Here is a 57,671-nt window from a genome sequence, read left to right on the forward strand (position 1 = left end):
TCGTTCGCTCCGTCGATTTTGGCGGATTCCTGCAGAGCATACGGAAGTCCGTCAATATAAGAACGAACAACGAACACGTTCCAGACACTGAGAAGCGCAGGGATAATGTACACCGAGAATGTGCCCATCAAACCAAGGTTTTTCATAAGAAGGAAGCCTGGAATGAGTCCGCCTGTGAAGTACATCGTAAGAGCGAATCCGACCGACATCCATCTTCTTGACTGGAAATCTGGACGGCTAAGCGTGTAAGCCATCATAGAAGCAGATAATACGCCGACTGCTGTACCGATTACGGTACGCAGTACCGAGTTTTTAAAGCCAACTAACAACCCATCGAAACCGAATATCGTCTCATAGTTTTTGAGAGTAAATTCACGAGGGTATATGGTTAAACCGCCTCTTACCGTATCTACCGAATCATTGAATGATATCGCTAGTACGTTAAGGAAAGGATATAACGTCACTATAGCAACAATAGCCATGAAAATATAAACGAAGGTATCGAATATCTTATCGCCTGTACTTCTTCTCATCGTTCCTTGCATATGCGGTTCCTCCTATATGATTGATTCTTTGGTGACTCGTTTGTATATGCCGTTCGCGATAAACACGAGCAGAATGCTGACGACGGAGTTGAATATGCCGATTGCCGTACCATACGAATATCGACTCAACTGAATACCGTACTTGAGCGCATATAAATCGAGAACCTCTGAGTAATCAGACACGAGAGGATTGCCTAGCAGGAATTGCTTCTCGAAACCAATGCTGACCAAATGTCCAATCGAAAGGATGAAAAGCACCATAAAGGTTGTCCGAATGCCTGGCAGCGTAATATGCCACATTTTGCGGAAGCGTCCTGCACCGTCGACCGTTGAAGCCTCATAAAGCTCCGGATCAATGCCTGACATGGCTGCAAGGAAAATAATCGAGTTCCAGCCCATTTCTTTCCACAAGTCAGACAAAGTAACGATACCCCAGAACCATTCGCCCTTAGCCATGAATTGGATTGGCGTTTCAATAATGTTCAAATACATAAGCAATTGATTGACAGCGCCGCCATCGGTAGAAAGCATCTTGGTTACGAGCCCGGCAACAACAACCCAGGAAACGAAGTGAGGCAGGTAAGAAATCGTTTGGACGGAACGTTTGAAGAACTGTCCTCTCATCTCATTTAATAATAGTGCGAATATAACAGGAATAGTAAAGCTGATAATTAAGCCCATCGTACTCATTGCCAATGTATTTCTTAAGACAATATAAAATCTCTCGTCCTGAAACAGCTCAATGAAATTGTCTAAGCCCACCCATTTTTGATCGAATATTCCGTTTTTCGGTTTGTAGTTTTGAAAGGCGGTTAACCATCCCCATACCGGTACATAGCTGAATATGAAAATCCAAATGACGAACGGCAAAGACATCATGTACAAGTAGCGCTGTTGAAAAGCTCTGGACCAAAATCGGTTTTTTTTGTTTGACAAGCCTGTTTGCGGATTACCTTCTGTTAGCGGTTTCATCGCTGCTCCTCCTATTGTTTTTGCTCCGGGCAAAAACATCTTTCGTAAGCTTCTCTTTGTTTGTGTAGCTTACCCTCTCTTATCTGTACTAATCATATACGATGGGTGTACTTCCCTTGCACCCGATAAATTAGACTTAAAATCATATCAAAATACGTACTTTCAAACGCTTTCATAACCATTGGTTACTATGGAATAAAAAAATAACGCCTGCATCGGAAATGGCTTAGTTGGCCAATCGATTCAGGCGTAACGTACATGATGCAGCAGGATATTACTGCTTATAATCAGTCCGAAACTGATTTACCCGAGCTGCCTTTAAAGGAAGAAGGGGAAACCCCTTTATATTTTTTGAATTTACTATGGAAGTAGTCCACATTCGCATAGCCGACTCGTTCCGATACCTGATGAACCTTAAGCCCTTCTTGAAGCAGCTCTATCGCATGCTGGATCCGAACCTGATCCAGGTAGGTGTTGAAATGCTCGCCAGTATAGTTTTTGAACATTTTCCCCAAATAACCGCTATTATAATTAAACAGATCGGCAAGCGTTTCAAGCTTAATATTTTCACTATAATGCCTTTCAATGAAATCGGTCATTTGCTTCATAACCGATAGGCTGTCCGACTTGCCTAGCTTTTCGGTTAAATCCTGCAGCCGTTTCTGAAGCTGGACCATCATTTCATCATAGTGATGCGCAAGGTAGAGAGCAGTAATGATCGATAAGTCCTCCTGAACGGATACCTGTTGACTTGAAATCGCTGCTTTGTTCAATACAATGGAAAGCAGCTGGGCCCAGCTTGATTTGACGAATTGCTCGGCTGTATCGACAGAACAAATATGGTCTGACGCTTCTTGCAGTGCTTTGTCCACTCCGTCCTTGCTCCCGATATCCAGCATATAATAGAGCTTCTGGGCAAAGGCGTCGATGGACAGCTCCTCATGCTTCGCCGGCCCTGCTTGCATGCTGGTGGCTGATAAAGAAGCCAGATGAATTTGCTGGCCTTGCAGCATAAACCTTTGCTTCAGCATACCGCGTACGGCTGGCGCCCATTGCTGCAGCACCAGTAGCTCGCGGACAGGCTCGCTGGCTGCCCCGGCAAATCTGACTCGCGTCCCACAGCAATCCTCGATCCACTGCCTCATTTGCTCGCGGGAACCATTTTGCAACAAATAATCCTTAAGCAGCACACCGACGTAAGGCTCAGCAGAAAACACCCAGCCCAGCTGCTTCTGCTCTATAATCTCGCCGAGCTTCTTCTTAAGGGTAGCATTCATCGTAAGGGAATGCTCCTTGCTATACAGCTCGATCAGCAGAAGCTGATAATATTTCGCTGGCGGGCCGAGCAGTGTCCCCGGATCATTCGTGCCAAATGTCTCAGCCAGCTGCTTTCCAGTCGCAAGCTGCTGGAGCATCTCCTCACGTAAAAGTTGAGACGTCTGTTCCGTACTAAGCTGCTGCTCGGATTTTTGCTTCAGCTGTGAGCTGATGCGCTCAACATAGGTCTCAAGCTCGTCCTCATCGATCGGCTTTAAGATATACCCATCCACCTGATGGGCAATTGCCTGCTTCGCATAATTAAATTCGGCGTAGCCGCTCAAAATGAGGAAATGGCAGACTTGATCCGTTTTTCTAATTTCTTCAATCGCTTGGAGACCATCCATACCAGGCATCCGAATATCGATTAAAATTAAATCAGGCAAGAGCAATGCATGTTTTTCAACAGCCTCGCGGCCATTGGATGCGACTCCCACCACGTTAAAATCGTACTTTTGCCAATCGACAAGGGTTTGCAGCCCTTCCCGAATCATTGGTTCATCGTCGACAATTAATACTTTATGCAAATGGATGACCCCCTGTCGGTATTTCAAAAACAATACGTGTACCCGCGCCGGGCTCGCTCATGATTTGCAAGCCGCAGCCCTCTCCGTAAATCATCACAATCCGTTGATGCACATTGCGCAGTCCGATACGGTATTCTCCCTCTTCCTCCATATCATGAAGAGCTTCGTTTATCTGTTTCATTTTATCCTCATGAATACCTACCCCGTTATCTGCAACTTCTACTCGGAGCATGTGATCTTTGATTTGCGTCGTTAAGCGAACGAGGCCACCTTCCGCTACATTCTCGAGCCCATGAACGACTGCGTTCTCGATCAGGGGCTGAATGATAAGCGGTGGAATCTCGATGTTCTGACCCGCTTCATCAATATCAAGCGAGAAGGTTAAACGCTCATTTCCGTACCTGAATTTTTGGATTTCCAAGTAGCAGCGTACCATTTCCAGTTCGTCCTTTAATGCAACCATGCGCGAGCCTACTTCCAGATTTCGGCGAATCATCTTCCCAAGCATTCGGACGATCGAGGAAATTTCGGTTTCACCTTTGATATGAGCCTTCATTCGAATGGACTCAAGCGCATTAAAGAGAAAATGAGGATTGATCTGGCTTGCCATCATCTTCAGCTTGATCTCTTTTTGCCTGAGCTGCAGCAGCGCCTGCTGCTTGTGTGATTCCGATACTTCGTCCATTAGTCCGCGTATGCTTACGACCATGTTGTTAAACTGCTTGGACAGTAATCCAATCTCATCATTACCGGTCACATGAGAGATGACGTTCAGATCCCCCATCGCAACCTTGTTTAAATCCTTGTTTAGCAGCAGCATCCGTTTGGCTAAAATGACGGAAAAGATATAAATCAACACAAACGCAATCACAAGGCTCAGCATAATAATGCCGAAGCCCAGCAGACTAATCCGGTTGGCTCCGCTCACGATGCTATCAATTGAAAAAACCGACACAATCTTAAGGCCATTACGGCTGGAATCCGGATGCAAATCCTCTACGACGATTTTCGAGGGCTTGTCCTCAAATTTAAACTCATAAGTGCCTTCCGCTTTATTCGTAAGCTTACTGGCAAAGTCCAGCTCCGAAATATTCTTGCTTACCCAATTCGGGTTTTTCGCTGCGATGATATATCCGCTTTCATCAATGATCATCGTATCGAACGGTTCTTGGCTAACCATATTATTTAGCTCGACCGGGTTTAGCCCAATAACCAGCACACCGCTCGTCCGATAGGTAGGGAAAGAGATTTTACGGACCAGACTTAAGTAGTTGCGATTGCCTTTGGTCTCATCTGAGATATAGCTCCAATGAATCCCATCCTGCTTCATCGCATCCTTATACCAATCCTCAGCTTCAATGGCAGGGGTGACCTTAAGAAACTCCCAATTGTCCAATATCGTCATGTTCGTTGTATAAAACCGGATATTGTATACTTCGCTGTAAAGCTTAATATAATCGCGGAAATCATTAAACTCCCGATAAGCTTTGACTACCTCAAAGGTAGAATTATATTGTGTGTTGACGATATTCGTTAATCGGCTGTCTACGAGCAGCTTGTCCGATATTTCAATCGGCATCCGGATGATATCAAGTGTCTGCTTCTTGATTCGCTCCACATTGTTTGTAATTTGCTGCGTCGCCTGATCAAGCACATTTTGGCGAAAAGCGACCGTCAAAAAGATGCCGACGATCAGCACAGGTACAAACACGACCAGAATAAACGAGAGAATCAGCTTTTTTTTGATTCGAATATTGTTAATTCCTTGCATAAGCGCACTGATGCGTCTCACCATATAGGCAGCTCCCTCCCACTCAGGAAAGCGTTTACTTTTCACGTTACGTTTTGAAGCATCCTATATTATAAAGCTGGTATGCACACATTCATACCTAGTATATTCATTATTTTATCATGTGGAAATTAGACAATTAAATCCGTTTTCTTGCTCCTAACCAGCATCCTGCTCAAGCTAGAGCGGGATGCGGTACTTGGAATGCTGCTCTACAACATGCTCCCCTTGGTTATATACCCATTTAAAAACAAAGCGATCACCCGTATAGCTCGTTCTGTTGCGGATATCTGGTAAAATAACCGTCTCAAAATGATCTTCGATGAGCTTCTGAACGGTCGCTAACCGCTCCTGATTAGCTTCAAGCTGAAGCGCAGCGTCTGCCTCGGATTCTGCCGTTTGCAAAAAATAAGACATGGCAACATCCCTATCGTCCATATCCTCAGGCAATGGATAGCCAGAGCCGCGAAAAATTTCCTTAACGGTGTCCAGCCAATCGGTGCACAAATCGATCTTCATAGCGTTCATTCGTCTGACAAGCTCCTCTGTTCATGTTAATAGTCAATCTAAAGAATAAAACGGAGAACATGAAAATGCAACCTATGCCCCAATGAGACAGTTAAGCATCTTTGCTCCATCACCATATCTACGGCAGGCTACTGAAGTGATAAAAAAGCTGACTCCGCAGCTGCAAATGCAGCCAAGAAGACAGCTCTGATTATCGTTTATACGTCTCAAGCAAAATTATTGAATACTGAAAAAGCTAAGTTTGATGCTTCCGTTAAGACTAATAAAAAGGTCGCCCTCAGGTTGAATGCCAGGAAGATCAATCCGTATGCTCTGCCATTCCTGGTCACCGCTTGCAGACACTGTACATGATCCGATAACAGCACCAGCCGGACTTCCAATCAGAATGGACAGCTCGCCACCAGCTTCTCCGCCGCTCACGCGCGCTTCAAAGCTTGCCGAGCCATGCATCCAATCGATATCAGCGAATTTGATCCAGCCTTCCGATTGGGAGAGGCGCACTGCCGTTCCGCCCTCTTTGCTCTCGTCCAGATAAACCTGTGCGTAATCATCGTAATTTTCTGCACGGGTTGGAAGTGAGAGGTTGCGCTTTGGAATCTTTTCCCCCGTAATCGTAATCGTAGACGAAGATTTCACATCTGCCGAAGAGCCGCCTGCCACGAATGTATACTGAGCCGTCTCCAAGCAGAAACGGCCCTGTGTAACGTCCCAAATAGCCAACTCTTCCGCCGGTACAAGCAACTGCACATCCACCGTTTCTCCCGCCTGCAGCGTAATCCGCGTAAAACCAACCAGCTTCTTAAGCGGACGCTCGACTCTCGAGCCTTCCACGCGTACATACAATTGAACAACTTCATCTGCTGTCCGCTCAGATTCATTCGTTACCTGAATCTGAACCTTCACATGCCCCTCCAGGCTAGTCGCATGATTCGTAATTTCAAGCGGGCTGTAGCGGAATGAGCCATAGCTCAGACCATAACCGAATGGATAAAGGGGCTCCCCATCGAAATACAAATACGTTCGTTTGCCCTTCAAGATATCGTAATCCATCAAATCTGTTAACTGGTCCTCGGATTGGTACCAAGTCATATTGAGACGTCCTGCAGGCGAGAAATCGCCAAAAAGCACATCGGCTATCGCATTTCCCAGCTCCTGCCCTGCGTGGGACAAATACACGATGGCTGGTATTTGAGCATTCACGGCATTTAACGTGAACGGGTAGCTGCCAATGACGACAACGATTGTATTGGGATTGGCCTCGAATACCGCACTGATCAGTTCGTTTTGCGATGCAGCTAGATCAAGACCCGGACGGTCGATTTCTTCTTTGCCGTTAATCAGCGGATTGTTGCCGACAAAGACGATGGCAGTCTCTGCTGCCTTGGCAGCGGCTACTGCTTCCTCGATGCCTTTCGTCACAATATCCTTCGTATACCGCTCATTTATGCTGACTTCTAGGGCATCTGTGACTTGCAGCGGATCAGCACCGCCATTTGGCGCCGATACCAGCTTGCCGTTCCACGTGCGAATCGCAAACTGATCGTTTGACTGTTCATCCAGCTGGAATACTTCCTTCACATACCAACCAAATGCTTCGCTTGCTGCAGCTGCGATATTCAAATCGTCAGCGCTAGTAAGCAGCTTGCCGTTCGTTTTGCTCTCCAGCGTATAGCTGCCCCAGCCCCAATCCGTAACCTCAAACGTTTCACCTGCGTCCGCAGAATCCGCTGCTTGCAGCCGGCTCTCATTTTGCTCGGCAGCATGCAGCACCTTGCCGTTGGCAGCTGATTTCAACCGAATTTGGTCATTGCCGCTGCTGTACGACACTTGTTTACCAGCAAGCTTGCTTACAATCCCTTCAAGCGGCGTTACTTTATAAGGCAGCGAGCCCGAATACCAGTCCCGGTATACGACATCTGCAAGCGGACCAATGACAGCTACGCTGCTAAGCTTCTCCTTATCCAGCGGGAGAGCGTTATTTTCATTTTTCAGCAAAACGATTGATTCACGCGCAGCTTGCAGCGATAACTCACGGTGCTCCGGTGCGCATAGTTTGGATTCCGGCACGTTTGCGTATGGGTTTTGCTCAGAAGGATCAAATTCACCTAAGCGGAAGCGAACGCGGAACGTATTGATCAGCGCTTTATCTAGATCTTGCTCGGTCAGCAGCCCCTCCGCCAGTGCCTCGCGGATAGCTGTGCAAGATTTCTCCTTGTCATCGGTAATGCTGTCAATGCCGGCTTTAATCGAATGTGCCACGGCATTCTTATAGTTGTCATAATACTTATGGTCATTTACAATACCAAGCAGGTCGCCCGCGTCGCTGACGACAAAGCCATTCATGCCCCACTCTTCTTTTACCACTTTATTCACATCTTCGTGCAAAATAGTAGGCGTCCCGTTGACGGAATTGTAAGATGTCATCATCGAATGAGCGCCGCCCTTAACGAAGGCTGGCTTAAATGCCGCTTGGTAATATTCCTTCATATTGCGCGGGTCGATGCTTGCGGAACAGCTTCCTCGATTGATTTCGTTATTGTTGCCGATAAAATGCTTCAAGGTTGCTACCGCTTTGAAATAAAGCGGGTGGTCGCCCTGAATGCCCTGCACCAGAGAAGCCGTCAGCTCTCCTGTCAGCTTTGGATCTTCGCCATATGCCTCTTCCGTACGTCCCCAGCGCGGATCGCGCTCCATATCCACGGTTGGCGCCCATAGGGTCAAGCCGTTTATGGCCGGATTGCGCTGAAAATAAACACGTGCCTCGTCCCCAATGACGCTTCCCACTTCCTTGAGAAGAACAGGGTTCCATGTACAGCCTAGGCCTATCGGTTGCGGGAATGTCGTGGCCTCTCCCAGCCAAGCCATCCCATGGGCAGCCTCCGTTCCATGCTTGTACGGCTTTACGCCTAAACGCTCAATTTCAGGCTGGTATTGGACCATCGAGTCAATCTTCTCGTCAAGCGTGAAGCGGGAGACCAGATCGGTCACTCGCTCTTCCAGTGGAAGTTCAATATTTTCAAAAGGATAACGTGTATTCGTCGTCATGGATCATTACTCTCCTTTATTTGTTGCAGATTTAATCGTATACCATTCATTTTTCTTCGTCGCAAATGGCCGTGCGGCATCAATCGGCGTGCCATCTGCCGAGTGAACCAACAACGTCTCCTTGGCGTGCAGCGTACAGGTTGAGCCATGGGTAGAATAAATACGGCCTTCCGTAAGCTTGCTGTCCTTCCATTCCATCTCGACGATAAAGCCGCCTCTTGCTTTGATCCCCTTTACATAGCCAGTCGGCCAAGCAGGTGGAAGCGCAGGCAGGAGTTCGATCCCATCCAGATGACTTTGAAGCAGCAGCTCGGCTATGCCTGCAGCTCCTCCAAAGTTTCCGTCGATTTGAAACGGAGGATGGTCATCAAATAGATTCGGATGAGTAGACCTTGCAAGCAGCGTATGGATGAAACGGTATGAAGCTTCCGCGTCCTTCAAACGCGCGTATAGATTGATCAGCCAAGCACAGCTCCAACCCGTATGCCCCCCGCCGCTCTTAATCCTGCTCTCTAACGACAGCCTTCCCGCTTCCACGAGCTCAGGCGATGCAGTCTGGTTAATCGTGGTTCCCGGATATAACCCGTATAGATGGGAAACATGGCGATGGCCCGGCTCATGCTCTTTGAAATGATCATGCCACTCCTGCAATAAACCATCGGGCGAGATTTGCAGCGGCGGAAGCTTTTGCAAGGCAGCAGCTACCCGCTCTGCGAATGCCTCATCCGTATGCAGCAAGGAAGCAGCTAGGCTGCAATGCTCAAACAGCTCGCGAACCAAAGTCATGTCCATAGCGGACGACTCTGCCACGCTGCTTGCCTCCCCTTCAGCTGTCAAAAATTTATTTTCCGGCGAGGTGGATGGCGATGTCATCAGCTGGCCGTCACCATTTTCCTGAAGCCAATCCAGGCAAAACAACGCTGCACCCTTCATGAGCGGATAAGCTTTTTCACGCAAAAAGGATTCATCGGGATTGTACAAATAATGCTCCCACAAATGCTGTGTCAGCCACACGCCGCCAAGCGGCCAGAACGCCCAGCTTGGATGTCCAGCCGTAGGCGTCGATGAGCGCCACAGATCAACATTATGGTGCGTCACCCATCCCGAACTATTGTAATGAATAGCTGCCGTTCTCGCGCCTGACTCGCTAAGCTCCTCAATCATTTGAAACAATGGTTCATGACACTCGCTCAAATTGCCAAGCTCGGCTGGCCAATAATTCATTTGCGTATTGATATTCGTCGTGTAATCGCTATTCCAAGGCGGCTGTACCCGATCATTCCATATGCCTTGCAGGTTCGCTGGCTGCGTACCTGGACGGGAGCTTGCCATAAGCAAGTACCTGCCATATTGAAAATATAGAGCTTCCAGCTGCGGGTCCTGTTCGCCTAATTTATAGGCTTCGAGCCGCTCGTCGGTAGGCAGTAGGGAATTCGGCGTATAGCCCAAATCAATCTGCACCCGTTGGAACAATTGGCGGTGATCCTGCACATGACGTTCTCGCAGCTTCTCATAGCTATGCGCTGAAGCTGCCGCGAGTACCGTATCATTTTGCTTGCTTAGCTCGGCTTTGCTTGCGGTTGGGTGAAGGTTATACCGCTCGAAGCTCGTAGCTGCACTTAGCAGAAAAGTAACGGCACGCGCTCCGACTACCGTTATTTTCTTCTCGCCATCGACAGACACATTGCCACCTTCAGCCGTTACGATCAGCTTGGTTTGGAACGTGATGCCTCGATCAACCTCGTATTGCACCGCCTTCGGATGATCACCCAAATAGTTGTCCGCGACGTGGCTTGGGCATTGACCATACAACACAATCGCATGGCCGCCCTCAGCAGCAACCTCGTATTGCACAGATGACTGCAGATACGACGTCAACTCCAGTAGTCCTTCTCCATGCGCCTCATATCTGGTGCAAAGCACTTGATCGATTGCGCTTACAAAAGTCTCGCGGAAAAAATCCGCTTGTCCGATTTGCCAACGGGTGGCGGCGATCCCTGCATCGATATCCAGTGTTCGATTATAATGGCACAGCTCGGCGCTGCCTGGTGCAAAATGCTGCTCCACATACCAATCGCCCATTGGCTGATACGATTCCGTATTTTTCCCTAGCATTTTCGCCTCGATGAGCTGCTCTGCTTCGACATATTGTTTCTCTGCAATGAGCTCACGGGCTCGCTTCAAGTAGCGCAAAGCCTCGTAATTGTTCGTATCCCGCGGAAAGCCTGACCAAAGCGTATCTTCATTTAATTGAATTCGTTCCTTAGTCACACCGCCAAACACCATGCCGCCTAGCCGCCCATTTCCGATCGGCAGCGCCTCTTCCCATCTGGAAGCCGGCTGCTTATACCAGAGGTTCAGTGAGTGATTTTGCTCTGTTCTATTTGTCATCTATTAATCTCCTATGTTCGCATTCATTCTCGAATCAGTAAAAACAGTTATTATTCATCATAACGGAATAGCCTTCCTGCACAGTACCCACCGAATTTCATTAAAATTCATATCAAAATTAGGGCTTGCTCGTAGTATGGAGGAAGTTACCATATTTTTCAAGGGGTACAATTTTATGATCGTTTCTCAGGCTTCATTAAACTAACGGGCATGTTCGTTATGGTTAAAACAGCTAATACCCGAATCAACAAAATTCATGTACAATAAATGTATTCTTTTGAAAGTGAGCTGAAACTTTATGATGTGGTCACCACGATTTGAAAATGATGTACCTGTAGTTATTCTCCCTTAACGGTAGAAAAACTACATCTCCGTTAAGGACAGGAGTTGTCTAGAAAAACGGAGGGTACAAAATGAAAAACACCTTATTAGGTTCTTTATATTTATCAATCGCTGCTAGTATTTGGGGCGGGATGTATGTTGTAGTAAAACATGTGGTAGACGTTGTGCCACCACTTGAACTAGTTTGGATTCGTTATGTAATTGCTTTGTTTGCATTGCTAATGATCGGCGCTGTAACAAAACAATCATGGCGCATTGAAAAACGAGACTTGTTATTAATTTTCATGGTTGGATTCATTGGAAATACTATTTCGATTATCACCCAAGAAGTGGGTACGCTGTTTTCTACTGCACAAATGGGAGCCATTATTACCTCAACGACACCCGCATTTATGGTGCTATTTGCGCGTATCATCCTAAAAGAAAAAATTACTTTTAAAAAAGCAATTTCTATTATTTTAGCAACAATCGGTGTTGGCGTTATTGTCGGAAATGGTGGTATGGATTCATCTCTTCAACTCGGCGGGGTATCCCTGCTTATTGCTGCACTTACTTGGGCGCTTATGTCTGTCCTTATTAAGCGGGTACCAGGACAATATTCGCAAATTGTCGTAACCTGCTATACAACACTGGTAGCGATCATTTTACTTACGCCTTTTACAATTAGTCGATTACCCAAGCTTGATGTTCAAGCCATGATGCACCCATCTATTTGGGGCGGTCTTTTGTACTTGGGAATTATTTCGACAGCATGTGCCTTTTTACTGTGGAATCGCGGCCTACAAATGCTTAACGCTTCAAGTGGCGGATTATTTTTCTTTTTCCAGCCTATCGTGGGTACTTTTTTAGGCTGGTTATTGCTTGGTGAGCAAATTGGCTTGTCTTTTTGGATAGGTACTATATTCATCTTTATTGGTGTGTTATTAGTCATTCGAGAAAAATGAGCATAGAAAAAAAGCTGATCGTTATTTGCCGATCAGCTTTTTGACGTTAACAGGAAACGAACGTTTATCGCGCTTTTTTGTTCATAACGAGCTTTAAAGATTTAATTACAGGCCAGCGGCGCCAAATACTTTATCGAAGCCTGCCTTAGTGCGCACGATGAGCTCCTCTGGCGATTGCGTTGGCGCTTCAGCGGTCAAAATTTCCTGAGATACCGCTCCTTTGTAGCCAATGCGATGAAGTGCTTGCAAGAAACCTGCGAGATCGATAACTCCCTCGCCCGGGTAGATGCGGCCATTATCAAGCGCTTCCTCGACCGGTACGTTCGGAGCATCGTTAATATGCACATGCACGATTTGATCCGCACGAAGTGCATCAATATCAGCAACCGACAATTCGTTGGTGTACCAGTGGTATGCATCAAACAACAAACCCACATTGCTCTCGCCAATGGCATCGATCCACTCCAGCGTCTCCTCAAGCGTCCAAATAAATGGATTAGCCCAGCGAGTACGCAAGTGGTGAGGGCCTACGAATTCAAGCCCCAAACGGATACCGTAAGCGCCCAGAATTTGCGCGCAAGTACGCAGTCTGCGGGTAGCGAGCGCCATAAAGCGGGCTGCTTTCAAATCCGTGGACGGCAGAATATACGTGCAGCAGCTTGTACAGCCAAGCGCCGCTGCGGCCGCTGCGGAAGAAGCCAGCTTCTGCAACCCTTCAAGAAAAGCCTCTTCCGTGGTTCTCCATTCTACTGGCAATCCAATGGAACCGATCACTACGCCGCTGCTTGCGAGCAGATCGCGTGCTTTCTCAATGCCATGACGGGCAATCAATGATTCCGCATCAATATCTACAGCCTGAAATCCATGTGCTCCAGCCAGCTCAATCAGTTTCTCATCGCTCTCAATACGGCCCAAACCAGCACCGGTTAATCCTCTTAACATGAATGATGCCTCCTTCTAGTAACGCTTATTTGATTTAATCCAAATTCCAATCCAGTTTCACTTCGCTGCCTGTACGTGAGGATTCATAAATCGCATCAAGAACAAGATTATTCGTAAAGCCGGTAAGCGCTGAAGTAATCGGCTGTTTGCCTTCCCGAATACAACTCAGGAAATGACGGCTTAAACGAGCTCGTTCTCCCTCTTCATTCTGAGCCTTAAGCAATTCAGTTTCTATCGGACGGTCGAACTTTTCCGTAAGCAGCTTGCCTTTCGCTCCGCGGAAGCTAGCCCCGCCTTCCGAACCCATCAAGTGGATGAACTCTGAATTATCAGTGTCCATATGGACAGCCCAGCTTACTTCCAGAGACAGCGTGCTTCCATTCTCCATCTTGATCAAAGCAGTTGCCAAATCCTCAACATCATAAGTCCCGTTCCAATCTGGCGTTCCCCAGGTGCCAATTCCTTTGCGCTTTGGTCCAAACTCCGCATAGGTAGCTCCATATACTGACACCGGTTTAGGGTTGCCCATCAAATATAACGCAAGATCAAGCATATGAACACCAATATCGATAAGCGGTCCGCCGCCGGATTGCTCCGTCTGAGTAAACCAGGTGCCCCAGCCCGGAATGCCTTTCCGGCGGAACCAGCCTGCTTTTGCCGTATAAATGTTGCCCAGCTCGCCGCGATCAATCTGCTCTTTAATTTGCATCGCAACGGATTCCCAGCGCATCTGATGGGCAACCATCACGACACGGTCGGAAGCCTTGCTTGCTTTCAAAATTTGACGTGCCGCATCGCTGTTAATACCCATTGGCTTCTCCAGCAGCACATGCTTACCCGCAGCAAGCGCTTGGATTGCAAGCGGAGCATGGAACTGGTTCGGAACTCCAATAATGACAGCATCAATATCGGGACGGGCGATCAGCTCTTCATTTGAAGCAATGACATGCTCGATCCCATATTGCTTCGCCTTCTCCTCTGCCCGCGAAATAAGCAAATCGGTAATCGCTGTTACTACACATTCATCGCCTAGCTTTGTAAATTCATTCGCGTGCACATTACCGATGTTTCCCGCTCCGATAATGCCTATTCTAATTTTATTGTCATTTGCCATGAGTAAGCCTCCCATAATGTATTCCTATCTTCAAATCCAACCGTCAAGCATCCGCTTTCATTAGCGCCTGATCACGTTATTTATGTTAGAATAAACGGGACGGGAAATCGTGCTTGTTTTTCGATAAAAGTCTCAGTTTTTCGGAGGAATCTATTATTTCATGACCTACATACCTGATTATTTGAAAACGTATCCAAATATGAATACCTCTTCGCCGCTTCATATCAGCCTAAATCGGCTGTATCACGGCTTCCGGCCGCATCGGCATGATTTTCTGGAGTTTTCCTATGTGGTAGACGGAAGAGGCTCTGAATCCATTAATGACGCTCGGCACCAGATGCTGCCCGGGACCTTCACCTTCGTTTTGCCTTATCAGGTGCATGAAATATTTACGGAGCCCGGCAGTACACTGGTCCTTTATAATTGTATGTTCAGCATGGATTTGTTAATGGAGCCTGGGCAAGAAGGCGGCTTAATGGACTTAATCGAACAAAATGCCATGCCTCCCTTCGTTCAGCTAAGCGGTAGTGAGAATGAAAAAATGAAGCTTTTAATCGAAGATATGTACCAAGAATACAAGGGAAATGAGCCCTGGAGGCGAACGATGCTTCAGGTAAGGCTGAAGGAAATACTAGCCTTCTTTGACCGCTATCGTCGAAAGGGCGTTCACTCGGCTGAAACTGCCAAGCAATCATCCAAATCAAGTGCCTCGGTATGGCCGATCATCCATTACATTCACCGCCATTATCAAGATGAGCTTGCCCTATCTGATCTTGCAAGCCGCTTCTCGCTAAGCGTCTCCCGCATCAGCGAAGTCATTAAGCAAACGACCGGACAAACCTTTGTCCACTTCCTGCATGATTTGCGGCTGCGCCATGCGTGCAGCTTGCTTGTATCGACAGATATGAATGTCTCCGAAATTGCGCTGGAAGTCGGCTACGGCTCTTACAAAACTTTTTCGCGCATTTTTAGAGAAACGAAAGGAATCGTACCCAAGGATTACCGTAAAATGAAGTTAAATCAGGATACGCTTAGGCAATAACCGTCCCTTCAACAAGCAAGGGCTGCCCGTAGTAGAAAATTCTACACGCATGGCAGCCCTTGTTTTATTAAAATATAAGGATTTATAAGTTTGTTAGCTTATAAAAGGGCTTATATTTCACCGTCAAAGCTACTTCAGCGTCTAAAGGACACCGAAGGCATTTTTGCTTGAGTGTTTTAAGCGCAAACGGTTGTCTCCGTCCTATGGCGGTACAAGCACCCTTCACGATGAAAGGTAAAAGTCCCGCTAAAATCGGACAACTTATCCATTCTTATATTTTACATAAGGTCAAAACTAGGAATAAGATGGCTAGCAAAGCGTAGATGACCAATGATAAGATCATTAAACTCCGCTTACTCATGCACAACTCCCCCTCCAGCACCAAGTAGGCTATACACCATCATTGTATGTGCATGGGGAGATCGCGCAAATTGTCCTAACGAGAAATTCTTTCTTTCCGGTCCGATGGAAGTAAGATCGTCAGCATCCCAAGCAATGGCAAATAAGAAGTACAGCGGATGACAAATTCAATACCCATGGAATCCGCAAGATTGCCAAGTATGGCAGAGCCAATGCCTGCGAGACCGAAAGCCACTCCAAAAAACACCCCTGATACGAGTCCCACTCTTCCTGGCAGCAGCTCATTCGCGTATACCAATATAACAGAGAAAGCGGATGCCAATATTAATCCGGCAAAGAAGATTAAAATAATTGAAAAAGTTAAGTTGGCATAAGGAAGCAGCAGAGCAAACGGAGCTGTCCCCAAAATTGAAAACCAAATCAAGCTGCGGCGGCTGAATTTATCCGCCAATATCCCGCCAAGAAGCAGACCGATTACATTAGCCCCTAGAAAAACAAACAGCACCATTTGCGCCTGACTTACCGTAAGACCAAAATGTTCAATGGCATAGAAGGAATAGTAACTGCTAATTGCAGCAATATAGACGTTTTTGGAAAAAACAAGCAGCATGAGAATGGTGATCGCAAATATGACCTTGCCTTTCGTTACATTCAGCTTCGAAACGGGCTTTGCCGCCTTCTTAGCATTGGAGGCTGGCACCAGCGCAAGCTGGTTTCCGTACCATTTGGCAACATTATATTGAATGACAACGCCAATCGTTACGAATAAGACAAACCAGATGACCCCTCGTTGACCTGTATGCACGAATAACACCGCTGTCATGATAGGCGCAAGAGACTGTCCGATATTGCCGCCGAATTGGAAGATCGATTGTCCCGTTCCCTTCCGTTCCCCTGCAGCCAAGTACGCTACGCGGGCAGAAACAGGATGGAACACGGCAGAACCGATGCCGATGCACATCACAGCGGCCATCACCATCCAGAAATGGGTAGCATACGAAAGCGCAGCGACCCCTGCCATTGTAAAGAGCATGCCTACAGGAAGCATCATCGGCTTCGGATGCGAATCGGAGAAAATACCGATGATCGGCTGCAGCAGCGCTGCGGTCAAATTGATCATTAATGATATTAGGCCGATTTGCGCGAAGGTGAGTGATAAGGAATCTTTTAAAATAGGAAATAGAGCTGGTACGACCGATTGAATCGTATCATTGATCAAATGAACAAAGCTAATGGCAAATAATAAAGGAAATAACGTTTTTACTGCGGTTGTGGATGCTGAAGCTGCAACAGATGCTTGATTAGTGGACATTCTAATTTCCCCTTACTTCAAACGGTAGTGTGATATGCGATATATTGCATATTATATTCCGCCTAATACATAAAAGCAATATATCTTTTGGGGCATTACTATACCATTTGCTTCGACTCCGTATCCTGCGATATATTATATATGGTTATTCTCAATCTCACTTCCACCCAGAATCATATATAAAGGAGGGCGCAAATTGCCTATTCCAACCAATTATTCGACCCCCGTCAGAATGTCTGCCAAAGAGCGTACCTTGAGCCAGTTGCAAAAATGGATCATTGACGGCACACTTCAGCCAGGCGAAAAGTTAAATGACGTAGAACTTGCAGAAGCACTCGGTGTAAGCCGGACTCCGATAAGAGAAGCGTTCCAGCTATTAGAAGTACAAGGACTGATTCAGACTTTTCCTGGGAAGGAGACAAGAGTCTCTCCACTTGAGAAGGAGGATATCGTCAAGCTGTACGCACCGCTTACCGCACTGCAAGCACTGGCAGCAGAACTTGCTGTTGTTCATATTCAGCCCGAAGATGTAGAGCAGCTAAGAGGAATTAATGCTAGCTTTGCCGATTGCGTAAACCGAGGCGAGTTATATGAAGCCATGGAGTTTGACGAGAGCTTTCATGAGGCGATCTTGCATATTGCAAACAACCAGCATATCCTCTCCTTCTGCTCTTCCCTTCAAATGCATATCAGACGGTACAAATATATCTTTTTCAAACGTCCGAACTGGGAGTCGCAATTGGCTGCTATGGACCACGAGGCTATTATCGACGCCCTGGAGGCACGCAACCCGGAAGAAGCTGCCCGTCTGATGAAGCATAACCTCATAAGGCCACTTGAGCATTTGGATACGATGCTCCAAGCCACGGTAGTGCGATAAAACAAGAAGAAACGGCTTCGCCGTCCTCTGCAAGAGGAAGGTATCCGTTTCTCGTAGAAATAGAAGAATACTTTATCGCGTGGAACCTATAAAGTCTTATATTTTGAAAAAAGTGATAAAGCTGCTTCCACAGCAGCTCAATCACTTTTTTTGATTTTCACCATTACCTCAGCTATAGATCAGAAACAATAACCTGTAGTACTAACGAGTATGCCTGCTTAGTCTATGATTGTCAGCGTAAAGCTCATTCGGTTAGGCGTCTCCCCAGGCTGATAAATATAAATCACCTCTACCAGCTCTTCGTTGGAATGAATGGAAGCAAGCGGCGCTTGACTATCTACAGCCAAAGCAAGACCTGGCAATGACCAATGTTCCTGTGATAGCAGCTGTGCATCCAGAGGCCCTCCGCTAATCTCAAAATAGATCTCAACGGGAGCTGCCGTATCCAAATAAACCTCAACCGAAAGCTGCTTCCGTTTCACATCGGCTTCAAAAATAATGCCTCGCTCATGTGTATTCCAATGCCCGCCTACTTCACGCCTAAGCAGCCGCAAATAATACTTTTGACCTTCCTTCGTTATCCAGTGAATGGTTGCCGGATGCATTTGCCCATTCGTATTTTTACTGCCGGACATCCCGCCGAGCATAACATCCTTTTCAATCCACGCCTTGGCTGTGCACAAATTCGAGTTTTCTCCAAGCAAGTCCTGCTCGCAAAGCTCACGAAACTTCTTAACAGCCAGCCTCTCCCCTTGGGGAATTGCAAGTGACGGCTTCACATATTCCGGTATATCGATGCCTACGAGCGCAATAATCGGGTCATGCTCAGATTCACAGTTAATAGCTGCGAGATGTTCAAACCCTTTCCCGAGTAAAAGATATAGAAATACCCCCATCGAGCTATGTGCCAGCATCTCCATTTCATATGCACGTGCAAACGGGCCACTCAAGTTTTGCAATACGGGGTTATAAAATAAAGCGATGCTCTCCCACAGCCCTTTCTCCACGTCATGGCCAATTCGCTTCAGTTCATCACATTTTGCATAACAGCGCCAAAGACCAAGCACCGTAATATCAACGCCATAATAGGTTGTCGTGTTAAACTCCGCAAGCGAGCCAAACTCCATAAATGCGGCATGAAACTTGTAGCTCTCTTGCTTGGCATGCTCAAGCCAATCCTTGTTTCCAAAGCGTTGACCAAAATAATGGGCGATGAAAATATGCATAAGCTCAATATTCGAATTCATCGGTACCGCTTCCGTTAACCGGCGATCAATGGAGCCAGTAACCGCCATAACCATGGAATCATCCATGCGAGCGACAAGCCCGGCTGGCAGCACCGATTCAAAGTTTTCTAAAATAACCGCAAACGTACAGGCTACAAATTCGCGCCAATTCGGATCGTAGCTCCTCCATACAGGAGGAAGCACATCTTCTCCATATCTATACGCGCTGCCAGCGCCAAGCGTTTGCCATGGCACCTTTCCCTTTGGAGGCGGGGATGCCTGAGGCGATGCCCGGAATGTGCCGAAATAAATTTCGTCTGCATCATTTAGCTGCATATCTATCACCTTGTTTAATACAACAGCCGCCCTCTCCCAGTCACCCGGCTCGTTACGTAGCAGCAGTCCCACTGCATAATGGCCGCTACCGCGTGTGTTATGCCGATCAAGCTGCTCGGCATCCCGGAGCATTCTCGCATCTTCGTCGAATAATTGATCCATATATTCCATGGCATGATCAACCAAATAGCGCTGCTCCTCCGCCATCCGATTTCGTATGCTTTGACTCATAAAGCCAATTCCCCTCTCCGTGTTCTAGCCTTTAACCGCTCCTACCATAACCCCACTTATAAAATAACGCTGCAGCCAAGGATACACGATAAGGATCGGCAATGTTGAGAAAACGACGCTAGCCGCCTTAAGGCTCTCCGGTAATACTGTCGCAGCCGTCATCCCTTCCATTTGCATTAGATCATGTACCTGATTTTGCTGAATCATTTGGTACAGCTTCAGCTGCAGTGGGTAAAGCTCAGGGTTTGTTATATACATTAACGCATCCTGGAAGCCATTCCAACGGCCAACCGCATAAAACAAGCTAAGCGTTGCCATAACCGGCAGCGATAATGGAAGGATAATTCGGAACAAAGTACCGATATGGCTGCTTCCGTCAATATCCGCCGCTTCCTCCAGGCTCTTCGGAATGTTATTGAAGAAGGAGATCAGAATAATCATATAGAACGGGCTGATCAAGCCTGGAAGAACAAGCGCCCACATTTTGTCCAATAGATGAAAATCACGGATTAGAATATACTCCGGTATCATTCCGCCTGTGAAAAACATTGTAATTACGATGATGAGCATAAATATTTTGCGTCCTTTAAGCTCTTTCTTAGAAAGTGGGTAAGCAACCGCAATGGTCATCACCATCGAGAGCACTGTCGTCAACACGGTCAACAATACCGTAAAACCCAGCGATCGGATCATCGACATATCGGAGAATACTTTGCTGTAAGCCTCAAAGGTCAATTCGATGGGGTAAAAAGAAACCTCGCCCGACATAATGGGACGGTTGGCACTTAATGAAATCGCAATGATGTGAATAAAAGGCGCTAGGCAAAGCAGCATGGTGATGATAACAAAAATAACGTTAGCTGTATCAATCGCTCGGTTGGATGCACGTTCGCTCATCGTAGTTGTCCCCCATTTCTTCATCTTCTGGAATCTGAATTATAAAATGCTCTCGTCTGCCAGCTTCTTCGAAGCATAATTGGCGCCAAGCAGAAACACGAGTCCGACAAGCGCTTGAAATAGCCCAACCGCCGTAGCTAACGTAATCTGACCGGATTCCATCCCTATTCGGTAGACGAATGTACTCAGCACATCCGAGTAATCACGCACAGCAACGTTACCGATAATAAAAGGACGATCAAAGCCGATTGAAATCATGTTGCCGAGATTAATAATAAGCAGCGTGGCGATCGTTGTCTTGAGGCCAGGCAAGGAGATATGCAATATTCGTTTAAAGCGGTTGGCGCCATCTACTTCCGCAGCTTCAAACAACTCCTTATTAATGCCCGTCAGAGCAGCAAGATACAAGATCGTTCCCCAACCTGCACTTTGCCATACGCCCACCGTCAAATACGTAATGAGCCAGTATTTTTTGTCGGTCAAAAAAGGAATTTCACCGATTCCAAAACCCGACAGCACATTGTTGATAAATCCTGATTGTGTTCCAAACACCTGCAACACGATCCCACCGATAATGACCCAAGAAATAAAGTGAGGAATATATAATACCGTTTGCGCCATCTTCTTAAACCACGATGTCTTAAGCTCATATATCATAATGGCGAGAATGAGCGGAGCGGGAAAGGAGACGAGCAGATCGAGAAAATTCAATAAAATAGTGTTGCGCAGCGCATCGAAAAAATCCTGATTCTGAAAAACTTCCTTAAACGCATCGAAGCCGATCCATTTACTTCCAGAAATGCCTTGGAAGAAATTAAAATCCTTAAACGCGATTTGAACCCCATACATCGGGCCGTATTTGAACAGGAAAAAATAAGCTAGGGGCAATACAAGTAAAATATATAGATGCCAGTTTCTTCGTAAGTACATGTTCATTCTCATGGCCACTAGTCCTCCTTTTTACTGAAACACGTGGCCGGAAGGAATGATCGGCTCATTCCTTCCACCTCGTTTCCTACGTGTATGATTATTTCGAGCTCATTTCCTTGTAAGCAGCCGTACGCTCATCCAATATCGCTTGACCGCCGCTTGCCATGTAATCTTTCATCATTGCCGCATACGTTGATTCGAATTGCTCCGTTTTCACCATCGTTGCCTTCACGATAAATTCTTGGAATTTATCAGCCAAACCGTTGCCGTACTTTGCTTCAGCAGCGATAGGATGGTCAAAGCGCACCGGGGTAATCGGATCGGTATTCGAAATCTCAACCGATTTGCGCATATCCGCTTGGTACTCTGCAGGCGTTTGTGCGATATAAGCGTCCGTGTTCTTCTTGTCATCCCCTGCAAACTTGCCGTTAACGATGACGGCAAAGTCACCGAAGTTGTAGATTTTATCGATCGCTGCCTGCGCCGCATCCGGCTTTACGATTGGAACGCCGTCTACAAGCGTGAAGTTTTCACCTTCAACTCCGAATTGAATATCGAATAGGTTTGTCCCGGATGCCATCCAGTCCAAGTATTTAATCGCTTCAACCGCATGCTTGCTCGATTTCGGAATCATGACATACAATCCGTTAGGCGCATAGGTTGGCTTGGCAAACTTGCCTTCTGAGTTCGCAAATGCGTCTAGCGGAGTCATGACTGCGCCAGCTACATTCGTTTGCAGGTTTTTGTACGTATTGTTTTGCGTAAAGTATAATTCACCCGCGTCTTCACTGTAGAAGCCGACACGGCCGCTCTGAACATCTTCCCATAGCTGCTTCTTGTCCTTGTCCAAGCCAAAGTCCTTGCTGATCAGACCTTCGTTGTACAATTTATTCATATATTGCAGTGCATTCTTAAAACCTGGCAGCAGCGCTGGAAAGTCATTCGATCCGAGTTGCTGAGTGAGGGTATAGCGTTGTTCCTGGGTCATAGGTTCAATAAACGACCACAAAAGCGACTCATATTGCGCAGAAGCAATCGTCATCCCAAAAGGAATGACCTTCCCGCCAGTGCTGCCTGGGTCCTTTTCTTTAAATGCTTTTAGCGTCTCATAAAGCTGCTCCGTATTTTGTGGAGCTGGCAAGCCTAGTTTATCAAGCCAGTCCTGACGAACATAAGAAGCATATTTGCCTAGTACCAAACGTCTGCCCGGCACAGCGAATTGCTCTCCGTTATAACTTCCGTATGCCAGCGTATCTTCTCCGAGAAACTTTTTCAGATTTGGCCCGTATTCATCAATGAGTTCAGTCAGCTCCGTTAACCCGCCTTGCTCCGCGTAACGATTAAAGGTGCCTGAATCATAAGTGAAGACAATATCCGGCACTTCCGTCCCACTTGCCATTAGTACGTTAAGCTTCTGAATCTCTTCCGAACGAGGAACGGGGACAAATTGAACATCAATATTGCTTGGCTTGCCAAATCTCTCTTTCACGAGGTTAGTTAAGTAACTGTTAGTAATGGTATAACCTGCTGGCGTGTTGCCGCGATCGAACAGCTCTACCTTTAGGGAAGAAGGCTTAGTTGCTGCGTTCCCGCCTTCTGCATTTGGTGAAGCATTGTTAGAAGAACATGCCGTTACGAATACGGTAGAGATTAATGTGACTGCGACCCCTAGACGTGCCATTTTTGCAAAGCGGTTTCTCTCCATTACCCTTCACCCAAACCCTTCTCTATGTGCGTATTTTTTATCGTCAGCGCCTTGATGTCACTTATTATTACATGAATGTCGAAAATGTGACAATAAACTAGTTTCGTACAATAAACTCCGTGATTTAACGTAATATTATGTAACATAACAAACTTTTTTCGTATAAGTAAACGATTTTCACACTTGTTTTACATGGAAAAAACGCCCTTTACCTTACTAGAAGCAGTAAGATAACGAGCGTTTATGATGGGTATTGCTGTTACTGTTCAGGCTTCATCTTGAGCTTGCGGTAATCGCCTGGCGTAACGCCTACGATTCTTTTAAAAACTCGGCCGAACGTGATTGAGTTGGCATATCCAACTTTTAATGCGATATCTTGAATGTTCTCACTCGTGCCTGCAAGCAAAAATTCTGCCCTTTGCATTCTGAGCTGCATGAGAAAATCAACAAACTTCATATCGAATTCTTCCTTGAACAGATAACTGGCATACTTGCCGGAGATTTGAAACCGATCACTCAAGTGCTTAAGAGACAAATCCGGATTCGCAAAGTTCTCTTCAATATACACTTTCATTTCACTGATCATGGCTTTGTAGCTTTTGGTCTCATTGACGGATACATAGATACGATACAGCTCCGTTAGCCAATGCAACAAGACGAGCTGCACGTGATGCAGCGTCGATGCCTCTTCTAATTCTGCATAAAAAACCCGAAGGCTTGAGGCATCAAAGGTTTTGCGCAAACGGTCCGACATATCGCCAATTTCTCGATCCAGCATTTGCATGAGCGCATGAAGCAGCATCCGGATCTGCTCATCCTTAATGGAATCATTGCGAAACGTTTCAAACAAGCCGTCCAGCTTAGCGCGCCAGCCCTCGTCCGCAATTCGAAAATCTCTTACGATATCACTAAACGTTTGTAAATACTTATACGATTGAAGAGCTGACTTGTCAGGCAGCTCCTCACTCATCACAACCATATCCTGTCCCAAAGACAGCTTATGTTGAAGAGCGGTATCCGCAGCGTGGCAGGAAGCCGGCACTTGTTCCCAACTGTCGACAATCGTTCCAACACCAATGGCCAGAGAAAGTCCCAGATTATCGCTGACCCATCTTAATCCATTGTCCGCCAATGTCTTGAGTGTTTCTTTGCCTACTGCGGAGGTTTGCTCCCAGCCGATTAATACGCCCATGCGGCTGCCGCTGATCCACTCCGACCATCCATACATCCGCTCCTCCTCCATAAATTCCTGGAACAAATTCATGAGGGTGAATTTCAGCATATTTTGATCGTTTGCCGCGTAATTTTTGCGAAACTCGCCATATTGATTAATTTCCACTGCGATAAAGACAAGTTTGTCTGGTTCCATAGGCAAAGGCTGGAATTGATGCAGCCTCTCCGCTATCGCTTCTATCCGCTCCCCTTCTATAATATCCAGAAAGAGCTGACGCCGATGCACGAGCAAATTTTCATGATGCCGCTGCTCATAATGCATCGTTTGCTCAATTAAACTCTCGAGAGCATGATCAATAACGACTAGCTCGCTGTTCTCTAACAGCTGGCCACCCTGAAGCTGCAGCGCTTGAATCCGGTTCATCATCACTTGAATCGGTCGATAGTTTTTGCGAGTAATGTAGAAAATATAGACCATGCCCAAAATAACGGTCAAAACGCCAATGGCGATCCATATGTAGGATACAACAGATACCCAAGCGAATAGTTGTCCAGCGCGAATGCCGCTTTGAAACGTCCAGCCAGTATTTTCCGAGCGTATGCTTGTGAGCACCTCACCCCTCGATTCCGCTTCGCCATGAGCAGCATATAAGAGCTCGCCCTCATCATTTATAATGCGCATAAAGGAGATTTGGCTATTCGTCATATCGTCAATCATTCGCTCAATGCCATACATATTAATATTGATGACTACCATGCCTTCAGCGCCAAAAGGAATCGGAAGCTGCTTGTAAAGGCTAATGACCTTGCTTGTACGGTCGGTTATTTTTTGCGGATAGTCGCGGGGCGCACTCCAGCTCGAAGATTTCTTGTCGAGCAGCGCCTGCTCCAGAAACCTGCGGTCAACAAAGGCATCAAGCGTCTTCAGCCCATTCAAAGTCAACACCGTCTGGTCAGAGCTGCGATATAAATAAATCGAGTCGATTAGCTGATTGCGGTAAAGCATCCCGTTCATTTGCCTGACCGTGTCATAGATGCGAGTACTGTCCTCCTCCTGCTTAAAACTGCCTAAAAAATCATTATAAACAGGATTGGTCTCCATTTCCTGAAGCATAGACAGCTCTATCTCGCCTAATGAGCGCTGAATCGTATCCACAATATACCCGGTCGATATTTCATTGGCCTTATTCGTTTCGCTGCGCGATAGCTCGCCAACGATAAGAAAGGATAAGAAAATTAAAATGGAGACCGTTAATAAAAATATGGGGAAATAAGAAAACATCATTCTGCTGGACCAATTTCTTCTCATCTTATCCCCCACCTGTCGTTTCTCGGATGCTGAGAACCGTCGCCGCGCATGTCCTTGCCCTGTTAAAGGAAGCTACTAGGCTGATAATGCTGTTCTCTTGTTCACCCAATATAGCATGACAACACCGATTAACGCACTAAGCGTGCATGCCATATACATCATTTCCGGCCCGCCTGCATGATAGAGGTAACCATTAAGCAGATTTCCGACGATGCCCCCCAAGCCTACAAATACCATATTGAAAAGACTCTGGCCCGTTGCCTGCATCTGCTTGCCCGAAGCGACTGCGACATACTCCACGGCCGCCACATAAAATAAACCAAAGGACAAACCGTGCAGCGCTTGAATTCCGATCATGACCGAAGGAATCGGATACAGCCACTGGATCGCCCAGCGCAGCGCGTAGGCGAAAGCTGCCAGCACTAATGTCTTCTCGCGTCCGATTTTGCCCACGACCTTGGCCGCAAGCAGCATAGACGGAACGTTCGTCATGGACGCCAGCAGCAGCGCGACGCCAACTAAAGAATAGCTCCCTCCCGCCTCCTGAAAGGACAGAACGAAAAACGAGTTATAAGCGGTCAAGGTCTGGTTAACAAAAAAACAAGCCACGAGGAAAATGACAAAATCACGGTTGCTTAGCAGTTTTTTGAAACCTTCACTTAGTGAAACAGCCGATTTATACGAATCATTCTGGTTGGATAAGGACAATACCGTGATTGCCCCTGCCGCACTAAATAGGAAAAATGGCATCCATAGCTGTGTAATGGCAAAATGAGATAAATAAAGTCCGCCCGCGTATCCGCCAAGCGCTGTTCCTAAACTGCCCAAGCTGCGAATCGTCCCGTAGGAGGTACGGGCATGGCGTGCGGCCGAGACCGCATAAGAATCGGCGATCGGGCTTTGTGTCACCTGAAAAATAATCGAAATCGTGTAGACAAGTACCATGATCGCAAATAGTTTGACACTGTAGAAGTAGGCCAAAATGGACGGAACAGCTATGCTGAGCACCAGCACCAGCTTCGTCTGGCGAAAGCGGTCTACCATGAGTCCCCACAAAGGCTGTACTAAGATAGACAACAGCGTGCCTACCGCCATCATGATACCAACGCTGCTCGAAGACATCCCTTGATGTACAAATAGTGTTGTCAAATAGGGATTAAACATGCCTCCAGCCAATCCCGTAAATAAATACAATATGCGGAGCTTGTACAATACAGCTCTCGCCTCTCCTGTTATAGCCGACGAATCCAATGCCGTTGCCTTTTCCATGAAGTTAATCTTCCTTTGCTGAGTATTGGCTTTGACCCCCGTCGAGCTTTCTCTATAGGTTATAGGTTTGCAAGTTCGTTTCTGATTTGTTCGTAAGCATGGCGGGCAGCCAGATTCACAGCTCCGAGGACAACTGCTGTCTCTCCCAAAATAGAGCCCGTTAGCAGTGGTCGAATGGGAAAGCGGAGATCTGCATGCTTGTCTAATACCGGTATTAATACGTCTGCATGGCTTCCAATCTCACCGCCGAGCACAATGAGCTCCGGGGCTATCATTACGCTTAAATTATGAATAACAGCCGCCAGCAGCTCCCCGTACGCTTCTATAATTGAAATGGCCAGTTCATCCCCCATACGTGTCGCTTCAAAAAGAATAGCAGGCGTCATCTCCAAGTATTCCCGAAGCAAAGATGGTTGGCTGCTGTCTGCCAGACTTTTATACGCTATCCGCTGCAGGCCCTCTGAGGAAAGCAGTTCCTCTACACTACCCTCTCGGCCAAGCCGCATATGACCGATTTCTCCAGCAACCCCTCCAAGCCCCCGTACCAGCCTACCATCGACAACTAGACCAGCTCCGACACCCGTACCAACAGATAAATATACGAATAACGGGTTCTCCTTAGCTGCTCCGCTGCTTTGCTCCGCCATCGTCGCTAAATTCACGTCATTTTCAACAAGTACCCGCGTCGCAAACTGCTTCTCTAGGGATTCCCGAGTAAAGCTATGTTCATATTTTTTCAGCTCGTTAAGCATAAGCGAAGCCTGTCCCGTCTCCGGAACGACAACGGAGGGCATTGCGACCGCTATATAGGGAACCATCCCCCCATGCGCGCCGTGTCTGCCAAGCAGCCTAATCATGACCTCTTGCAGCTTGGGCATAAAAATATGAGGCTCATCCCCCTGCGTTTCAAGCTCTTCGTAATCAAGCAGCGAGCTATCCGGCCGCGATAAGGCGATCCGTGCCCGCTTCGCGCCAACATCGATTCCACAAACGCAATAGGCGGAGTGGTTAAATTCCAACAGAGTTGCTTTTCTTCCCTGGGCATTTTCCCCTCTGCCCACCTCGCGTACCAGACCTTTATCCATCAGCCTCTGAACGGATGAGGAAACGGTTGGTTTGCTTAGTTCCGCTAATCGGCTTACTTCCGCACGCGAAATTCTGCCTTGCCGGAAGATGAAGTCCAATATCAATTGCTCGTTTAAGCCGCGTATATAGTTAGAATCTCCTTTTTGCATGAAAAAGCGTTACCTCTCTTTCAAGTTAGTTAGTAAGTTAGTTTAACTAATTATATAAATGATTATAATCAACCCTGTTAATTCTCGTCAATTGCAAATATGAGGCCAAAACAAAAGACCCTCCTATTTGCATAGAAGGGTCTTCATTGTTGCATTTAAATGCTAACGGCTGCCTCAAAGTGCGCAGCTTCTTACCGACCTAATTGATTTGCTTAAACTTGCCGTTGACTAGCCTGCTCATAGTAGCGGCCGATCTCGATAATCAAAGCGCCCATTCTCTCCAATTCCGGCACAACCATTTGTTTGACGCCATATTGCCGCAGCGCTTCCGCCGTCACTTTGCCGACTGCTGCTGCGAGAACCGAACCGTCAAATGCTTGAAGAAGCAGCTCTTCGCACTTCGTTTCCTTCGCATATCGGAACAAATAATGCACTTGCACGGCTGTTGTAAAACAAACCGCATCCACTGCGCCTTCGGCAAGCTCCGTAAGCAGCTTTTCTACCGTATCCGATTCTGGCGGCACATGCCGGTAAGGCAGAACGGCTTCGACTTGAGAAGCTCCCTTTGCTCTCAAGAAGTCTACCAGTTCCGGCGCCGACTCACCGTGCAGTTGGATCCAAATGCGCTGGCCGCTAAAATCAAAAGCATTCAAGTTGTCTATCAATCCCTGCATGGTACCATCATCATCGCTGACAACTGCTTTCAAGCCGTTTCTCTTTAGGAACGCTGAGGTTTTGTATCCTCTCGTAGCGATTTTGGCTTCCGCCAACCGCATCCGTACAGCTTCCCCGACGCCCAGCTTATCGGCCGCTGCAACGAGACTGTCCGATCCCATGCCCGTCGTCAAGATGACCCAATGCGCGCCCTGCTCCGCAAAACTGTGAAGCGGCTCGGCGAGCAGCTCCTCTTCGAACATCGTTAAACCTTGAAGTGAGCGAATGATCGGCGTCCCTCCTTGTTTCTCCACAATCAGGCACATCTCGTCCGTTTTGCGGGAACCAGCGATAACAATCCGTTTATTTTCCAAAGCATCTATCCCCATAGTCTTCCAGCCACCGTACTTTCGGTAAATTTGTCTTAGTCGACGTCATTATACCAAATGCTGCCGGATTCTGCATCCCAAATGGAAGCTTAGTGTCAGGCATTTTCCCATTGCTGCTTGAAAAACAGCTCGTACACGCGTCGATATACGATTTTTAATATCATATAAATCGGAATAATGAGCAGTATGCCTAGTATGCCTGCAATATCGCCACCAACGAGTACCAGAATAATCGTCGTCAGCGGATGAATATCCAGCTGTTTGCCAAAGACATAAGGCGCGATCAAATTATCCTGTATTTGCTGTGCGATCGTAATGATCACCACGGACCAGATCGCGGTAGACGGCGACTCAATAAAACCAATAATGACAATGGGGACGGAGGATAAAAACGATCCGATAAATGGGATAAAGTTAAGAATGATCGCTACAACCGTCAACAAAAGGGCATAGGGTAAATCAATGATTAGAAACCCAACGTACATTAATACGCCGAGTGCAACATTAACAATAACCCGTCCGACGATAAAGCTGCTGAGCATATGGTCAATATCAGCTAGAGCCGCGTTAGCATCCACTCGGAAGCGCTTCGGAATGAAGCTGACGACCTGCTCGCCAAATTTCCCGCCTTCCTTCAGCATATAAAACAGCAGAATCGGAAACGTAATCAACACTATCGCGAAATTGGAGAAAAAAACGAACAGTCCCGACAAATATTCGGTCAGTACGGTAAAGCCTTTATTTAAATACTCCGTCAGCTTGGAAAGCGGATTGGAATCCTGCGGCAAGAAGGACGATAAAAAGCCGTTATGCTCTAGCTCTTCCACCTGCTTGCTGAGCGCCGTGAATAGCGTGGGGGCGTTCTCGACTAAATTGATTAATTGCGTCCGCAAAGACGGCCATACCCAAAGGCAGAAACCGACCATGATAAGGGCAAACACCAAATAAATAAGCAAAATGGACAACGTACGGTTCACCTTGCGGCGCTCCATGACGTTCACGAGCGGACGCAAAAGATAATAAAAGAACCCCGAGAGCATCAGCGGAACAATAATCATGCTGAATAACGATAAAATCGGCTTAAAAATAAAATTAACCCGCGAGCCCAAATAAATAATGACAAGCACCAAAATAATCGAAATGCACCATCGGATAAAACGATTATGCTTGGCCATGCGATCACCTTCTTCTCTTTTTAGATGAATATTTAGCCAAGCTGCACAGCCCTGAAGCTGCAGCAGTCGGTCATCCCCTCAAATCGGTTATGTACCTTATACCCGCTGTCTCATCAGGTGAATCTACCAATACAAAAAAAACCGAAGCAAGAGAGCTGTTCCGCCCCCGCTTCAGTCTTTCCTCATTTATTCTTGCGCTCTATTTCGTGAACAGCTGCTTAGCGTCATCCAGTGCCATACTGTGTCCGATAGAAGAATAATCGAGCCACTTTTGTCCGTCCAGCATATAAACATGGTTGTTCTTTACAGCTTTCAAGTTTTGCCATACGAGGTTTTTCTCCAGCTCATCGAAATTAGCCTTGGCTTCGTTGCCTTTGCTTATAATGACGAATATCGCATCTGCATCGAAATCAGGCAGTACTTCCTGAGAAATAACTGCATACGGCTCATCGGTAATTTTCTCTACACCAGAAGCCGGATTTAAAGCCAAGTCTTCAAACATAATGGGTCCTACCGGCCGCTTCATGCCCATGACCCGAAGCTCTTTCGCTGTCATGCGGATGGCCATGACCTTCGCGTCTTGCCCGAGCTCTGCGCTTATCAAGCCTTTGACACGCTCGGCTTTCGCCTCATAGTCTTTAATGAAGGCTTCGGCTTCCTTCTCTTTGCCTACATGCTGTGCGATCCGGTTTAAATGATCGCGCCATGTCCCGTTATCCATATCGATGCCAATCGTCGGAGCAATCTTCTCAAACTTCGCCAGATCATCACCCGTATAAACCTCATCGATATAAATGACATCCGGTTTAAGCGCGAGGACAGATTCCATGTCCGGGTCAGTTACGACACCGAGCTTAGATACTCCCTCTAGTTGATTAGCGACATGCGGCAAAAAGTCCTTCACATCTCCGCCAACGACCGAACCGGCAGGCTTAATCCCAAGCGCGAGCAGGTTATTGGTAATGTGGATCGACATGGAAGCAATCTTGGCATTCGCATCATGCGTCATCACATCCGGTGACGATTCCGGAGCTTCCGAAGCCGCGTTTGTTGGTGTGTTCGTACTGGATGAAGCCCCATTTGAAGTCGTAGACTGTCCACAAGCAGATAGCGCCCCTACAATCATTAGTGAGACCAGCGCGGTAAGCATTCGTTTCATCATGTTAAGAATTCCTCCGTGAGTTAGGTTTTGTGCTTAATAGCAAATATAAGAAATACGGACCGCCAATCGCCGCAACTACGACGCCGGCGGGAATAGCGTTAGGCTGGAAGATGGAACGGCCGACCGTATCCGCGGTTACCAGAATAACAAGGCCGACAAGAGCGGCTATCGGCAGATAATAGCGATGCTGCGGTCCTGCAAGCCGTCTAGCAATGTGAGGCGCAACAAGACCGATAAAGCCAATGCCGCCGGCCATCGAGACGCTTGCGCAGGATAAGGCTACTGCCAGACCTAGCATAATGACACGGTTTCGCGTCACGTGGCTGCCTACCCCTGCGGCCGTCTCGTCACCGAGCGCGAATAAATCAAGCGCTCGGGACCTCAGATAAACGATCGGAACCAGCAGCACAATCCAAGGCAGCAGCGCCCACACATTCACCCACTCCCTGCCCCATACGCTGCCCGCCAGCCAGCGGGCGGCAAAGGAATAGTTATCCTCGTCCAGACGCAGCGAGAGGAAGAGCGTGAGCGCACTTACACCTGCCTCAACCGCGATGCCGACCAATATCAATCGGATCGGAATCATGCCTTTGAAGCGATCATAAGCCAGCATGAAAATAAGGATAGAAATGACCGCACCACCAGCAAAGGTGAACATTGGAATCAACAATGCCGTCGGCCCCTCCATATTGCGAAAGAAAGAAACAAACAAGATCAATCCAAGGGCTGCTCCAGCATGTATGCCCAGAATGCCGGGATCAGCAAGCGAATTTCGGGAAACACCTTGCAGCACCGCACCGGAAATGCCCAGTCCAATCCCCGCCAAAATGGTAATGATAATCCGAGGCATACGGTAATCAAATAGAATTAACTGTTCATCAGAAGTGCCGCCGCCAAGCAGCGTCCGCCATATGGAAGCTGGTGACAGCCGAATGGTTCCGGTATTTAAGCTAACCAAGATTACAACAGCCGCAACCGCTATTAAAATAATGCCGACAATAATCGCTCTCGCTGTCCTTTTTTGCTCCAGGCTCGCCATCCTACAGCTCCCTCCTTTCTTTACGGGCTAGATAAAGAAAGAACGGTACGCCAACCAAAGCAACCATAGCTCCGATAGCGAACTCCCGTGGAGGGTTGACCATGCGTGAAGCGAAATCCGCCCATACGAGCAAAATGGCTCCAAGCAGGGCAGAGAACGGAATGATTTTGCGATAATCAACGCCGATCAGCCGCCGAGCGATATGTGGAACAACCAAACCAACAAATCCGATCGACCCCGCAACGGAAACGGATGCTCCTGCAAGCACAACCGCAGCAGTCATGCCAAGCACCTTAATTTTACCCGTATGTATGCCAAGGCTTGCTGCCGACTCGTCGCCGAGCGACAGGAAGGTAATCGAGCGGCCCATTGTCGAAGCCCAAGCGATAACAATAAACACGATCGGAGCAAGGAGTTTCAAATGCTCCCACTTCACGCCTGCTACTCCGCCCGCATACCAGAATGCAAGATCCTGGCTCAAATCATAATATATCGCGATGCCGCTGCTGAAGGAGTGAAGAATTGCAGCGACGACAGCACCTGCGATCGTTAGCCTCAAAGAATGAAGACCACCTTGCGTTGCTGACCCTAACAGTACGATAAACAACGTACTGAGCGCCGCTCCTAGGAAAGACATTAGAATGAGCTGGGAATAGGAAAGTCCAGGCCAGAAGGCAAAGCACAGAGCAACAACAAAGGCCGCACCTGCATTAACGCCCAAAATGCCGGTATCCGCCATCGGATTGCGCGTCACTCCCTGCATGAGCGCTCCGGCTGTGGCAAAGGCCATACCTGTGACGACAGCTCCCAGCACGCGAGGCAGCCTGTATTCATGCATAATTTGATGGGCCGTCAGCTCAGGATCATAATGAAAGACCGCTGACCATACCATTGCGAAGCTAAGGTCCTTCGCTCCGTAGGATATCGCCAAAAATATAGACATCAACAGCGCTGTGATTGCCGCTGCAAACCATAAGCCTGTTTTCCATGTTGTATGCCCGCTCATAAGCTTGTGATCTAATAAGCCTCCTTCATCCGATAATATTGATAATCATTATCATTAGTTCATTATAGCTTACCCGCAGCTCCCGTACATGACATAAATCAAGATTCATTCATGGATTATTTCAAGGTGAAGCGGCTATCGCCGTCCTTTGACGGCGCGGCGCGTTTCATTCCGAGAAATAGAGAGAAAGGATGAGCAAACTCATATCCTTACCTATATTTCAAGATAGGCAAGGGCCTGAGCTGCTACCTGCACAGCAGCAGCTCAATCTCCTCTAATTGTCGGTCAATTCCGTACGGCGCATACACGATCCACTTCTCCCACTCCAAATAAAATACCCGCTTGCTTCGAACAGCCGGATGGTTCATCCAATTGGGATTGGTTCCTATATAGCAATTCACACGCTCACGGTCTGCTTCTGTCTCACATACCAGAAATAAATAATCGGCTTCATAGCCTTTCATCTCATCGGGCTGAATCGACAGCCAATTAAAACCCGTTCCGATGGGGTGAGCAGCCTGTGCAGCCACAATCTTCTCAGGAAGATGCAGCTGCAGCGAGCGATAAAAAACATGGCCAATATTGCGGGTTCCATACATGCGGAGGTCATTTTTCCTTGCTACGCATATCGCAATCGTGGATTCTCCAATGGCCTTACGAACCTTTTTGCGCAGACGTTCTGATTGGCGCTCATGGTTGTCCATCCAGCTCTGTGCCTCTTGCTCCCTATCCACCAATTCGGCGATATCGAGCATATGCTCATAAATATCCTTGCTTGCCCAAGGAATCGGAAGGATTGGGGCGATATCATTAATATGTGCTTTTGCCTTTGCCAAAACATTATCCTTGCATACGATTAAATCCGGTTTCATATCACTGAACGCTTGCCGGCTAACCTCCCATGCATCGGTTGCATGCTTGGGCAGCTTTAGCTCCTTCGTAACCAATGGCAGAAAGCGGTGCATCTGTGCGGCGCAAGGCCGCAGCCCGAGCGTAAACAAATGGTCGGTGTAAGGCGATGAGAGCGAAATAATGTTTAAATCCTGCTTTTTCGTAAAAATCGAAGGCGAATAACCGCTCGTTTCCTTGAAGCGGCGGCTGAAATAAAATTCATCCTCGTAACCCACATCTGCCGCAATATCGCTAACGGGTTTATCCGTCATCAGCAGCAGTTCCTTGGCTTTATTCATCCGCAAATGAGTGAGGTACGATACGGGGGTTTTGTCCATGGAGCGCTTAAATACCTGCGAGTAATAGGACGGATGAAGCTGGGCCAGCTCGGCAAGCTTGTTCACCCGGATTTCTTCCTGATAATGGTTTTGCATATAATCAAGCGTAAGCCTGAGCCGATCCTCCGCTTCATCCTGTTCAGCCGGCTCAGCCTGCCGCAGCAGACCTTCAAGCAAATCATACAAATAGTGCTGGCCTAGCAGGCGGCTCTGGCCTTTGCCCTGTTTTTCTTCCAAGATCAGCATATAAAAATAACGTTTAAACAAACTGCCGTTTACGCGCAGCTTCCCTTCCAGCGGAAAATGGAGCTCACGGCTATAGGCTCTTCCCGTCTCGGACTGCTCCTTTAAGCGATACCCGTCAAAGGCAATCCAGTACAGCTCAGGGGCAGTAGCGGCCTCAAGCTCTAGCTGAACGGTCGAACCTAAAGCAAGCGCATAAATAGAGTCCCGCCGCAGACTGATTTCCTGACCGTTGATCCTAAGCATCCCTTCCCCTTTAACCATATAAATGATAAAATGCCGGGCCAATGGTATTTTCCCCTCAGCCCAGCCAGGCGCTGCTGTACTTTTTTCTGCATGTCCAATTTCCAATATAACGTCTTGCAACCATTGATGATGCTCAAGCGTGCTCATTCCAGCCGCGCTCCTCCCAGCTTCCTCCTTGCTGCCCTCGACAGCAAGCGTTGAAAATCATTATCAATTGTAATGAAAATCAGCTGTGATTTCAATCCTTTTAAACGTTATATTTTTGCAAAATAATAACAGCATTATGTCCGCCGAACCCAAACGAATTGGACATTCCAATTTCTAGGGCCGCCGTGCGTGCCTCGTTCGGAACATAATCCAGATCGCAATAATCGTCCTTCACTTCCTGGTTGATGGTCGGAGGAATGATTCCCTCTTGCAAGCTCTTCACCAGCGCGATCGCCTCCACGCCCCCAGCTGCACCCAGCATGTGGCCGGTCATCGACTTATTCGCTGTTATCGGAATGCGATACGCTTGCTCGCCGAACAGCTTTTTGATGGCTGCCGTTTCTGAGCGGTCTCCGATTTCCGTGCTGGTGGCGTGAGCGCTAATCACATCAATCTGATCTGCCTGCAAGTTCGCTTCTCGCAAAGCATGCTTCATCGCCTGATAAGCTCCTATTCCTTCCGGGTGCGTTGCGACCATATGGTAAGCATCCGAGCTTGCGCCATAGCCAATAACCTCGGCATGAATACGAGCCCCGCGGGCAATGGCATGAGAGAGGGTTTCCAAAATAAGAATGCCTGCGCCTTCAGCCATCACAAATCCGTCCCGCCCCGCATCGAACGGGCGGCTTGCTTTGGCAGGCTCATCATTTCTAGTTGAAACTGAGGTAGCATTGCCGAAACTCGCTACGGAGATATCCGTAATCGCCGCTTCCGTCCCGCCCGCGATAACCACATCCGCACTACCGGATCGCAGCAGCCGCCACGCTTCGCCGATCGCCGTATTCCCGATCGAGCATGCCGTAACCGGCGCAAGCGATGGTCCCTGCGTTCCGTAGCGAATACTGATCATAGCTGCTGCCATATTCGCAATCATCATCGGCACTAGCGTTGGACTTACCCGATCTGATCCCCGCTCATGAAGCACCTCAGCCTGGCTAAGCAGCGTTTGAATGCCGCCAATGCCCGAGCCTACATAGACGCCAACCCGCTCGCGATCTGTATTTTCGATAGAAAGACTTGCATCGTTTAGCGCTTGCTCCGCTGCAGCCAATGCAAATTGAGTAAACCGGTCCATCCGGCGTGCTTCTTTCCTTCCGAACAATGCCTCTGCATCAAAATCCTTTACGAGACCTGCAATTTTTGTTTTATGTCTGCTTGCATCGAAAGAATCAATTTGCGAGATTCCGGATGCACCATGAACCAAACTGTCCCAAAAACGCTCCACGCTATTTCCTAAAGGCGACACGACGCCCATCCCTGTAATCACTACTCGTTCCATCCTGCAGCCTCCTTCATGAATACCTTGATTGATTGTAGTTTGTCATATCGGTTATCCTATTACAAGTTGTAGTTTATTATAGTATAATCACTACTACTCTAACTATGGATCGACTAAGGATGGTTGCTATGATTAATCAAGAAACAAGGCTGCAAGCCTTGTCCTCCTTTTTAAAATCGAAACGCGCAAAAATCATGCCAGAAGCAGCTGGCTTTCCGTCTGGCAGCCGGCGGCGGACGCCTGGCCTCAGAAGAGAAGAAGTCGCTCAGTTAGCTGGCGTCAGCCCTACCTGGTATACGTGGCTGGAACAAGGCCGGGATATTAAGGTATCCGGTTCTGTGCTCGATTGCGTGGCAACGGCGCTGCAGCTCAATGATGATGAACGAAAATACTTGTATGCGCTCGCCCTAGGTTCCGGCCCCAGCGCTGCGCCTACGGACGAGAAACACTCTGAAATCACGCCATCCTTGAATCGAATCTTGCAGGAGCTTCGTTTCTGCCCGACTATAATATCGGATCGCCGATGCCAAATCGTCGGCTGGAACCAAGCGGCCGCGCATGTATTTATGGACTTTGAGCAAATACCCGCCGAACAGCGGAATATGATTCAGCTGCTATTTACCCGCAAGGAGTTCCGCAGGCTCGCAGGGAATTGGGAGCATTTTGTAGGCGGGTACCTCGCTATCTTTCGCGCTTATTACGGCCAATATGTACAGGACGAGTGGTACGAGCGGTTTATTGAAGAAATGAAGGGGAGCCATCCAGAGTTTCAATACCTGTGGGAACAAAGCCAGGTGAGCTCGGCCCCCGATGTTTTGCTCGAGTTTCGGCATGCCAAGGTTGGGAAAATGCTGTTTCATCTAACCTCCTTCCAAGTCCAAGGAAATACGGATCTGAGGTGCAGCGTCTATACGCCCGCTCCTGAGTCTTCGACTGAGCTAAAGCTGGGCCGACTACTGGAGCGGCAGGATTAACTGGATGCGGATGGATGGCATGGGTTGGATACCATTCACAGCGAAAATATCGGCTTTTGATGCTCATGCGAGGCCGTGGACAGAGAAATAAGAGAAAACCCGGCAGCTGCCGCCACCGGGTTGTTCATCAAGCTTGATGAAGATTTAGTAAGGAATGCTGACCATTGTTCTTTCTTAAGCAAAATTCACGGTTCGTTCGCAAATTTTGTTCACCAACGCATGGTCATGGCTAATGACGAGCAGACCAATTTGCCGCGTATGAACGATATCTAGCACCGTATGCCAAATTTGTGCCTGAGTAATGGCATCCAGCATCGTCGTCATTTCGTCCGCGATTAAAAATTTCGTGTCCGGTCCGAGCGCCCTCGCGATGCAGCAGCGCTGAAGCTCGCCACCCGACAGTTCATTCGGGTACCTTTGCAGCCAATGCTTCTGTATGCCAAGCGCTTCAAGAAGCGCTTCGTCGGGTGTCCAGCCTTCTGTCACTGTCTTGGATAAGCGCCACCTCGGATTAACCGCCCGCTCAGGATGCTGAAAGATCATCTGAACGGGATGATAGCTGCCCTTGTGCTGATTATCACCGCTTAAAATGACCGTACCCGTGATTGGCTTCATGTAACCTGCCAAAAGGCGGCCAAGCGATGTTTTGCCGCTTCCGCTAGGACCGACTAGTCCGACGACTTCTCCAGAATGTAGTGCTATCGAGAAATCATTAAACAGCCAAGCTCCATCCGCATATCGCCATCCCAGCTGACTTCCTTCAAGTCGCATGCAAGCACCTCACCATTCCCCCGCGAACCTCACGCGAATCTGGCCGTTTGGCTTTGCACTCCTCCGCATAGGAGCTGCAGCGGGCAGCGAAGAGGCAGCCTTGCACATCCGAGCTTCTTGCCGGCTGCGTGCCTGTGATCGGCTCAAAGCTATTTTGCGGCAGTGCGCGCCATAGCGCCTTGGTGTAGGGATGCCTAAGCCGTTCACCTTGCCCCTGGAAATCTTCTGCTGCTGCAAGCTCAATAGCCTCTCCCGCATAAAACACGGCTACTTTATCCGCAATCTGCAAGGCAGCCTCTATATCATGCGTGATGAACAACACGGCGCAGCCGCCTTCTGCCAGCTGCTTGAAGCGTCCTAATGCCTCAGCTACATCATCGGGATGCATGCCAGGTGTGGGCTCGTCCGCAATAATGAGCCTTGTTCTGCCTAGTGCAGCGGTGGACACAAGCACCTTGCGCGCCATCCCGCCAGAGAGCTGGAACGGAAACATCCGCGCTACATGCTTGCCCAACTGAAAGCGCTCAAACAGGCTTTCACGCTCCTTATCCTGAACTTCGCCATCCGCTCTAGTATGCAGCTGCTTGCCTACTCGCATTAACGGGTCCAGAAAGCTAACCGATTGAGGCACAAGCGCGATTTCCCGGCCACGATGCCGCTGGAGCAGCTTCTCATCGAGCAGCTCTCCGCCATACGAGATACTCCCGGTTGTCTCCACATTTTTGGGTAAAATACCCATAATGGCATGGGCGAGCAAGCTTTTTCCAGAGCCGCTCGCTCCGACAACCGCTACAATCTCGCCTTCGTTAATGGCAAAGTCCAGCTCCTCAACAACCGTAATCCTTTGCTGTACGCTGCCATTCACGTACTGAACGAAGGAAATCGATAATTTATTCACCTCGAGAAGAGGCATAGCTCCTCCTCCTTCCCATGCTATCGTTGTATCGTTGCTTATAAATGTGCGTTCCGCGGATCAACTAGCTGCCGCAAATAATGGCCAAGCTTATCGAATGCTCGAACCGTTGCCAGTAAACCGAGGCCTGGAAAGACAGCAAGCCACCACATGCCCGTCGATAAATACCGCATCGATTCCGAAAGAATGATGCCAATCGCCGGTTGATGGGGCGACATGCCAAGACCAAGAAAGGTGACCGCTGCCTCGTGCAATACCGCATGCGGAAAGAGCAGCAGAAAACCAACCAACAGCTGCGGAAGCAAATGAGGAGCAAGATGACGGGTGGCCACCCAATAGCTGGACCTACCCAGCTTCCTCGATACAAGCACGTATTCCGCCGACATGAGCTGGAGAGCCTCGGCACGTATGAGCCTTGCCAAGCTTGGCCAATGCGTCAGCATAATGCCTATGGCCACTCCCTTCAAGCCGCCTCCGCATACAAAGGCAATCAGAATCAGCATAACGAGATGTGGGACGCTTAGAAAAACATCGATCAGCCAAGTGATGATGCGGTCAGCCGTCTTCCCAAGCGTAGCAGCCATGAGCCCCATAACCGCTGCGATAATCACGCTGCATGCTGCACCGAGCATGCCAACTTGAATGCTCAATGCAAGACCCTTCACCGTACGCGAGAGCATATCCCTCCCTAGCCAATCAGTACCGAACAAGTGAGCAAGCGACGGTGGCAGGTTCCTGTTGTCAAGCTGTACGGAGAGCCCTGCTGAGCCAAGCAGCCAGCTCCCAATCCCAATGGCAACGAGGAGCAGACCCGCTCCTGTTGCGGAGACATAAGCCCGCTTCCTTACGTTCCATCCGTTTCTGGTCTTCCCTTGTTGAACTGCCGCAAGCTGACTCATGCCCTCTCCTCCTTCCGGTACCGCAGCCTGGGATCTACCATGCGGTAAAAGTAATCAGCCAGCGCGTTTCCTGTAAAGACAAACAGCGTGCTGCATAAAACGAGCCCCATCAGCAGCGGCACATCGCCTCGAAGCCCAGCTTCTACGGTCGCTTGCCCAAGACCAGGGTACGAGAATACCTGCTCAGCGAGGACTGCGCCGCCAAACAGCTCCCCGAAGGACGCAAATTGAAGCGTAATCGCAGGCAAAGCAATATTTCGCAAGCCATGCCTCAGCAGTAAGCCAATTCCTCTTTCCCCTCTTGCCTTAGCAAACAAAATAAAATCGCTATCCATCACATCGATAAGCTTCTGACGGGTATGCAGCGCGATAGGCGCAATGCCTACGACGCTAAGCGTTAGAACGGGCATGACCATATGGCGGAGCCGATCAGCCCAAGTTACATTTTCAGCTAGCACGCCTGCCGGAACACCCATCCCAACCGGAAGCCAGCCGAGCCATACCGCAAAAACCATCATAAGCAGCAAACCAATCCAAAAGGAAGGCGTAGAGGCAAGCGTGTAACAATAGCTTTTGATTAGTCGGTCCAACCATGAATCTTTCCGCAAAGCCGCCGCTACTCCCGCAATAAAGCCAATGGCGCCAGAGAGCAGCCAAGCGAAAGCCATGAGCAACGCGGAATGCATAAACCGTTCAGCAATGACATGGGTTACAGGCTCGCGGTAAATCATAGACGTCCCCATATCCCCTTGAAGCAAGGCTGCTGCCCATTTCATAAAACGCTCCAGAAACGGCCGGTCAAGTCCCCAGTAAGCTGCAATTTCCTGTCGCTGTTCCGCACCGACACGCATGACATCCGCACCGATATAAGATTGTACAGGATCAATCGGCGACATCGCGACGAGCGCAAATGTAATGATGCTGACCGAAGCCAGCAGCGCGGCCAAGCGAATGAGCTTTTTGCCCGCAAATACCATGATGCCATTGAGCATACGATAACCTCTTCCCGCTCGTTACTCTTTCCAAATCCAGCTCTCAATGTTGTCCGTTACCGGCCATCCGTGACCATGCGGTTGAATACGCTGTTTTCCGATGCTTAGCCCATTCTTGATCAAGTAAAGATGATCAATATTCACAAGCCACGCCCAAGGCGCATCGCCCTTAACACTAAGACCTGTCTGTCCGTCCCATTGCGCTTTCTTCCAATAAGAGAGGGATTCTTCCTCTGTGCGAGCCTCCAGCGCCTGCTCGAACAGCTTATCCACGGTCGGATTGCTGTAAAATCCAGTATTATAATAATCAACACCGCCGAAGGCACTGCTGTAAAGATTGAACATTTCAAGCGGATCATGGCTGCCCCACCCTAATAGGATCGCATTGGCATGCATCAGCTTTTCAATTTCATCCCAGCTCTTGCCTTCCACCTGGATATGGATGCCGATGGCTTGTACCATATCTGCAGCAGCCAGTGCCAGTGATTGGCGCGTCACGTCTCCAGAAGGATAAATCAGCGTAAATTCCGCTTTTAAACCTTCTTTTTCCACGATTCCGTCCTTATCGCTATCCGACCAGCCGCCAGCTTCCAAAATTTTTGCCGCAGCCCCAGCGTCATGATCTGGAATGACCGTCTCTTCGTTCCACCACGGGAGTCCATCGTTCGCTGTATAAGCCGGCGAGCCATGCCCTTCTAAAATACCATCCACCAGTTGCTGGCGATTGATCACCGTATTAATCGCCTTACGGATGGCCACATCTGCGGTTACGTCGTTGCCGATGGGGTAACCTTCTTCGGTCTTGCCACCCGCTTTGACGTAAGGAAAAGCAATTCCTCGGTTATCGACGCTCTTTACCGCCTCAAGACCCATGCCAGTCACGCTTTGGTTACTGAAGGCAGATGGAATATAAGCAACATCGACGCTGCCTGCTTTTGCAGCTGCAAAAGCGGCATCCTCATTCAAAAATAAGAACGTGAGCTTATGGAAGTAGGGCTTTTTGCCATAGTAGTTTTCATTCGATTCTACGATAAGCTGTTGACCCCGGTCCCATTGCACAAATTGATAAGGACCTGATCCGATCGGATGCTCGGAATAGCTGCTGTTGTAGGCGTGCTTAGGTACGATTCCCGTGGTAATAAGGTAATAAACGAAAGTAGATTGCGGCTTGTTGAGCTGAAAGACCACTTCGTTATCTGCTATTTCTACACTCGCTAAGTTCGTAAGGTCGATTGACGCCCCACTTGCCGCAGCCGTATCAAAAGTAAATTTGACATCCTCAGCCGTTAGCGGCTTGCCATCGGAGAACGTAACATCGTTCCGAAGCGAAACCGTCCATGTCTTGCCGTCTTCGCTTATGTCGTAGCCCGTTGCCAGATCGTTCACAATCTTCAAATCATCATCACGTTTAAGCAATGTGCTCTGAAACAATGGTGAACCATAGCGGCCCCAGCCTTTGATTGGATCGAAACCCGTATCAGGCTCCGCGCCTATCGCCACTACTAGCTCATCCGATTTTTCCGATTGGCTTGACGGTTCGGATTCCGGGTTTACTGTACTGCACCCGGATACGAGCAGCACGAATACCAATGCGTACGTTATCCTTTTTAAAATTCCTATCAAAATAGTCCACCCCATTAATGCGTTAAGTTTAGTGACACGAATATGGGATATTGTAACACGATTTTAGAAGAATATCATCATTTTTTCTCTAAAAATTCTAATAAAAGACAATAAAAAAGAGACTTTCTCACATGATCGAAAGCAATCAAGCAGAAAGTCTCTTGTATCGAGGCGTTGGTATCTATGTATGCGTCTGTGCGAACGTAAGAACACTGGTGTACTTACAAAAATTCAAATAAACGTAGTGAGCGCCAACATTAATTCGTTTATCCACTAGTTATGATTATGTTCTTTAGCAGGGTCATGTTTGTCTGCATAGGTGACGGAAAGCTCAGCATAAATGACCCCTTTCTGCGTCTGGATCTGCTGATGGAGGGAGCGAAGACGGGACAGCTCTCCCCTAACCACAATTACTTCCAGACATTGGTCGTGATTCAAATGAACATGCATATTCGAAATAATATCATGGTGAAAACGATGCTGAACCTCCATGAGAACGATCGGAAGATCGCTTACGTGATGATCATATACGAGGACGATCGTGCCAGCTACATACTCTTGTCCATTCATCCGAGCAGGCTCCAGCAAGGCTCTGCGGGCCAAGTCACGAATCGCCTCCGAGCGATTCGTATAACCTTGCTCATCAAGATAACGGTCAAACTGATCGATTAACGGTGCCGGGAAAGATACTCCGAAACGAACCAGCTCATCTTTTTCTGCCATAAGCTCACCCTGCCTGTATCTTTTATTATCTGATTGATTCATCAAAAAAGCCACGCAGATATGTACACGCTCGGTTATCTGCTAATAATCTCCACATTAACACTCACCTACGACTATTGCTTCCCGGAGATTGGGTAATCGATGACAATGACATTCTCGATAAGTCCATCCAGCATGCTCACAAAGCGTTGATGAGCCGGATGAGGTCCATAAGCCAGCAACGATTGCTGATCAGTGAAAGTTACTCGCAAACCTAATGTATATCCTTGGATATTCCCTGTTTCCGTCGTTTCGTTACGGCCAGCCGTCAGCTCTACAATGCCCGAAATCGCGGTTGGAAGATCATAAAGTGCATCTAGCAGCTCTTTTTCCTTGCTTGCGGTCAGCGCTTCTTTAAATTTAAATGATACCAAATGCTCTACCATTATAGCCAAATCTCCCCTCATTCTGTTCAAGTCTCATTTCTCCCTATCATATCATGGACAATGATCATCGTGTTATAATGACTGCAATTATAGTGAAACTTCGACCGCAAGGAGACAAGTAACCATGAACATCCAAGTAGAGCAAGCTCTAGGAACCGTATTGAAAAATTGGAGAGCGATGACCGTCGCGGACATGGATGAAGCGGAGGGCTCTGCCGATCAATTTGAAGCTTCTTTTTATAGCTTTATTGATACGGTTCGAGAGTGGGCCACTGCGGAGCTAAAACCATTTCCTCAGACCATTGAGCAATTTCTCGCGCTGCCGCCTATCCTTTCCATTATGGATAAGCTTCCAGCACCGCTTCATATTAATTTTGAGACGGAGGCTGAACTAATCATTGACAACATTATTCGAGTCGATGATGAGAAATACGATTAGTATACTTCTTGAGAAAAGCCGTCGTTTTATATCCCCTTGTTGCTATTTGCGCTTGTGACAACGCTGCCAGAAGCGGTTCCTGCAACCCTAGTGCCTCTGACGATTGAACCATCCGCTCAGCCCCTAATCCCGTGGTCAAAATAACCCAATCCGCGCCTTCAGCAGCACATTTCCATAAAGGCTCCGCTTTGAAATTTTCATTAACAACCGTTAAGCCTTGCAAAGACCGCACTCGCGGCAGCCCTCCTTGTTTCTCCATGATCATGCTCATTTCTTGTGTTTTTTGTGAACCGGCGATAACGATCCTTTTTCCGCTTAAGGCTGATTTCCTCATAGGATGTGCACTCCATCCGTTAATGATAATGGATTAATGATAGTTGCCCGGTTATCATTTGTGACCCTCCAATCCTGCTAGCATTAAACCATCCATTCGCAGCAAAATCTGTGTCCCCTTCAAAATTGGAGGGGCAATCATACTTCCAATTGGATCTGTACATCTTATACAATATCCGTTACGGTTAATAAAGAAATCAAACACAGTATTCATCATTCGCAGAGGGTGTCGGTAGGCTATGTGGAAACCAGATCGTTCAGCTCAAACTCCCCTATACCAGCAAATAGTCGACCATATTGAGCGTGCGATCTCCTATGCGGAGCTGCCCCCGGGAAGTTCACTTCCCTCCGAGCGCAAAATGGCAGAGCAGCTTGGTGTCAATCGGAGCACCATCATCCAAGCCTATGAGGAGCTGCGCGCTTCTGGACTCGTGGAGAGTGTCGTTGGCAGCGGTACTCGCGTTAGCTTAACCAAATGGGGTATATCGCCCACCCACACCCCAAATTGGCGCCAATATACAGAAGGCGGAACATTTTTGCCGAATCTTCCGCTCATGAGGCGCATCCGGGAAGTTACGCTGAACAGCCCTACGGTCATTAATATGGCAAGCGGAGAGCTATCGTCCGATTTATTTCCCAATGGGACGGTAAGCAGCATTTTACGTGAGCAGCCCTTTCATGAGCATCTGGGCTATGATGACCCTCAGGGCTTCGAACCATTAAGAAAATCGCTCGTTCATATGCTAAAGCAACATAACGGTATCCAAACCACGGAATCAGCGATGCTCATTACATCCGGTTCACAGCAGTCCTTGTATTTGATTACGCAATGCCTGCTCTCTCCAGGCGATGCGGTTGCTATTGAAGACCCCTCTTACAGCTACTCCTTGCCAATGTTCCAATCTGCCGGGTTGCGGATTTACCGCCTTCCTGTTTACGAGGATGGCATTGATCCCGATGATATTACGGATTTGTACCGAAAACACCGTATTCGCATGGTGTTCTTGAATCCTAACTATCAGAATCCAACCGGAACCACGCTGAGCGTAGCAAAAAGAAAAAAGCTGCTGAACATTGCTGCCGAGCTGCGCGTGCCTATTGTAGAGGATGATCCTTTCAGCCTCACTGCTTTTGACGGAAACGTTCCACTCCCTCTGAAAGCAATAGATGCGGACGGAATCGTGCTCTATATCGGGTCACTGTCCAAAATAGCCGCCTCCGGCCTGCGGATTGGCTGGATGGTCGCCCCGCAATCCGTGATCGAGCGGCTAACCGATGCCCGGCAGCAAATGGATTTTGGCTTAAGCATTATGTCGCAATGGGTAGCGGAGCGGCTGCTGACGTCTAGGCAGTTCGAGCCGCATCTTGCACAATTGCGTCACTCCTTATTTCAGAAGCAGCAAATAATGGTCCAAACCTTGCAGGAAGTGCTTCAGGAGAAAGTCACCTTCGTCCCTCCGCTCGGCGGCCTGAATCTATGGTGCAAAATTAATCAACGCATCGATGATGGCAAACTGCTGGAGGAAGCGATAAAACGAGGCGTAACTTTCGTGCCCGGCAGCGTCTATGGTTCAGAGCCCGGGTATGTTCGACTCAGCTATGCAAAGCCGCATTTAGAGGAGATTCGGCCAGGCATCCTGGCTTTCTCGGAAGCTTTGAAGCAGCTTTGATTATTTGGGGAAGGAGGCTACTACGATGACTTATATTATTATCTTAAGCGCGTTGTTCTTTGGAGGTATTATCTACATTATGATGGCTGGCGCAGGCATTATTAGAGACGATGAGCATATTCAGGATCAATATTTGAAGCAGTTAAATGATACGCAATCCTAAAATGGAACATGATGAACTCCGATAGGGATTAGGAATATCTTAAATCTTTCAATAAAAATAAGTTGTAAGATGAATAGCTAAGCAGCAGACTCGTTAGTAAAACAACTCCGTCTACTGCTTAGCTTTCCTACTAGCATGGCTATACCACTTTACCCCATTGAAGTTTGCGATCATTGTTTTCTTTGATTTACCTTCGCTATTAAGGTTAAGCGTAATTTTTCAAAATCAATATTGGAGAATGTGGAAACGACGATACTTACAGAGTAGTTCCTGCCCAGCATTCGATCTGTAGCTTCAAAAAAAGACAGCTTTCCGTGTTCGATAGCTCCGATCCCCAACCTAGTAACGCCACTTTCCGAATAAAACTCAATCTGATTAATGGTACCCAAATCAATACGTTTGCGACCGAATAACCACTTGTATTCAAGGTATTCATCATTAATAATGAGGTATGGTTTCTTAAAGAAGGCTAGCGCAAGCCAACCGTATAAGATAAAGATCATAAACACACTAAAAATAAGGTTTAGAATGAATTTTTCACTATCATCACCCGGAATCAGAATGAAACCTAACAACAAGGTTACCGAAAATCCAAATAAGAGATGGAATGACCATTTCAGATTGGCCTGTTTATGTAGCGGCAAAGAGTATAAGTCATTTTTCTCGGTTATTAAATCTTCCATTGGACTTCTCCACCCTCTTTTAACGGTCGCATTTTTCCTTTTTAGAACTAGATTTCAAATATTCCATTGCGAAAAAGAGTAATCCTGCGATATAGAATGAGTGCATGCTATATATTTTCATCTATGTTATAGGTTATCATAGGTCCTTTGTTTTTTGGTGTCCAGCCCCGGAACAGAGCTTCCTCAATGATCAACGATATTTCTGATGGCTTAATGAGCTTCAAATTTAAATCTTCTACATAAGGAAACTCCACCCAAAATTCGTTGATTTCTGATTTTATGTACAATCTAATTTTTTGTCCCTTAACCTCTTCATGTTCTATAGTAAGGGCTAGTAGACCTTTTGCTGCTGGGGAGATAACATAGGTGTATCTTTCCTCTCCCACCGTGATCTCCCTTGAGCTTTTTTTATTCATAGTCACTTTATCACCGCCTGTTTTATCATAATTCTTAGAAATAGGATTGTACATCACAGATTGTTGTAAAAGATAACTTGTCAGATGATTAGAACATGAGTTGATGTTTGGAGAAAATAAAGTATTAGACTGCTTCATAAAAGAAACAGCGGCAAACGAAGACTTGAAAAATAAAGTCTTAGATTGCCGCTGTTGTTATTCAACTAACGTACCCGTTCAATGACCAAGCTTCTCTCTGTGATACGGTTCAGCGCGCTGTCTGTAACGACAAGTTTTAGGGCCATCCATCTGCGTCAAGTATCTTTTTTAATTTCGCCTTGTTCAATTCACTCGTAAACGTTAGCGTAAGTAGGCCGCCAATCAAGCTAGCAGCCTTCTCATGATTACACAAAATTATTAATTCGTTAACGATCTATTTCTGATTTTCAATTATGACTATTGACGATTCAATGATCGAATTCTTGGATAATTTGTTCTGCATTTTCGTATTCAGGTTGTAGTTCAGCCTGCAGATTCTTCACTTGCACTGGACCAGTGCTCAGGTTCACTCCAACTTTCTTTCAAGGATGTGACTGTATCTAACCCTCAATCCCCGGCTCGATAAGCTTCCAGACCGCTTCAAACTCTGCTTTGAAATCCATACGCATCCAATTGTCTGCATAAGCTGGCGCTGAGAAATAAGAAAATGCCATTAAGATGGCGTACAGTCGCTCAACTTCCTCAATGCCGCTCGCGGCCTTTAAGCTGTCCACCAAATCGCCGATGTGCCGAGCGACGACCGCCGGATTTTGATCGATATAGGCTGTATACAGCTTAAACATTTCAGGCTCACGTACATAAGCATCATATTTCGATCCACTTAATACCCATAACCATTCATGTACGACGTCCTTCTTAGATGAGCACTTGTCCTTATCAAATGGAAAAAGCCTCGCCAGTTCACAGTCCAGCCACGACAACGCAAGCTCGGTCCATAACTCTTCCTTGCCTGTAAAATACTTATAGATCGCAGCATGAGAAGTCCCCAACTGAGAGCCGACCTTTGACAGATTGACTTTTTCCATCCCTTGTTCGACAACCATTCGATGTGCGGTTTCCATTATTAGTTCTCTGCTTAAATTTTTCATAATTTTATTATACCTTTAGACGCCACGGGTTACAACTATTGACTCTTGTAACTTGCCGTAGTATGCTTAGGTCGTTCACATGTTACAAATTTAAAAAAATGTAACTAAAAAAGGAGAATTAGTCATGAAGCTTTTAAATCATACAATTGTCGTTACAGGCGGCACTTCTGGCATCGGTCTTGCATTCGCTTTAAACTTGTTGAATCGCGGCAATAAAGTAATCGTCATTGGACGAAATCAAGCAACCCTTGATCAAGTGACGCACAAACATACAGGGCTCATCGGGCTGCGAGGCGACGTATCCAACGCGAACTCCGTTCGCGAAATGGCAGCTATACTTCGTGACCGCTACCCTGAAGTTTCGATCCTGTTCAACTCTGCAGGTATTATGCGCGCATTCGAATTGCTGGACGATAACCTCGATTTGGAGCGGACTACCGCAGAGGTGGAAACGAATTTAAACGGGACTATCTGGATGACGGAAGCGCTGCTCCCGCAATTGGCAAGACAAAATGAAGCTATGATCGTAACCGTAAGCTCTGGTCTTTCCTACGTCACTTCACCCCTGCATCCCGTTTATTCTGCTACAAAGGCAGGCGTGCATATGTTTACCGACGCGCTTCGAATCCAACTCAGGAAATCGAAAACAAACATACACGTGATGGAGCTTGTCCCCCCCCTCGTTGCAGAAACCAATCTGCTCCCTGACATGCAAAACGGCGGCATTCCCAGTATGAGTTTGAATACACTCGTAAAGCTCGGGATCCATGGGATGGAGCAAAACAAAACGAGGGTCGTTCCGGGCTTCTCCAAAATATTGCGCATTGCGGGAAAATACTTTCCGGACATTCTTTCAAATCTGATGGCGCGGGGCTGAAGGGTTTATTTATAGTTCAATTTCCTGCTGTTCAAACAAGTAAAATAAATCGCTTCCATGAAGCCATAATCATCCCTTAGGGAGTTTGTATCTATGAAAATGACGCTGTGGATTGTAGCCTTTGGCTGGATTATTATTTCGGGTGTAATGATTTTTATAATAGATGTGCTTTCCCAGTATGTAAGAGGCAAACGCGCTCCCAGTACGGAGACCACCTATTATTATGGAATGAATACTGCATTCGCATTGGGGGAAATTTTAGTTGGTTTGTTCGGCCTGATCCTTGTCCTACAGGCACCCAAACTGATGGACCAATGGCCAATCTCAGTCTAATACTTTATTTTCAGTCTAACACTTTATTTTCTTCTGACAGTTGAATGAAAAAACGGAATTTTGTCCCGTTATCATAATCATTTCGAAACACTTAGAACTTATATACAAAAATGCACCAAAAAAAGAAGCAGAGGCTATCCTCTGCTTCTTTCGTATGCTGCTGTTCCTTTAACTGCTCTCGCCCTTACTACAGTCCGAGCACTCGCTTTCGCTTACAAGCGTGCAATATTGAACTCAAACGCTAGCGTCTGATTGGCGGGAATGAGATATTCGCCGTGGACTGGAGCGCCCCAACTGTCGTCGCCGCCGACGCCCATTTGTCTGCCCGCTACCGTTACGACAGTGTAATGCACGTTCGGAAGCTCATAGTGGTGATTTGCGCTTTCCAGCTCAAATGCCGTATATGGAGAAATATTGCACTCGACTGGCTGCGTTGCAGGAGCCGAGATCCGAATGCCCTGCGCATAATCGTTGCTAATGCTCACGCGGCGAACTCCGGTACGGTTTCCGGACTCCTGCGGAACGACATATCCCGATACGTTATCGGCTGCATCATTTTGGAATTCACCAAGTCTCGCCCCAAACGCACGATCAATATAGTTCTCGTTTGGCCCCATCGCATACCAATCCAAATGGTGATAATCCGCTGGTACCTTGAACGATAATGCAAAAATCGGAAGCTTCGGAAGGTCTTCTGCCCCTTCATAGCGCACTTTCACATTTAAGCTGCCATCTGCAAACACGGTATAAGCAGCCGTGACGAGAACTTCTGCGCTAATGCTCAGCTTATAACTGAACGTGACTGTTGCGCTCCCCTCTTGTTTGGTTAACTCAACGGAAACACATTTGCGCGTCAAGCTAGCTGCAAACCAAGCGCCTGAATCAAATCCGAGAGCGAAACCTTTATCATTGTCTGTCGTCGCCCGCCAGAACAGCGGAGCCGGAGGAATCGCAATCATTTCGCGTCCGGAGTAATTCACAGATGTCAGCGTTCCTGCTTGCTTCGAGAACATGATGCTGAAATCACGGCCATGTACGCCGATATTAACGTCACCTTCAACTACTCTTACATCGCCCTCAGGCTGAACAGCCGCACTGGTTTCCTCTACTAGGAATACATGCTGACCGAACGAAATCTCATGGCCGGCATCTGCCCATAGGGTAGCTTCCTTCAGGTTCAATGACACATGCAGCGCGAACTCACCAGACTCTGTAACAGTTGGAAGCTCAAACGACACGTAAGCTTCACTTTGTGCAGCTACAGCAGCCTTCAGTGATTTCTTGAAAATCTCGCGTCCTTCATGATGAAGCTTAACGACCAAGTCATAAGCATCCGTACCTTCAAACAAATTCTCGTTAATCACTTTTACGCCAGTACGATCAGGAATCAGCTTAATGTTTTGGTAAAGGAATTTAACCTCCTGCATTTTCGGAGATTCCTTGCGGTCTGCATAAACGATTCCGTTCGTACAGAAATTGTAATCGGTCGCTCTATCGTCGAAATCGCCGCCATACGCCAAAAACTCTTTGCCGTAACGGTCTTTCTTCACGATGACCTGATCAATATAATCCCAAATGAAGCCGCCTTGGTACATCGCGTATTTCTGTTCCAGCTCCGTATACTTGTGCATGCCCCCAACCGAGTTCCCCATCGCATGCATATATTCGCAGCTGATGTAAGGCTTTTGCGGGTTCTCATTCAAATATTGCTCGATATCGGCCGGCTTTGCATACATGCGGCTCTCCATATCGCTTGTCGCATCATAGGTCCGGTTATGGAATACACCCTCGTAATGAACAAGTCTGCTTGGATCTGTCTCCCGGAAATAATTCGATACATTAAGCAGCACTTCACCAGCATAGGCTTCATTGCCGACAGACCAGATCAGAATCGATGGATGGTTTTTGTCCCGTTCTACCATTGAAATCGCACGATCCATGACGATCGGCTGCCATTCCGGCTTGTTCTCAGGGATGTTCCAGGATGGCTCAACCGCGCCCATCTTCTGCCATGAGCCATGGGTTTCAAGGTTCATTTCGTCAATGACATAGACACCGTAAATATCACACAGCTCGTACCAAAGTGATTGATTCGGATAATGAGAGGTTCTCACCGCATTCAAATTATTGCGTTTGATTGTGCGGATATCCCACAGCATATCTTCCTTCGTAATCGATCGACCTCTGCGGCTGTTGAATTCATGACGGTTCACGCCTTTGAACACAATGCGCTTGCCATTGATATGCATAACTTTATCGATCATTTCGAAGGACCGGAATCCTACTCTTTGAGGGACCGCTTCAACCACATGGCCCTCTTGATCATAAAGCGTAACATAAAGCATATACAGGTAAGGCTTCTCTGCACTCCACGGCGTTACTGTCCCTGCATTTACGGATAAAGAATAATGGTCACTGCCATCCGGCACTGCGGCAGTCTCAGCGATCGTCAAGCCAGCAGCGTCCTTAAGCTCCAGCTTGATGCTCGATGGCTTAGCGCCAGAGAGCTTCAAATCTACGCCGAGCGTCCCCTTCGTGTAAGAGGAGTCAAGCTCGGCATGTACAAACAGGTCCCGCACATGGCTGCTAGGAACCGTATATAAGTATACATCGCGGAAGATTCCTGAAAAACGCCAAAAATCCTGATCCTCCAGCCAGCTGCCTGTGCTCCGTTGATAGACTTCAACGGCAAGCTTATTTTCCCCCTCTACCAAATAAGGGGTCAAGTCGAATTCAGAAGGCGTAAAGCTGTCTTCGCTGTAGCCGACAAATGTTCCGTTTAACCATAAATAAAAGGCAGATTCTACACCTTGGAAAGAGATATAGACTGGCTTGCCCTGCATTTGTGCAGGTGCTTGAAAATATTTCACATAGCTTCCGACTGGATTATGATCCTCCGGAATAGCTGGCGGACGAATATCATTATGACCGTCCCATGGATACATGGTGTTTACGTATTGAGGCTTGCCAAAGCCCTGCAGTTGAATATGACCAGGTACTTCAATGTTATTCCAGCCATCAACCGGGTGCTCTACCTCGTAAAAGTGTTTTGGCCGGTCAGCTGGTTTAACGGAATAGTTGAATTTCCAACTTCCGTTCAGTGAATGACGAAGCGACATTGGCGCTTCTGCCACAGCTCCATCGATTGATTCGTAATAACGGTGATCAGAGTGTGCCGGCAGCCGGTTCACGGCAAATACGCTTACATCGGTAAGCCAGCTAATAGTAGGCTTCATTTCATTCATTGCATTTTCCCCTTAAAGTTATTTAAAAGTCAGGCGGCTGCACTACATGTGCACAGCCACCTGACTCTTTTCCATGCTTATTTGACTGAACCTGTCATTCCCGCTACAAAATGCTTCTGCATTAGGAAAAAGACAAGTGCAGTTGGGATTGTCGAAATGACGATCGCTGTCATGATGATACCATAATCTGGCGTGTAGCTCGACCCCAAATTGGATATGAGCATAGGAATCGTTCTTTTCTCCGGTGATTGCAGCACGATGAGCGGCCACAGATAGTTATTCCAGCTCGACATAAAGGTAATGATGCCGGCTGCGGCATATGTGGTCTTCATCGTAGGCATGAAAATCCGGAAAAACAGATTAATCTCATTCAAACCGTCGATACGCCCTGCTTCCAGCAGCTCACGCGGAAACATCTTCGTATTTTGACGGAAGAAGAAAATAAGAAAAGCGGTCGTAAACGTTGGCAGCACAACACCCGAAAGTGTATCCAGCCCGATAAACGGGATGGCTTGCGAAATACCTGCAAACATTTGGTACAACGGCACCATGATTGCTGCGAACGGAATCATCATGGACAGAAGCAAAATAGTGAAAACTACATCCTTTGCTTTGCTACGGTAAATTTCAAACCCATAACCAGCAAGCGAAGCAATAACCATCGCAAGGATCGTAGTGGTGACTGAAATTTTAGCCGAGTTCAGCAAGGCAGGAACGATGTCCACTGTGCTAAACAAATTATTAAGATTTTCCAACAGCTGACTGCCTGGCAGCAGCCTTCCTTTGGTTACGTCAGCCGATTTATTGGTGGCGCTGATTATCATCCAAAGAAATGGGAAGATGGATATGAACGCAGCGACGCTTAGAAATATATAAACGAATACCCGTTTTAGTTTATCCATTTTTATCACCTGCCGCTTTAAACTGAATAAATGCCAATATGATGATCATAATCACGATAGAATAAGAAACGGTTGCTGCATAACCGAAATCCGCTGAATATTTGAACGAAAGGTTGTAAATATATTGAGAAATGGACATGGATGCATTACCCGGTCCACCCTTAGTGATATTGACGACCTCGTCGAACAACTGCAAGGTACCAATCGTAGAGGTAATGGAAGTAAACAAAATGATTGGTTTCAGCAGCGGGATGGTAATGCCAAAAAATTGTCTCGTGGACGAGGCGCCGTCAATTTTTGCGGCTTCGTAGATCGAGTGATCAATATTTTGAAGCGCAGACAAGTAGAAGATCATGTTGTAGCCTGTCCAGCGCCATGTGATTGCAATAATAACCGTCACCTTTGCCCAAAACGGATCTGTAATCCACTGAATCGGTGTACCGATCAGATGAAGATTGGTTAGCATTTTGTTAACCAGACCTTCGGTAGCAAACAGGTATTTGAAAATAACTGAATACGCTACAAGCGAGGTAACAGCCGGCAGGAAGATTGCCGTACGGAAAAACCCTTTGAATTTCAATTTGCTGTCATTAAGCAATACAGAGATAAACATAGCCAAAACAATCATGACTGGCACTTGGATAATTAAGTAAATAAACGTATTTTTAACTGCAGTTAGAAACGTCTTATCGCTAAACAAACGAACGTAGTTATCAATGCCGACATACGATAAATTCATGCCCTTGCCGGATTTGAATGATAGCAAGAGCGCTTGGATCATCGGATAAAAATAGAACGCCGCAATCAAAACGACTGCCAATATGACGAACATCCACCCGGTAATGTTAGCTCTTCTGCGAATATTCACGCCAGGCCTCGCTGCTTTCACGTTAGCCTAACCCCTTTCTTTACGGAAATAAAACCTCGCAGACTTCTCCAGCCCCCGCCCCCGTCCAACATATACGCTTGGGTACAAGAGAAGGAGAAGCCCCAGGTTTTATTTAATTGCCGTATGGTGTAATTTATTTTACTTGTGTTTCTGCTTGCGATTGAGCGTCGTTTAGAACCTTATCAATATCTTTGCCGCCCATGTAATTTTGCATCTCAACAACTAGGATATCTTCAATCGCATACGTGTGCATGCCGTAGTTAACGCTTGGAATTTGCTCCGTCCATTTCGCGAAGTCCTGAATCACGTTTTGACCGCCGAAAAACTCATCCGCTTGCTTATAAGCATCGCCAGCCGCTGCCGCTTTCAGTGTGCCAATCGCGCCAATTTCCGTTACAAGCTTTTGGTATAGATCAACGTCTGAACCAAAAGTTGCCTTCAAGAATTCTGCTGCTGCTTCTTTGCCATCTACATTCATGACATACCATGAGCTGCCGCCTAGGTTGGAAGCATGAACGGAGTTCGGGTTGCCGCCAAGTTTAGGGAAAGGAACAACCGCCCACTTGCCGGATTGTGATGCTTCCGCTTTTACTGAAGCTGTAATCCAGTTGCCTGTAGGAACTGATGCTACTTCGCCACTGTTGAATGCACCTACGAATTGGCTCCAATCCGAAGTTACTTTCACGATATCAGCATTCATTAGCTCTTTGTACGTTTCAAATGCTTCCTTCAGAGCTGCATTACCTGAAAGATTTGGCGTTGTGCCGTCTTCTTTCAAATACCATGAGCCTGCGGATTGAATCATCATCCGGATAAGACCTAGATCGTTAGGATCTTGGGTTAGAAGTGATTTTCCGGTTTTGGCTTTCACTTCTTTACCGATTTCGATAAGTTTCTTCCAGTCGATATCCTGCAGGTCAGCCACTTTAAAACCTGCTTGCTCCAAATAGTCGCTTCTTACATAAAGACCAGCAACACCGGAATCGAAAGGTACGCCGTATTGTTTGCCGTCAAAGCTTGTAGGCCCGATTTTGTAATCGGCAAAGTCGCTAGGCGTAATGAAATCATTTAAAGCAAAAAATGCATCCGGGTACGCTTGCAGGAAGCTTTGCGCACGGTAATCTTCAATCAATACGATTGTCGGCAAGCTTTTAGTTGTACCCGCATTCAAGCCTGCGTTCAGTTTTTGAATAATATCAGCCTGTGCGTTCTCCACGATGTTGACTTTAAGATCAGGATTTTTTGTTTTATAGGCTTCGCTTGCACGTTCCATGGCACCAACGTTAAACGCTTTGTCCCACGCCCATACTGTGATTTCTTTCGTGCCTGTAGCAGGTGTTTCACCGTTATTTGGTGCATTGTTTTCTTTGCTCGAACATGCCGTAAGAAGCACAAAGCTTGCGAGCACAACAGCTAGTAATTTCTTCACATTATTCAACCCCTTTTTGATAACTGAAAGCTATTTCTGAAAGCGTTTGCCGGCTAACGATATTCATTATAGCAATTCGTTAAAATGACTCGTTAGCAATATATTTGTGTGGATTTGTCATTCTATTGTTACCTTTCCAGAGGTTATTATGTAATTAGAAATTAATTTGTTTATTGGTACTTTTTTTAGGTCTTATGGAGGGGTAGCCTTATTTTCACCCTGGTACCTTGACCTATATCACTGACGATCGAGACGCCAAAATCTTCTCCGTACAGCAAAGCGATCCGATCATGCACATTACGGATGCCAATTCCTGAGAAAAAATGACTAGTACTTATGGAGCTGTGGACCGGATTTTCATGGTCATAACCTTCCATACCTACCCCATTGTCCACGACTTCGCAAACGAGTGCCTGTTCCTCCCGCGAGATAAGCACATAAATATGGCCATCACTGCGCTCTTGGAAAGCGTGAAAAAACGCATTTTCGATAAATGGCTGGATAATAAGCTTTGGAATATGATAGCCGTAACAATCGTCTGCGACAAAATAATTGACGACGATCTGCTCGCCATAGCGCACATGGTTAATGAATACATAGTTTTTTAAATTAACGAGCTCTTGCGCCACACTGATGGTCTCGCTAATATTGCTGACCGTATTTTGCAGCAGAGAAATCAAGGAGTTAATCGTAGCGGCAGCCTTCTCCTTGTTCCCCTGTTGAACCAAAATTTTGATGGATGCAAGCGTATTGTATAGAAAATGAGGATTGATTTGCATTTGCAAAGCGGATAGCTCTGCGTTGCGTTGATCCTTCTGCGTCTGAATCAGCTTCTTGATGTAATCATTCAGTTCA

The 57,671-nt window shown here is 47.2% G+C and carries 49 protein-coding genes (2 of these 49 cut by a window edge); 9 read left to right on the forward strand and 40 right to left on the reverse strand.

Annotated elements, in window-relative coordinates:
- From E0496_RS01170 to E0496_RS01200, 7 genes are all read right to left on the reverse strand, one after another.
- Window positions 1-545: the 5' portion of a carbohydrate ABC transporter permease gene (locus tag E0496_RS01170; RefSeq protein WP_141499803.1), read on the reverse strand. 349 nt of this gene lie to the left of the window's left edge; 545 of the gene's 894 nt are visible here — the first part of the coding sequence; its start codon is at window positions 543-545; its stop codon lies beyond the left edge, outside the window.
- Between the two features lie 12 nt (window positions 546-557).
- A complete protein-coding gene (locus tag E0496_RS01175) occupies window positions 558-1,517 on the reverse strand; it encodes an ABC transporter permease (RefSeq protein WP_141499804.1) in 960 nt (319 codons plus the stop codon).
- Window positions 1,518-1,804: 287 nt separating this feature from the next.
- Window positions 1,805-3,361, reverse strand: coding sequence for a response regulator transcription factor (locus E0496_RS01180; protein ID WP_141499805.1), 1,557 nt, complete (start codon window positions 3,359-3,361; stop codon window positions 1,805-1,807).
- Window positions 3,354-5,156: a cache domain-containing sensor histidine kinase gene (locus E0496_RS01185; protein ID WP_141499806.1), complete on the reverse strand. Its 1,803-nt coding sequence runs from the start codon at window positions 5,154-5,156 to the stop codon at window positions 3,354-3,356. The genes E0496_RS01180 and E0496_RS01185 overlap by 8 nt, the downstream gene beginning before the upstream one ends.
- 174 nt (window positions 5,157-5,330) lie before the next feature.
- Window positions 5,331-5,678, reverse strand: coding sequence for a hypothetical protein (locus E0496_RS01190; protein ID WP_175597990.1), 348 nt, complete (start codon window positions 5,676-5,678; stop codon window positions 5,331-5,333).
- A gap of 216 nt (window positions 5,679-5,894) precedes the next feature.
- Window positions 5,895-8,723, reverse strand: coding sequence for a glycoside hydrolase family 3 C-terminal domain-containing protein (locus E0496_RS01195; RefSeq protein ID WP_141499807.1), 2,829 nt, complete (start codon window positions 8,721-8,723; stop codon window positions 5,895-5,897).
- Window positions 8,724-8,729: 6 nt separating this feature from the next.
- Window positions 8,730-11,114, reverse strand: a complete 2,385-nt coding sequence (locus E0496_RS01200) for a glycoside hydrolase family 95 protein (RefSeq protein ID WP_141499808.1) — start codon at window positions 11,112-11,114, stop codon at window positions 8,730-8,732.
- Window positions 11,115-11,527: 413 nt separating this feature from the next.
- Between E0496_RS01200 and E0496_RS01205 the strand changes: the two genes are divergently transcribed.
- On the forward strand, window positions 11,528-12,400 hold the full coding sequence (locus tag E0496_RS01205; RefSeq protein WP_141499809.1) for a DMT family transporter: 873 nt from the start codon (window positions 11,528-11,530) through the stop codon (window positions 12,398-12,400).
- 105 nt (window positions 12,401-12,505) lie between these two features.
- Here E0496_RS01205 and E0496_RS01210 read toward each other — a convergent pair whose 3' ends face one another.
- A complete protein-coding gene (locus tag E0496_RS01210; RefSeq protein WP_141499810.1) occupies window positions 12,506-13,342 on the reverse strand; it encodes a sugar phosphate isomerase/epimerase family protein in 837 nt (278 codons plus the stop codon).
- A gap of 34 nt (window positions 13,343-13,376) precedes the next feature.
- Entirely contained in the window at window positions 13,377-14,456 is a 1,080-nt protein-coding gene (locus E0496_RS01215; RefSeq protein ID WP_141499811.1) for a Gfo/Idh/MocA family protein, read from the reverse strand.
- A 160-nt stretch (window positions 14,457-14,616) separates the two neighbouring features.
- Between E0496_RS01215 and E0496_RS01220 the strand changes: the two genes are divergently transcribed.
- Window positions 14,617-15,498: an AraC family transcriptional regulator gene (locus E0496_RS01220; RefSeq protein ID WP_141499812.1), complete on the forward strand. Its 882-nt coding sequence runs from the start codon at window positions 14,617-14,619 to the stop codon at window positions 15,496-15,498.
- A gap of 436 nt (window positions 15,499-15,934) precedes the next feature.
- Here E0496_RS01220 and E0496_RS01225 read toward each other — a convergent pair whose 3' ends face one another.
- Complete coding sequence (locus tag E0496_RS01225) at window positions 15,935-17,170, reverse strand: MFS transporter (protein WP_141499813.1); 1,236 nt, start codon at window positions 17,168-17,170, stop codon at window positions 15,935-15,937.
- 196 nt (window positions 17,171-17,366) lie between these two features.
- Here E0496_RS01225 and E0496_RS01230 point away from each other — a divergent pair, with 196 nt between their 5' ends.
- Complete coding sequence (locus E0496_RS01230; RefSeq protein WP_141499814.1) at window positions 17,367-18,050, forward strand: GntR family transcriptional regulator; 684 nt, start codon at window positions 17,367-17,369, stop codon at window positions 18,048-18,050.
- A gap of 218 nt (window positions 18,051-18,268) precedes the next feature.
- Here the strand turns inward: E0496_RS01230 and E0496_RS01235 are convergent, their stop codons facing one another.
- The 14 genes from E0496_RS01235 to fabF form a co-directional block, all read right to left on the reverse strand.
- A complete protein-coding gene (locus E0496_RS01235; RefSeq protein ID WP_141499815.1) occupies window positions 18,269-19,843 on the reverse strand; it encodes a hypothetical protein in 1,575 nt (524 codons plus the stop codon).
- A gap of 24 nt (window positions 19,844-19,867) precedes the next feature.
- Window positions 19,868-20,740 (reverse strand): carbohydrate ABC transporter permease, encoded by an 873-nt coding sequence (locus tag E0496_RS01240; protein ID WP_141499816.1) that lies wholly within the window; start codon window positions 20,738-20,740, stop codon window positions 19,868-19,870.
- 39 nt (window positions 20,741-20,779) lie between these two features.
- Window positions 20,780-21,682, reverse strand: a complete 903-nt coding sequence (locus tag E0496_RS01245) for an ABC transporter permease (RefSeq protein ID WP_141499817.1) — start codon at window positions 21,680-21,682, stop codon at window positions 20,780-20,782.
- A gap of 85 nt (window positions 21,683-21,767) precedes the next feature.
- Window positions 21,768-23,375, reverse strand: a complete 1,608-nt coding sequence (locus tag E0496_RS01250) for an extracellular solute-binding protein (RefSeq protein WP_141499818.1) — start codon at window positions 23,373-23,375, stop codon at window positions 21,768-21,770.
- Window positions 23,376-23,634: 259 nt separating this feature from the next.
- Window positions 23,635-25,857, reverse strand: coding sequence for an AraC family transcriptional regulator (locus tag E0496_RS01255; RefSeq protein WP_141499819.1), 2,223 nt, complete (start codon window positions 25,855-25,857; stop codon window positions 23,635-23,637).
- Window positions 25,858-25,932: 75 nt separating this feature from the next.
- Entirely contained in the window at window positions 25,933-27,126 is a 1,194-nt protein-coding gene (locus tag E0496_RS01260) for an MFS transporter (protein WP_141499820.1), read from the reverse strand.
- A 59-nt stretch (window positions 27,127-27,185) separates the two neighbouring features.
- Window positions 27,186-28,361: an ROK family transcriptional regulator gene (locus E0496_RS01265; RefSeq protein WP_141499821.1), complete on the reverse strand. Its 1,176-nt coding sequence runs from the start codon at window positions 28,359-28,361 to the stop codon at window positions 27,186-27,188.
- A gap of 212 nt (window positions 28,362-28,573) precedes the next feature.
- The gene (locus tag E0496_RS01270) at window positions 28,574-29,404 is read right to left on the reverse strand and encodes a uroporphyrinogen-III synthase (RefSeq protein WP_141499822.1); all 831 of its coding nucleotides are present in this window, start codon (window positions 29,402-29,404) and stop codon (window positions 28,574-28,576) included.
- Window positions 29,405-29,499: 95 nt separating this feature from the next.
- Window positions 29,500-30,579 carry an AI-2E family transporter gene (locus E0496_RS01275; RefSeq protein ID WP_141499823.1) on the reverse strand — a complete coding sequence of 360 codons (1,080 nt, stop codon included), beginning with the start codon at window positions 30,577-30,579 and terminating at the stop codon, window positions 29,500-29,502.
- Window positions 30,580-30,778: 199 nt separating this feature from the next.
- Window positions 30,779-31,738, reverse strand: a complete 960-nt coding sequence (locus E0496_RS01280) for an ABC transporter substrate-binding protein (protein WP_141499914.1) — start codon at window positions 31,736-31,738, stop codon at window positions 30,779-30,781.
- A 4-nt stretch (window positions 31,739-31,742) separates the two neighbouring features.
- Window positions 31,743-32,780: a FecCD family ABC transporter permease gene (locus E0496_RS01285; RefSeq protein WP_141499824.1), complete on the reverse strand. Its 1,038-nt coding sequence runs from the start codon at window positions 32,778-32,780 to the stop codon at window positions 31,743-31,745.
- Between the two features lies 1 nt (window position 32,781).
- Window positions 32,782-33,786: a FecCD family ABC transporter permease gene (locus tag E0496_RS01290; RefSeq protein ID WP_141499825.1), complete on the reverse strand. Its 1,005-nt coding sequence runs from the start codon at window positions 33,784-33,786 to the stop codon at window positions 32,782-32,784.
- Window positions 33,787-34,031: 245 nt separating this feature from the next.
- Window positions 34,032-35,651: a helix-turn-helix domain-containing protein gene (locus E0496_RS01295; protein WP_141499826.1), complete on the reverse strand. Its 1,620-nt coding sequence runs from the start codon at window positions 35,649-35,651 to the stop codon at window positions 34,032-34,034.
- Between the two features lie 100 nt (window positions 35,652-35,751).
- A complete protein-coding gene (gene fabF / locus E0496_RS01300; protein ID WP_141499827.1) occupies window positions 35,752-36,990 on the reverse strand; it encodes a beta-ketoacyl-ACP synthase II in 1,239 nt (412 codons plus the stop codon).
- 131 nt (window positions 36,991-37,121) lie between these two features.
- On the opposite strand from fabF, the gene E0496_RS01305 reads away from it, so the two are divergent.
- Window positions 37,122-37,964 (forward strand): helix-turn-helix transcriptional regulator, encoded by an 843-nt coding sequence (locus E0496_RS01305; RefSeq protein ID WP_141499915.1) that lies wholly within the window; start codon window positions 37,122-37,124, stop codon window positions 37,962-37,964.
- 174 nt (window positions 37,965-38,138) lie between these two features.
- On the opposite strand, the gene E0496_RS01310 is transcribed toward E0496_RS01305, so the two are convergent.
- The 7 genes from E0496_RS01310 to E0496_RS01340 all read right to left on the reverse strand — a co-directional run bounded on the left by E0496_RS01310 (window position 38,139) and on the right by E0496_RS01340 (window position 44,331).
- Window positions 38,139-38,735, reverse strand: coding sequence for an ABC transporter ATP-binding protein (locus E0496_RS01310; protein WP_141499828.1), 597 nt, complete (start codon window positions 38,733-38,735; stop codon window positions 38,139-38,141).
- Window positions 38,725-39,648, reverse strand: a complete 924-nt coding sequence (locus tag E0496_RS01315) for an oligopeptide/dipeptide ABC transporter ATP-binding protein (RefSeq protein WP_141499829.1) — start codon at window positions 39,646-39,648, stop codon at window positions 38,725-38,727. The genes E0496_RS01310 and E0496_RS01315 overlap by 11 nt, the downstream gene beginning before the upstream one ends.
- A 38-nt stretch (window positions 39,649-39,686) precedes the next feature.
- On the reverse strand, window positions 39,687-40,547 hold the full coding sequence (locus E0496_RS01320; protein ID WP_141499830.1) for an ABC transporter permease: 861 nt from the start codon (window positions 40,545-40,547) through the stop codon (window positions 39,687-39,689).
- Window positions 40,544-41,539, reverse strand: a complete 996-nt coding sequence (locus E0496_RS01325) for an ABC transporter permease (protein WP_141499831.1) — start codon at window positions 41,537-41,539, stop codon at window positions 40,544-40,546. Before E0496_RS01325 ends, E0496_RS01320 begins: the two co-directional genes overlap by 4 nt.
- 21 nt (window positions 41,540-41,560) lie before the next feature.
- Window positions 41,561-43,162 (reverse strand): ABC transporter substrate-binding protein, encoded by a 1,602-nt coding sequence (locus E0496_RS01330; RefSeq protein ID WP_421922990.1) that lies wholly within the window; start codon window positions 43,160-43,162, stop codon window positions 41,561-41,563.
- Window positions 43,163-43,435: 273 nt separating this feature from the next.
- On the reverse strand, window positions 43,436-43,885 hold the full coding sequence (nikR, locus tag E0496_RS01335) for a nickel-responsive transcriptional regulator NikR (RefSeq protein ID WP_141499833.1): 450 nt from the start codon (window positions 43,883-43,885) through the stop codon (window positions 43,436-43,438).
- 113 nt (window positions 43,886-43,998) lie between these two features.
- Window positions 43,999-44,331: a Dabb family protein gene (locus E0496_RS01340; RefSeq protein ID WP_241674502.1), complete on the reverse strand. Its 333-nt coding sequence runs from the start codon at window positions 44,329-44,331 to the stop codon at window positions 43,999-44,001.
- A 103-nt stretch (window positions 44,332-44,434) separates the two neighbouring features.
- Between E0496_RS01340 and E0496_RS01345 the strand changes: the two genes are divergently transcribed.
- Window positions 44,435-44,749, forward strand: a complete 315-nt coding sequence (locus E0496_RS01345; RefSeq protein ID WP_141499834.1) for a hypothetical protein — start codon at window positions 44,435-44,437, stop codon at window positions 44,747-44,749.
- Here E0496_RS01345 and E0496_RS01350 read toward each other — a convergent pair.
- A complete protein-coding gene (locus tag E0496_RS01350) occupies window positions 44,718-45,083 on the reverse strand; it encodes a uroporphyrinogen-III synthase (RefSeq protein WP_141499835.1) in 366 nt (121 codons plus the stop codon). The genes E0496_RS01345 and E0496_RS01350 overlap by 32 nt on opposite strands.
- A 238-nt stretch (window positions 45,084-45,321) precedes the next feature.
- Here E0496_RS01350 and pdxR point away from each other — a divergent pair, with 238 nt between their 5' ends.
- Both pdxR and E0496_RS35475 read left to right on the forward strand, forming a co-directional pair.
- The gene (gene pdxR, locus E0496_RS01355) at window positions 45,322-46,752 is read left to right on the forward strand and encodes a MocR-like pyridoxine biosynthesis transcription factor PdxR (protein WP_141499836.1); all 1,431 of its coding nucleotides are present in this window, start codon (window positions 45,322-45,324) and stop codon (window positions 46,750-46,752) included.
- A gap of 25 nt (window positions 46,753-46,777) precedes the next feature.
- Window positions 46,778-46,915 carry a hypothetical protein gene (locus E0496_RS35475; protein WP_161601274.1) on the forward strand — a complete coding sequence of 46 codons (138 nt, stop codon included), beginning with the start codon at window positions 46,778-46,780 and terminating at the stop codon, window positions 46,913-46,915.
- Window positions 46,916-47,085: 170 nt separating this feature from the next.
- On the opposite strand, the gene E0496_RS01360 is transcribed toward E0496_RS35475, so the two are convergent.
- The 3 genes from E0496_RS01360 to E0496_RS01370 all read right to left on the reverse strand — a co-directional run bounded on the left by E0496_RS01360 (window position 47,086) and on the right by E0496_RS01370 (window position 49,114).
- Window positions 47,086-47,598 carry a hypothetical protein gene (locus E0496_RS01360; protein WP_141499837.1) on the reverse strand — a complete coding sequence of 171 codons (513 nt, stop codon included), beginning with the start codon at window positions 47,596-47,598 and terminating at the stop codon, window positions 47,086-47,088.
- A gap of 107 nt (window positions 47,599-47,705) precedes the next feature.
- Window positions 47,706-48,152 carry a hypothetical protein gene (locus E0496_RS01365; RefSeq protein ID WP_241674493.1) on the reverse strand — a complete coding sequence of 149 codons (447 nt, stop codon included), beginning with the start codon at window positions 48,150-48,152 and terminating at the stop codon, window positions 47,706-47,708.
- A 440-nt stretch (window positions 48,153-48,592) separates the two neighbouring features.
- Entirely contained in the window at window positions 48,593-49,114 is a 522-nt protein-coding gene (locus tag E0496_RS01370) for a TetR/AcrR family transcriptional regulator (protein WP_141499838.1), read from the reverse strand.
- Window positions 49,115-49,265: 151 nt separating this feature from the next.
- Here E0496_RS01370 and E0496_RS01375 point away from each other — a divergent pair, with 151 nt between their 5' ends.
- Together E0496_RS01375 and E0496_RS01380 are read left to right on the forward strand one after the other, a co-directional pair.
- The gene (locus E0496_RS01375; protein ID WP_141499839.1) at window positions 49,266-50,018 is read left to right on the forward strand and encodes an SDR family oxidoreductase; all 753 of its coding nucleotides are present in this window, start codon (window positions 49,266-49,268) and stop codon (window positions 50,016-50,018) included.
- Window positions 50,019-50,111: 93 nt separating this feature from the next.
- On the forward strand, window positions 50,112-50,351 hold the full coding sequence (locus E0496_RS01380) for a hypothetical protein (protein ID WP_141499840.1): 240 nt from the start codon (window positions 50,112-50,114) through the stop codon (window positions 50,349-50,351).
- A gap of 212 nt (window positions 50,352-50,563) precedes the next feature.
- Here the strand turns inward: E0496_RS01380 and lacZ are convergent, their stop codons facing one another.
- The 5 genes from lacZ to E0496_RS01405 form a co-directional block, all read right to left on the reverse strand.
- Complete coding sequence (gene lacZ, locus E0496_RS01385) at window positions 50,564-53,596, reverse strand: beta-galactosidase, LacZ type (protein WP_141499841.1); 3,033 nt, start codon at window positions 53,594-53,596, stop codon at window positions 50,564-50,566.
- Between the two features lie 77 nt (window positions 53,597-53,673).
- Window positions 53,674-54,498, reverse strand: coding sequence for a carbohydrate ABC transporter permease (locus tag E0496_RS01390; RefSeq protein ID WP_141499842.1), 825 nt, complete (start codon window positions 54,496-54,498; stop codon window positions 53,674-53,676).
- Window positions 54,491-55,330, reverse strand: a complete 840-nt coding sequence (locus E0496_RS01395; protein ID WP_141499918.1) for a carbohydrate ABC transporter permease — start codon at window positions 55,328-55,330, stop codon at window positions 54,491-54,493. The genes E0496_RS01390 and E0496_RS01395 overlap by 8 nt, the downstream gene beginning before the upstream one ends.
- A gap of 190 nt (window positions 55,331-55,520) precedes the next feature.
- Entirely contained in the window at window positions 55,521-56,816 is a 1,296-nt protein-coding gene (locus E0496_RS01400; RefSeq protein ID WP_141499843.1) for an ABC transporter substrate-binding protein, read from the reverse strand.
- 185 nt (window positions 56,817-57,001) lie between these two features.
- Window positions 57,002-57,671 carry the final stretch of a sensor histidine kinase gene (locus E0496_RS01405; protein WP_141499844.1) on the reverse strand. 1,106 nt of this gene lie beyond the right edge of the window, so 670 of the gene's 1,776 nt are visible here — the last part of the coding sequence; its start codon lies off the right edge, out of view; the stop codon is at window positions 57,002-57,004.

It is taken from the genome of Paenibacillus luteus (assembly GCF_006542765.1).
GTDB classification, from domain to species: domain Bacteria; phylum Bacillota; class Bacilli; order Paenibacillales; family Paenibacillaceae; genus Pristimantibacillus; species Pristimantibacillus luteus.

What these genes read in the sequence shown, in the direction of transcription:
- E0496_RS01185 (WP_141499806.1), bottom strand. Translation starts at nt 5,156, where the DNA reads ATGGTGAGACGCATCAGTGCGCTTATGCAAGGAATTAACAATATTCGA.
- E0496_RS01200 (WP_141499808.1), bottom strand. Translation starts at nt 11,114, where the DNA reads ATGACAAATAGAACAGAGCAAAATCACTCACTGAACCTCTGGTATAAG.
- E0496_RS01245 (WP_141499817.1), bottom strand. Translation starts at nt 21,682, where the DNA reads ATGAGAATGAACATGTACTTACGAAGAAACTGGCATCTATATATTTTA.
- E0496_RS01275 (WP_141499823.1), bottom strand. Translation starts at nt 30,579, where the DNA reads ATGGCCAAGCATAATCGTTTTATCCGATGGTGCATTTCGATTATTTTG.
- E0496_RS01255 (WP_141499819.1), bottom strand. Translation starts at nt 25,857, where the DNA reads ATGAGAAGAAATTGGTCCAGCAGAATGATGTTTTCTTATTTCCCCATA.
- E0496_RS01390 (WP_141499842.1), bottom strand. Translation starts at nt 54,498, where the DNA reads ATGGATAAACTAAAACGGGTATTCGTTTATATATTTCTAAGCGTCGCT.
- E0496_RS01395 (WP_141499918.1), bottom strand. Translation starts at nt 55,330, where the DNA reads ATGTTCGTCATATTGGCAGTCGTTTTGATTGCGGCGTTCTATTTTTAT.
- E0496_RS01190 (WP_175597990.1), bottom strand. Translation starts at nt 5,678, where the DNA reads ATGAACGCTATGAAGATCGATTTGTGCACCGATTGGCTGGACACCGTT.
- E0496_RS01220 (WP_141499812.1), top strand. Translation starts at nt 14,617, where the DNA reads ATGACCTACATACCTGATTATTTGAAAACGTATCCAAATATGAATACC.
- E0496_RS01345 (WP_141499834.1), top strand. Translation starts at nt 44,435, where the DNA reads ATGAACATCCAAGTAGAGCAAGCTCTAGGAACCGTATTGAAAAATTGG.
- E0496_RS01225 (WP_141499813.1), bottom strand. Translation starts at nt 17,170, where the DNA reads ATGTCCACTAATCAAGCATCTGTTGCAGCTTCAGCATCCACAACCGCA.
- E0496_RS01295 (WP_141499826.1), bottom strand. Translation starts at nt 35,651, where the DNA reads ATGAGCACGCTTGAGCATCATCAATGGTTGCAAGACGTTATATTGGAA.
- E0496_RS01325 (WP_141499831.1), bottom strand. Translation starts at nt 41,539, where the DNA reads ATGCTCAATGGCATCATGGTATTTGCGGGCAAAAAGCTCATTCGCTTG.
- E0496_RS01195 (WP_141499807.1), bottom strand. Translation starts at nt 8,723, where the DNA reads ATGACGACGAATACACGTTATCCTTTTGAAAATATTGAACTTCCACTG.
- E0496_RS01250 (WP_141499818.1), bottom strand. Translation starts at nt 23,375, where the DNA reads ATGGAGAGAAACCGCTTTGCAAAAATGGCACGTCTAGGGGTCGCAGTC.
- pdxR (WP_141499836.1), top strand. Translation starts at nt 45,322, where the DNA reads ATGTGGAAACCAGATCGTTCAGCTCAAACTCCCCTATACCAGCAAATA.
- E0496_RS35475 (WP_161601274.1), top strand. Translation starts at nt 46,778, where the DNA reads ATGACTTATATTATTATCTTAAGCGCGTTGTTCTTTGGAGGTATTATC.
- E0496_RS01380 (WP_141499840.1), top strand. Translation starts at nt 50,112, where the DNA reads ATGAAAATGACGCTGTGGATTGTAGCCTTTGGCTGGATTATTATTTCG.
- E0496_RS01260 (WP_141499820.1), bottom strand. Translation starts at nt 27,126, where the DNA reads ATGGAAAAGGCAACGGCATTGGATTCGTCGGCTATAACAGGAGAGGCG.
- E0496_RS01290 (WP_141499825.1), bottom strand. Translation starts at nt 33,786, where the DNA reads ATGAGCGGGCATACAACATGGAAAACAGGCTTATGGTTTGCAGCGGCA.
- E0496_RS01315 (WP_141499829.1), bottom strand. Translation starts at nt 39,648, where the DNA reads ATGCCTCTTCTCGAGGTGAATAAATTATCGATTTCCTTCGTTCAGTAC.
- E0496_RS01265 (WP_141499821.1), bottom strand. Translation starts at nt 28,361, where the DNA reads ATGCAAAAAGGAGATTCTAACTATATACGCGGCTTAAACGAGCAATTG.
- fabF (WP_141499827.1), bottom strand. Translation starts at nt 36,990, where the DNA reads ATGGAACGAGTAGTGATTACAGGGATGGGCGTCGTGTCGCCTTTAGGA.
- E0496_RS01270 (WP_141499822.1), bottom strand. Translation starts at nt 29,404, where the DNA reads ATGGGGATAGATGCTTTGGAAAATAAACGGATTGTTATCGCTGGTTCC.
- E0496_RS01205 (WP_141499809.1), top strand. Translation starts at nt 11,528, where the DNA reads ATGAAAAACACCTTATTAGGTTCTTTATATTTATCAATCGCTGCTAGT.
- E0496_RS01375 (WP_141499839.1), top strand. Translation starts at nt 49,266, where the DNA reads ATGAAGCTTTTAAATCATACAATTGTCGTTACAGGCGGCACTTCTGGC.
- E0496_RS01360 (WP_141499837.1), bottom strand. Translation starts at nt 47,598, where the DNA reads ATGGAAGATTTAATAACCGAGAAAAATGACTTATACTCTTTGCCGCTA.
- E0496_RS01365 (WP_241674493.1), bottom strand. Translation starts at nt 48,152, where the DNA reads ATGAAGCAGTCTAATACTTTATTTTCTCCAAACATCAACTCATGTTCT.
- E0496_RS01210 (WP_141499810.1), bottom strand. Translation starts at nt 13,342, where the DNA reads ATGTTAAGAGGATTAACCGGTGCTGGTTTGGGCCGTATTGAGAGCGAT.
- E0496_RS01240 (WP_141499816.1), bottom strand. Translation starts at nt 20,740, where the DNA reads ATGAGCGAACGTGCATCCAACCGAGCGATTGATACAGCTAACGTTATT.
- E0496_RS01310 (WP_141499828.1), bottom strand. Translation starts at nt 38,735, where the DNA reads ATGCGACTTGAAGGAAGTCAGCTGGGATGGCGATATGCGGATGGAGCT.
- E0496_RS01215 (WP_141499811.1), bottom strand. Translation starts at nt 14,456, where the DNA reads ATGGCAAATGACAATAAAATTAGAATAGGCATTATCGGAGCGGGAAAC.
- E0496_RS01175 (WP_141499804.1), bottom strand. Translation starts at nt 1,517, where the DNA reads ATGAAACCGCTAACAGAAGGTAATCCGCAAACAGGCTTGTCAAACAAA.
- nikR (WP_141499833.1), bottom strand. Translation starts at nt 43,885, where the DNA reads ATGGCAGAAAAAGATGAGCTGGTTCGTTTCGGAGTATCTTTCCCGGCA.
- E0496_RS01285 (WP_141499824.1), bottom strand. Translation starts at nt 32,780, where the DNA reads ATGGCGAGCCTGGAGCAAAAAAGGACAGCGAGAGCGATTATTGTCGGC.
- E0496_RS01370 (WP_141499838.1), bottom strand. Translation starts at nt 49,114, where the DNA reads ATGGAAACCGCACATCGAATGGTTGTCGAACAAGGGATGGAAAAAGTC.
- E0496_RS01235 (WP_141499815.1), bottom strand. Translation starts at nt 19,843, where the DNA reads ATGAGTCAAAGCATACGAAATCGGATGGCGGAGGAGCAGCGCTATTTG.
- E0496_RS01280 (WP_141499914.1), bottom strand. Translation starts at nt 31,738, where the DNA reads ATGAAACGAATGCTTACCGCGCTGGTCTCACTAATGATTGTAGGGGCG.
- lacZ (WP_141499841.1), bottom strand. Translation starts at nt 53,596, where the DNA reads ATGAATGAAATGAAGCCTACTATTAGCTGGCTTACCGATGTAAGCGTA.
- E0496_RS01340 (WP_241674502.1), bottom strand. Translation starts at nt 44,331, where the DNA reads ATGAGGGGAGATTTGGCTATAATGGTAGAGCATTTGGTATCATTTAAA.
- E0496_RS01320 (WP_141499830.1), bottom strand. Translation starts at nt 40,547, where the DNA reads ATGAGTCAGCTTGCGGCAGTTCAACAAGGGAAGACCAGAAACGGATGG.
- E0496_RS01350 (WP_141499835.1), bottom strand. Translation starts at nt 45,083, where the DNA reads ATGAGGAAATCAGCCTTAAGCGGAAAAAGGATCGTTATCGCCGGTTCA.